Here is a 57157-nt window from a genome sequence, read left to right on the forward strand (position 1 = left end):
GTCTTCCATGCCATGGTGGGCCAGCAGCTTCAGCGGCTGCTCGCGGCGCAGGTATTCGCGTTCGAACAGTTCCCACAGTTGTTGCGCGCTGAGCTCGCCGCCGGTGTCGTCGGCCACTTTTTGCACCACGGCGCTGAACTCGATCTGCGCGCGCCGCGGCAGCACCAGGCCGTAGGCGGTTTCCAGCAAGAAGGCGATGCCGCCTTTGCCGGATTGGCTGTTGACGCGCACCACCGAGTCATAGCTGCGGCCCAGGTCGGCCGGGTCGATCGGCAGATAGGGCACTTCCCAGATCGCATCGGGTCGCTGGGCGGCAAAGCCCTTTTTGATAGCGTCCTGGTGGGAGCCGGAAAACGCGGTGAAGACCAAGTCGCCCACGTAAGGATGACGCGGGTGGATCGGCAGCTGGGTGCAGTCTTCTACGGTGCGAGCCACTTCGTTGATCTGCGAGAAGTCCAGCCCCGGGTGCACGCCTTGGCTGTAGAGATTGAGCGCCAGCGTGACCAGGTCGACGTTGCCGGTGCGCTCGCCGTTGCCAAACAGACAGCCTTCCACCCGCTCGGCGCCGGCCATCACCGCCAGCTCGGCGGCGGCCACGGCGGTGCCACGGTCGTTGTGCGGGTGCACGCTCAGCACGAGGCTGTCGCGGCGCTTCAGGTGCCGGTGCATCCACTCGATCTGGTCCGCGTAGACATTGGGCGTGCTCATCTCCACCGTGGCCGGCAGGTTGACGATGGCCTTGTGTTGCGGCGTGGGCTGCCACACGTCCATCACCGCATCGACCACGTCCTTGGCCACTTCCAGCTCGGTGCCGCTGAACACTTCCGGGCTGTATTGGAAGGTCCAGTGCGTTTGCGGCTGGCGCTGGGCGTACTGCTGCACCAACCGGGCATGGTGGACGGCCAGCTCGCGCACCTGGTCCACGCTCATGCCAAAGACGATGCGCCGAAAAGTCGGCGCGGTGGCGTTGTACAGGTGGACGATGGCGCGGCGCGCGCCGCGCAGCGACTCGAACGTGCGGGCGATCAGGTCTTCACGCGCCTGGGTGAGCACTTCGATCGTCACGTCCTCGGGAATGAGGTCGTCTTCGATCAGCTTGCGCACGAAGTCGAAATCGGTCTGCGAAGCCGAGGGAAAGCCCACCTCGATCTCTTTGAAGCCGATGCGCACCAACAGCTGGAACAGCCGCAGCTTGGTCGGCACGTTCATCGGCTCGAACAGGGCTTGGTTGCCGTCGCGCAGGTCGGTGCTCATCCAGATGGGCGGCCGGGTGATGACCTGGTTCGGCCAGGTGCGGTCGGGCAGGTTGACCGGGGCGAAGGGGCGGTATTTGCGTTCGGGATGCTGGAGCATGACGGGCCTCGGGTGGCGCAACGATCGACGGAAAACAAAAAGGCCAGCGGGGACGCTGGCCTGGGGATGGGGGAGAACCGGAATGTTCAGCGACGCGGGGGGTCCTGGATGCGGACTCGACGCGGCTCGAAGGACCGGGCACGACCCATACCAGCCAGCACGGCGGTGGCCAGTAGGGCTAGTAGTAGCAAAGCGGTCGTGGCGGTGAACATGGTTTCAAGTGTTGGCGATACGGCAGCCCGCTGTCAACGCAGGGCCACAAAGGCCCTGCGTTGCACTGGGCAAAATCTCACAACAAGTCGAAGCGGTCGAGGTTCATCACCTTCACCCAAGCGGCGATGAAGTCCTGCACGAACTTCTCTTGACCGTCGGATTCGGCATAGACCTCGGACAGCGCCCGCAGCACCGAGTTCGAGCCAAAGACCAGATCGACCCGGCTGCCCTTCCACTTCACCGCGCCGGTCTTGCGATCGACGCCTTCGAAGTCGTCGCCGGCCGGCCGCCACTGCACCGACATGTCCAGCAGATTGACGAAGAAGTCATTCGTCAAGGTGCCGGGGCGGTGGGTGAACACGCCCAGCGAGCTGCCGTCGTAGTTGGCGCCCAGCACCCGCAGCCCGCCGATGAGCGCGGTCATCTCCGGCGCGGTCAGCGTCAACTGCTGGGCTTTGTCCACCAGCAAATGCTCGGCCGGCACCTGCGACTTGGCTTTCAGGTAGTTGCGGAAGCCGTCGGCGAACGGTTCGAGGTATTTGAAGCCTTCCACGTCGGTGTGCTCGGGGCCGGCATCCACACGGCCGGGCGTGAAGGGCACCTCCACGTTCAGGCCGGCGGCCTTGGCTGCCATTTCGATGCCCACCCCGCCGGCCAGCACGATCACGTCGGCCAGCGACATCTTGCCCGAAGCCTTCTGGATGGCTTCCAGCTTGGGCAGCACGCGCATGGCGATCTTGTTGACCGGCCAGTCGTTTTGCGGCGCCAGCCGGATGCGCGCGCCATTGGCGCCGCCGCGCTTGTCGCCGCCGCGGAAGGTCGAGGCCGAGGCCCAGGCCGTGGTGACCAGCTCGCCCACCGACAGGCCGCTGGCGGCGATCTTGGCTTTCACATCGGCGATGTCGGCCGCCGTGGGCTTGTGCACCGGCGCAGGCAGGGGGTCTTGCCAGATCAAATCTTCCTTCGGCACTTCCGGGCCGAGGTAGCGTGCCTTGGGTCCCATGTCGCGGTGGGTCAGCTTGAACCAGGCGCGTGCATAGGCATCGGCGAAGGCCTGCGGGTCGTTGAGGAATTTGCGCGAGATCTTCTCGTACACCGGGTCAAAGCGCAGCGACAAGTCGGTGGTCAGCATCGTGGGCTTGCGCTTGGGCGAATCCGGCGTGGGCCCGGGGATGATCTCGTCGGCGCCTTTGGCCACCCACTGGATGGCACCGGCCGGCGAGCGGGTTTGCTCCCATTCGTACTTGAACAGGATTTCGAAGAAATCGTTGTTCCAGCGCGCCGGGGTGGTCGTCCAGGTCACCTCCAGGCCCGAGGTGATTGTGTCCTTGCCTTTGCCGGTGCCGAAGCTGCTGGTCCAGCCCAGGCCTTGTTCATGCAGCGGGGCGGCTTCGGGGTCGGGGCCCACATGCGAGGCCGGGCCGGCGCCATGCGTCTTGCCCAAGGTGTGGCCGCCGGCGATCAGCGCGACGGTTTCCTCATCGTTCATCCCCATGCGGGTGAAGGTCTCACGGATGTCCTTGGCGGCAGCCACCGGGTCGCCGTTGCCATTGGGGCCTTCGGGGTTGACGTAGATGAGGCCCATCTGCACGGCCGCCAGCGGGTTTTCCAGCTCGCGCTGGCCGCTGTAGCGCTGGTCATCGGACAGCCACGTGGTTTCGCGGCCCCAATACACGTCATTGTCGGGTTCCCATGTGTCCTCCCGCCCGGCGCCGAAGCCAAAGGTACGGAAGCCGGTGGACTCCAACGCCACGTTGCCGGCCAGGATCATCAAGTCGGCCCAGGAAATCTTCTTGCCGTACTTTTGCTTGATCGGCCACAGCAGCCGCCGGGCCTTGTCGAGGTTGACGTTGTCCGGCCAGGAATTCAGCGGCGCAAAGCGCTGCTGCCCGCGCCCGCCACCGCCACGGCCATCGCCGATGCGGTAGGTGCCTGCGCTGTGCCAGGCCATGCGGATCATCAAGCCGGCATAACTGCCATGGTCGGCCGGCCACCAGTCTTGCGACTCGGTCATCAGCTTCTTGAGATCCGCCTTCAGCGCCGCATAGTCGAGCTTCTTGAACTCCTCACGGTAATTGAAGTTCTTGCCCAGAGGATTGGATTTTTCCGAGTGCTGGCTCAACAAATCCAGCCGCAGCTGGTTGGGCCACCAATCCTTGTTCGTCGTGCCCGCGCCGGCGACGGCGTGGAACGGGCATTTGCTTTCAGCGGTCATGCATCTCTCCTTGTGGGGTTGGAGTTCGACGAGGGCGGTCGCACCCGAAGGGCGGCCCGCGTGCTCACATGGCCTGCGCCAACGCAGCCAGAACTTCCAGGACGGCGTCGAACATGGCAGGCTCCTTTCTATCGATGCCTATCACGCGATAGGTATCGGCAATGAAAGGATAGGCGCTGAAGCGGACGATGGGAAATGGAACCTATCGATATGACAGATAGCTTATGACTATCGAGCTCAAGCGGCCGTCGGGGCAATCCCGAACAAACGCACCGCCCCGGAAAAGCTCAGGAAGGCCAAGGCGGTCGACCACAAAATGATGCGCGCGATGCGTCCGTTGTCGGCCTGAAACCGTTCTGCCAACAGGGATACATTGCTGGCCGACGGCAAGGCTGCCGCCAAGACCAAGGCGGTGAGCGCCAGAGGCTCCAGCGGCAGCCCGAGGCGTAGCGCCGCCAGGCCGGCAGCCAGCACCAGCAGGGGGTGCACGACCAGCTTGATGAAAACGATGGGCGCGTAGTCCGACACCGGGGTGGGCCGCTGCAGATTCTTTTGCGAGCGCCACAGCACCGCGCCGATGGTGAACAGTGCCACGGGCGAGGCGGCTTGGCCCAGCATCGCGATCATGCGCTCCAGCGGGCCGGGCAAGGTCATTTGCAGCAGCGAAACCGCCGCGCCGGCGGCAATCGACCAGGGCAGCGGGTTGCTCAACGCACCGCGCAGGGCCTTGCCCAGGCTCTCACGCCAGTGGCCGCCCCCACTTTGCGCCAAGGCCAAGCATATCGAGCTGGTCACGAACAGATCGGCCAAGATGGTGACGATCACCGGCCCGGCTGCACGCTCGCCCATCAACGCCACGATCAGCGGCACGCCCATGAAGCCGGTATTCGGAAACGCGGCCACCAAGGCGCCGAAGGCGCTGTCCTTGAGACTGATGCCCTGGGCCCGCGAATGCGCCACGGTGACGAAGACGATCAGCAGCGCGCAGGCGATGTACAGACCCAGCCACACGGGGTTGACTAACTGGGCAAAGGGCGTGCTCGCCCCGAAACGAAACAACATGCAAGGCAAGGCGAAGAACAGCACGAACATGTTCAGCCCGGGGATGGCCGACTCGGGCAACAGCCCCCGGCGTGCTGCCACATAGCCGCACAGCACCAAGGCGAAAAACGGGAAAGTGACTTGAAAGATCGCTTGCATGCGGCGCGCAGTATCGCAAGCCGGCGCGAACTCTGCCTGACGACGGCCTGAAAAACGCCGCCGGTATCATCTCGCCCCGTGTCGACCCAGCCTCCATCCCTCAATCCTGCGCAACTCGAAGCCGTTCATTACCTGCAAGGGCCTTGCCTGGTGCTGGCTGGCGCCGGCTCGGGCAAAACCCGGGTGATCACCCACAAAATCGCGCGGCTGTTGCAGGCCGGCTACGCCCCGGGCCAGATCGCGGCCATCACCTTCACCAACAAAGCGGCCGAGGAAATGCGCGAGCGCGCCCGTGGCCTGGTGGGCGCCAAGGCCGCGCAGCACTTGGTGATCAGCACCTTCCACAGCCTGGGGGTGCGCATCTTGCGCGCCGATGGCCCCCGACTGGGCCTGAAGGAAAAGTTCTCCATCCTCGACAGCGACGATGTGCTGTCCATCCTGCGCGAGGCTGGCGGCACCACCGATGCGGCCACGGCGCGGCGCTGGCAATGGACCATCAGCCTGTGGAAGAACCAAGGGCTCGACAGCCAGCAGGCCGCCCGGGCCGCCAAAGACGAGGACGAGCGTGTGGCCGCCCGCGTGATGCAGCGCTATGAGGAACGCTTGGTGGCCTACCAGGCGGTGGACTTCGACGACCTGATCGGCTTGCCGCTGAAGCTGCTGCAGCGTGACGCCGAGGCCCGCGCCAAGTGGCAAGACACCCTGCGCTACGTGCTGGTGGACGAATACCAAGACACCAATGCCGTGCAGTACGAGCTGCTCAAGGCCCTGGTGGGCGAGCGCGCCATGTTCACCGCCGTGGGCGATGACGACCAGTCCATCTACGGCTGGCGCGGGGCCACCATCGAAAACCTCAAACGCTTGCCGCAGGACTACCCGCAGCTCAAGGTCATTCCACTGGAGCAGAACTACCGCTCCACCGGCGCCATCCTGCGCGCGGCCAACCACGTGATCGCCGCCAACCCCAAGATCTTCGAAAAGAAGCTCTGGAGCGAATTCGGCGAGGGCGAGCCGGTGCGCGTGCTGGAGTGCGACAACGAGGAGCACGAGGCCGAGCGCGCGGTGGCCCGCATCCAGGGGCTCAGGGCCCAAGGGGGGCAGGTTCAGTGGAGTGACTTCGCCATACTCTACCGCGCCAACCACCAAGCGCGCGTGTTCGAGCAAGCCTTGCGCAAGGCCAACATTCCCTACAAAGTCTCGGGCGGCCAAAGCTTCTTCGACCGCGCCGAGATCAAAGACCTGTGTGCGTGGTTGCGCCTGCTGGTCAACAACGATGACGACCCTGCCTTTTTGCGCGCGGTGACCACGCCCAAGCGTGGCATCGGTCACCAGACGCTGGCGCAGCTGGGCGAGTTTGCCGGCAAGTGGCGCGTGAGTCTGTTCGAGGCCTTGTTTGCCGAGTCGCTGGGCAGCGCCGTCAGCGCGCGCGCCGTGGGCGCGCTGCATGAGTTTGGCCGCTATGTGAACGACCTGGCGTACCGTTTCGGCCATGCCGTGGGCGCCGAGGCGGCCAAGCCCGCGCTGATGGACTGGCTCAAGGACATCGGCTACGAGCAGCATCTCTACGAGGCGGAAGACAACGAAAAGCTCGCCGCCAGCCGTTGGCAAAACGTGCTGGACTTCATCGACTGGATTGCGCGGCGCTGTGGCGGCGAGCTGCACACCGAAGGGGGCGTCACCACCGAGACCGAGCGCCACAGCGTGCTGGACGTGGCGCAGACGATCTCGGTCATCTTGAGCCTGGCCGAGCGCGGCGGCGACACCAACGTGGTGACGCTGTCTACGCTGCATGCCGCCAAGGGCCTGGAGTGGCCGCATGTCTTCCTCGCCGGGGTGAACGAGGGCTTGCTGCCCTTCAAGAGCGAAGACGAGGACATGACCCCGCAGCGCTTGGAGGAGGAGCGTCGGCTGATGTACGTGGGCATCACGCGCGCGCGCACCACGCTGGTGGTCAGCACCCTCAAGCGCCGCAAGAAAGGCCGCGAGTTCGTCGCGGGCATTCCCAGCCGCTTCATCGGCGAGATGAAGCTGGACGAAAAGACCATGAAGGAAGACCCTCGCGAGAAGCTCAAGGCCCTGCGCGCGGAATTTGCGCTGCGAGCCGCACAGCGGGCGGGGCAGCAGGGCTGAACTTTTGGCAGCGAAACTTGTATACGTACAAGGAGCCTGTCATGGATGCCATCACGTAATCTGCCGCCCGCGCCCACCTGGCCAGTACGATGGATCGGGTGTGCACTGACCTTGAGCTGTGATCATCACCCGCAGCGGGGAGGCCAGGAACGCGGGCTGGTCGACTGAGGCTGGGCTTTGCCGAAGCCGCCTGGGAGGACTTCCTCGACGGGCAAAACAGGACCGCCGCATGGTGGAGCGCATCGACAAGCTCATCCGCGAACCCAGCGTGAGCCTTTCGATGGCCTGGGCAAGCCCGAGCCCTTGAAGCACGCTCCAACCGGTTTCTGCTCCTGCTGTATCACCGAGGAGCATCGGATGGTCTACAAGGTGGTAGGCGATGCCTCGCTGGCGGCGCAGTTGCGGTATCACGACTGACTGCACGTCATCAGCAGATCGCGCGCAGCGCGTGCCCTTGCTCAGTAGGGCGCTGCTCCGCTGATCAAGGGCACGTTATAGCTCCCTCTCTCACCCCGGATAGCTACACTCAAATAAGCCAAACACAAGGCAACTAAAGTAGTTGTAGCTCCCTCTCTCACCCCGGATAGCTACACTCGCTCTTGCAAAAGCGCCGCCTGAAACACCAGTTGTAGCTCCCTCTCTCACCCCGGATAGCTACACTCGGCGGCCCGCGTGCGGCCGCCCTGCTGACCGTTGTAGCTCCCTCTCTCACCCCGGATAGCTACACTCGGGCTGGCGGACGCTGAGAGCTACATCAGTGTTGTAGCTCCCTCTCTCACCCCGGATAGCTACACTCGCGTGGACATGCCAGCGTACTTCACGTCATGTTGTAGCTCCCTCTCTCACCCCGGATAGCTACACTCCAGCAGCTGCGCCAGGAGGTGCAGGCCCTGGTTGTAGCTCCCTCTCTCACCCCGGATAGCTACACTCGCGGGACTTTTCCGTGGTGCCGCGCTCCCAGTTGTAGCTCCCTCTCTCACCCCGGATAGCTACACTCTGAATGTCGCTCGCGCCGTGTTCCAAGCGGGTTGTAGCTCCCTCTCTCACCCCGGATAGCTACACTCCCTGTGGCCTGGGAGAACCGGCCCTTCACAGTTGTAGCTCCCTCTCTCACCCCGGATAGCTACACTCCGATGCCCGTCGCATTTCACCAGCAAGCTGGTTGTAGCTCCCTCTCTCACCCCGGATAGCTACACTCGGCGGCCCGCGTGCGGCCGCCCTGCTGACCGTTGTAGCTCCCTCTCTCACCCCGGATAGCTACACTCACCGGCGCCCCCGGCACCGGCAAGACGGCGGTTGTAGCTCCCTCTCTCACCCCGGATAGCTACACTCGGGCACACCGTCGAGGATATGTGCGACCTTGTTGTAGCTCCCTCTCTCACCCCGGATAGCTACACTCCGGTGGAGAGTGCGCCCGCGACGACAGCCGGTTGTAGCTCCCTCTCTCACCCCGGATAGCTACACTCGGTGTGTCCTCTGGACAGGTTACTGGGCTTGTTGTAGCTCCCTCTCTCACCCCGGATAGCTACACTCGCGCTGTTTGCGTCCGAGGACGATTCATGAGTTGTAGCTCCCTCTCTCACCCCGGATAGCTACACTCGCAACGAACTGCATTTATCGCCCAAGAACGGTTGTAGCTCCCTCTCTCACCCCGGATAGCTACACTCCGAGTGCAGTAAAAGAATCGATGGTGAGAGGTTGTAGCTCCCTCTCTCACCCCGGATAGCTACACTCAATCCTGCTTATCGTTTTAATCTGTTTCGCGTTGTAGCTCCCTCTCTCACCCCGGATAGCTACACTCTCTTCGACCGTGCTCTATATCGATGAGCAAAGTTGTAGCTCCCTCTCTCACCCCGGATAGCTACACTCGCCACCAGCGGTGAGCCGGCCAGCGAGGCGGTTGTAGCTCCCTCTCTCACCCCGGATAGCTACACTCGCGACATCGGTTCGGCCGTGTATTCCGAGCGTTGTAGCTCCCTCTCTCACCCCGGATAGCTACACTCTCAGAAAAGGCTACATCCAGCGTCCCAACAGTTGTAGCTCCCTCTCTCACCCCGGATAGCTACACTCCTCGTGTCCGCGTTGAACGTGACAGTCCCAGTTGTAGCTCCCTCTCTCACCCCGGATAGCTACACTCTCGAGTTCATGAGCCTGCACCAGGCGCAGGGTTGTAGCTCCCTCTCTCACCCCGGATAGCTACACTCTACGCGAAGCCCGGGGTGCGCATTCCAGAGGTTGTAGCTCCCTCTCTCACCCCGGATAGCTACACTCAAATCATGGCGGATGCTGTCCTGCCGTGACGTTGTAGCTCCCTCTCTCACCCCGGATAGCTACACTCGCTGCTGTTGCGCCGCATGCGTTGGCCGGTGTTGTAGCTCCCTCTCTCACCCCGGATAGCTACACTCGAGGCGGAGCGCGTGAGCGCCTACGACATGGTTGTAGCTCCCTCTCTCACCCCGGATAGCTACACTCCCGCATCGTCCGCTATGCCACGGCCTACGAGTTGTAGCTCCCTCTCTCACCCCGGATAGCTACACTCCTGGAGTGGAGGGGGATCGCAAAGCGGCTCGTTGTAGCTCCCTCTCTCACCCCGGATAGCTACACTCGCCCTTGTGCGGGTCGCTCTCGCGCATACGGTTGTAGCTCCCTCTCTCACCCCGGATAGCTACACTCGGGGTCTCGGTCCCCGCCGCCGTGGCTGGGGTTGTAGCTCCCTCTCTCACCCCGGATAGCTACACTCAAGCGCGTGAGCGAGGAATCCATGAAGGTGGTTGTAGCTCCCTCTCTCACCCCGGATAGCTACACTCGGGCTCGACCAGGAGTACAACAGCCTCGAAGTTGTAGCTCCCTCTCTCACCCCGGATAGCTACACTCTCCACTGGCGGCGCACCTGCTATCAAGAAGGTTGTAGCTCCCTCTCTCACCCCGGATAGCTACACTCGGGGCGACTCAAGGAAAGCCTCCTTTTTATGTTGTAGCTCCCTCTCTCACCCCGGATAGCTACACTCAAAACGTGACGCGGTGGCCGTCGCACTTCAGTTGTAGCTCCCTCTCTCACCCCGGATAGCTACACTCTGAGACAAGGTGAAGGGGTTTCGCCGACGAGTTGTAGCTCCCTCTCTCACCCCGGATAGCTACACTCCTGCCGGCGGCTGCCTGAACCCCAGGCGACGTTGTAGCTCCCTCTCTCACCCCGGATAGCTACACTCAATCACCGAGTGATGGCGTCAGCGACGGGAGTTGTAGCTCCCTCTCTCACCCCGGATAGCTACACTCAGTCATCGGTGACTTTATGAGCCCGGCGCAGTTGTAGCTCCCTCTCTCACCCCGGATAGCTACACTCCGCGCCACGCCATGAACGGCCAGGGCGACAGTTGTAGCTCCCTCTCTCACCCCGGATAGCTACACTCGGGCCGAGCGTGACGCCCTGCGCGCAGAGAGTTGTAGCTCCCTCTCTCACCCCGGATAGCTACACTCACGGCCCGCGGCAACCCGCTCCAGGCTTGGCTTGGGCGGGTTTTCCTTTTCCATGAAACGGTCAGAACAGCACGATCTGGCTGGCGTTGACCTGCTTTTCCTGAAAAATCGGCAGGCCCACCAGCAGCTTCATGCTGGCGTACTGCTTCTCGGTGACGGTCAGGACCCGCACCGACCCCTCTGGAGGCAGGTTGGCCAGCAGCCGCTTCATGTGCTTCTCCTCAGCGTCGCTGCCGTTCAAGATACGGCCATAGACGGAGAACTGGATCATGTCGTATCCGTCGTTGAGCAGGAATCGCCTGAACTGCGTGTAGGCCCGCCGATCGGCGCGGGTGGTCACGGGCAGATCGAAGAACACCAGCAATCGCATGTATCGCCTCGTGTCTCGGCCCATGGTCTTGCATGGCTACATTTCATGGTGGTGCTGCTGGAGGCCGACAATCTGGGGTAGCTCCAGCAGCACCTCGCTGCCGCCTTCGTAGATGCGGGCCAAAGATTCCGCAGCCTGCTCGATCGATGACAGCACACTCATCATGCCGCGAGGCATGGCCACATCCACATGGAGCAGCGCCACCAGGGCAGCCTTGTCGGCGGGCGCCAGCTTCGCCTCGTCGTTTGGATTGCGGTGCTTGGCCACGTGAAGATCCACCAGCGGTCGGTAGGGCTCGATCAGGTCGTCGGCCAAGTTGAAGGCGTTTTGTTCGCTGCTGTGGAAGATGCCGACGGTGGGCAGCAGGCCATGGGCTACCAGTGCACGTGCGACGGCGCCGCGCATCACGGCGTAGCCATAGTCGAGTGCGGCATTGACCCAGTTTTCTTGACTGCGGTGGAAGCTGTGGCCGAACAGTTGCGGGAAGTAGTAGGCGCTGGCCTGGGCTTCCATGTTGCCCGTATCGCCCGAGCGCACACGCCGGGCGTAGGACATCAGGCGCTCATGGTCGCCGGCCTTCATCACCTGCAGGCAGAAGGCCTGGTTGGCGATCTTGCGCTGCACAATGGCCGCCCAGGTGCGCTTGCCGGTGGGCTTGTCCAGTGCCAGCTGCAGGCGCAGCATGCGCGTGGCGCGGCTGTGGCTCTGGAAAGGCAGGAAGACGCCGCTGGGCTGGTGGTTGTCACCGGTGGCATATAAGCCGATGCCGTACTCCGCGCAGGCCGACAGCACCGGATGCGTCAGCGTGATCTCGCGGTTGTTCAGCACGATCACGGCGATGTCCTCGAAAGGCACCCGCGCCGATTGCTCCTGCTCGACCACGAGCGAGAAGTGCTCGCGCTTCAGGCGAGCCGGCTGGTTGATGATCACGCTACGCCAGACCACGGCGCTTCTCCGGAGGCGCTGGATAGATGCGGCCGAGGAGGTCGACGTGGAGCTTTTCAACCTTGATGGCGGTCTTGACGCCAATGCCGCGGATCAAGCCGTCTTTGCCAATGCCAGCATTTCTATCGTGAGCCCAAATGTTGATCGTGCCGCCAGAACGATCACAGCCTGCGTAGTAGCCGGTCAACCGCTCCTTCTTCAGGTGCACACAGACCAGATCATTCGGATGCAGCGAGAAGCACCACTCGAAGCTCTGATCGATTAGGGTCCATTCGCTCTCATCTTTGAATGCCGCGATGGCCCGATTCGGCAGGCCGGTGACGCGGTGGTGGACATATACCGGCACCAGAAAGTACTTGCCATCCTTCGCAAACACGTCTACTCGCAACATGCTGTCGTTCTTGGCAATGCCGCCGCGCACTGGGATGCCACTCATCTTGTCGATGACCATCTTCACCGAGCGAACAATGGGGCCGGTCGGGTTGCCTTCCTTGTCGGGTTTGCGCAGCGGGTCGTTCGGAGGGAAGGCCTTGTCTCCCTTGCCACCATGGGCTTCCAGACGGGCGCGAATGGCGGCATAGAGCTTCTCGTTGCGATGCGGGTCGGCCAGCTTGTCCAGATCTTTCAGTGTCAGGCTGGACAATGGCACCTTTTGGGTGACGCTGCCCTTGGCCTTCAGGCGTTCGGGCTGTGCATAGATGGTTTCCTTGTGCGCCGCTCCCCCATTGCGACGCTGCGGTGCACGTGAGACGAAAAGCGGTCGCAAGGCCTGCAGCGCTTCAGGCGGATAGGTCCCGAGCCGTGCCATTTCGGCACGCAGCTCCTCGACGGAGTCGATCTTGAGACGCTTCTCCAGTTCATGGCGGAAATGCGGCCACGGTTCGGGGAAGCGTTCGGACAGATGTTGATGCGCGCCGGGGTCGAGGACTTCTCCGGTCTCGGGGTCGGGGAAGCCTTGACGCAGGTACTCCAGTTCCTTGCGCCTGGCATGGTCGGCCAGGCGTTTGACCATCGCGTGGCTGCACGCGGCGATCACAGCGGCATCCAGTGCGTGGTGCCGATCACTTTCCTCCCGGATCTTCAATAAGCCCCAACGTGCCCGCAGGAAGGAGGTGAGCTGGCCGTTGATCACCACGCAGCGTTGGGCCGTGCTGTCGCTGGCGAGTTGCAGGTGCTGCTCGACATAGTTCTTGAAGAACCGGCAGATGTAGCGTGTGTCGTTCAGGTTGCGGTCCTTGAAGCCTTGAGCTTCTTGGGGGCCATAGTTTTTGCGCAGCAAGCGGTTGCGCTTGGCTTGCCGGTAGGACTTGTTCGTTTCCACCCAGGACTTGAACTGTCGCCAGCGATCACCGTCCTCGCCTCCCGGGAAGCTGGTGAGGTACTCGTAAGCAGTCCGGTTGCCCTTGTTCTGGTTCTCGCGCGTCAGCACCAGCACCTTGTTGTTCTTGCTGTCGTCGTAGCTGCGCGAGTAGGGCAGGGCGTGATCGATCTGCACGTAGCTCGGGTCGTTGATGACCCGATCGAGTTCGAGCGGCTCAAGCGAGTACGCGCATTTGCCATGCTGCTCGCGGTACAGCATCCACTTTTCGAACTCTACGCCCGTGGGCTTGCGGCCGAACTCTTCGATGAAGCGCTGGCGCTCGGCATCGTTCCTGTCGCGGTACTCCTTCTGCAGTTTCTCGATATCGCGTCGTTCGTCCAGCGGACGGGACAGGTCTCGCGCCATCTCGATGTGTACCGAAGCGGGCGAGCCGTATTCCTTGATTAGCGCGTTGCACACCTTGCGCGCCTGGTTGAGCGCACGCAGCACAACAGGATTGCGTGGGACGTCCAGGTCTTTGCGCAACTCCATGCTGCCGTCTTTGGTGCGCCTGCTCTCGTAGAACGGCGGCAGGTACTTGTGCTCTCCGCCGCCAGCCACAAACCGCTGGCTGTGGTGCCCATACTCGGGGATCTGCTCGACAGCCTGGTCGTAGCGCAGGCCTAGCTCCATGAGCGGGACGATCTTGCGCAGCGCTTTGAGCGAAAGGGCATGAAATTTGTCGAAGCTCAGTGCCATTAGAGCCTCGATCATCCGATCGCCCCCTGGCAAAGGCAGCTTCGCAAGTTCTGCGCGGATGTCAGCGTCGTCCTTGTAGACGCTGAGTACCCAGGCAATATCATCCAGCAGATCAGGTTGCCCCTCCAGCGCGGCGTCCGACATCTGCTGCCATTCGGCTTCCAGCCCCACTTTCTTGAGGTGCAGCCGCAGTGCATGCCACGCAGGGAGCCGGACCAGGATCTGCTCCTCCGGGTCCTTCGCCTTGCCGGCTTCCTTCTGCGCTTCGCTAGGATAGGACAAGCCCCCGAAGCGGAAGGTGTCGGGCAGTAACCCGGACCTCACCAGCGACGTACGCAGGTTCTTGTAGGTGTACTTCTCGCCCGCTTGGTAGGGCAGGGGGAGCGCATGTCGGCGCTCTGCCTCGTTGAGCGGACGAGATTCACCATCGACGATGACGCGCAGGTTGTTGAGACGGGTCAGCCAGACATGGCGCTCAGCGGTGAAGCTGGCTTTCGGCGCTCGGAACTCATCCTTCTCGAAGGTGCATTTGCCAAGCATCGAGAGGACGGACTGCATGGGGCGTTGCTCCCAGAACAGGCCGCTGCGTCGATCACCTGTGCCGCGAATTGCCTTCTCTAGGGCCTCACCCGCATGTGGGTTTCCAAGGGAGCGTTGCGCGGCGAACAGCGCGCCGAGTTCCTGATCGAGCAAAACGCGAGACAGCGCCTTTTCGTAGCTGCCTTGCTTGTTGCGCTGAGCGTCGGGAAACTCGGCAAGTACCATCTCGGCGGCTGTGCGGTAGCCCTTCTCCTGCATGATCGCGTTGGTGCGCGACAGGCTTTGCTTGACCTTCCCACCCTCACCTTTGGCATCGGCTTCAGCCTTGGCTTCCTCTGCCTTGCTGAACCAGTGGAAGCCCCGGTGCTTGCACAGGTGGTAAAGCACACGCGCCCATTCAATGGGTTCCAGCTTGCGGTCCAAGCCTTGTTTGCGCAGCGACCAGGTCGAGTCGACGAATCCGGGCTGTGATTTGAAGAAGTCTGCCGCGGGAATCAATCCCTCGCGTTTGAGCAAACGGGCCAGTTTGGTCAGACGCCAGGCACGTCGGTACAGGCGGCGTCGCATCAAACGGGCCGTGCGACGAGCCAGGTTCAGGGGTTCACCACGGTCCGCTGTCTCGGCCTTCTCGAACGTTCTGACACCTAGATCCACGATACGGTTCTCGCCCAGTACGGCCCAACCGACCGAGGCGATGCCGATGTCGAACCCGAACGTCAAGGGACCGAGATTCATGGGGGACTTGTCGGACATTCTTTCCCTTCGCATAATCCACCCCGTTGTAGCTATCCGGGGTGAGAGCCGTTGCTGCAATAAGAATCGGTCGAAAGACCGAGTTCGTACCCGAAACGCCGGCAGGTTGCCCTGCCGGCGTTTCTCTTGGTAAGGAATCGTGCGTCGGGCTGGCGCGCTTGAGTACCCCCCTTAGGGGGGAGCCAGGGGCGGCACACCGTCACGATCCGTGACGTTGTACTGAAGCCTCGGGTGCCACGGCTGCATCATCGACGAGCCGATCATGCCCTCATCGGGCGATTCCCAGTGGCATTACCCGGGTGGGCCACCCACAATCGGCGCCCATGACACACACTGCCATCCCCTGGGCCACCGCCTGGCGCTACACCCTGCCGTGGGTGCTGGTGGCCAGCGCCCTGCTGGCCATCTTCAGCGGGCCGCATGCGCTCGATGCCGAGGTGTTGCGCTTCGTCTTCAAGCCGCTGACCACCGTGCTCATCATTGCGTATGCCTGGTCGCGGGCTGGCGATGGGCCGCGGCGTCGCACTTGGGTGCTGGTGGGGCTGGTGTTCTCGCTGGCCGGAGACATCGCGTTGATGTGGCCGGGCGGTTTTGTGGCCGGGCTGGCGGCCTTCTTGCTGGCCCATCTGGCGTATCTCGTGGCCTTCACGTCCACCACGCGGCTGGCCGCGGTCTGGCAGCCCTGGGTGTTTTATGGGGTGGCCAGCGTGGCCCTGCTGGCGCAGTTGTGGCCGGGCGTGCCGGCGGCATTGCAGCTCCCGGTGGTGGCCTATGTGATCTGTTTGGCCGCCATGGCCGCGCAGGCGGCCACCTGGTGGCTGCACGCGGCCGGGGCCCCGGCCTCGCGCGAGGCGGGTTGCGCGGCGCTGGGGGGCTTGCTCTTCGTGTGCTCCGACGCCCTGTTGGCCATCAACATGTTCCTGGATCCGCTGCCGCAGGCTTCGTTGTGGGTGCTGTCCACCTATTGGGCGGCGCAGTGGTGCATTGCGTCGTCACTGGCCGCGCCGGGGCGGCGTTGAAGCAGTGGTTCCGATTTTCGCTACCGGCTTTTCGGCGTCTGATTGTCGAAGTGACGGCTGTTTTGACCTTGCGGCCGGTCGATCGGTGGGCGCTCGAGCGGCAGTGACCGCAGCCGCGAACGCGGCTGATGAGCTTGGGCCTGTGCCGTGGCCGACGGTCGTCTCGAACCGGCGGGTGGTTTGCCACCAAACCTTGCCAGAAGATGTAAGCGCTGGTCATTCCTCTTGATCGGGGGTACCGAAGGGGGAGGCAGGCGGTCCGGGCCGGGGACGGAACGCGTGCATCCGGCAGGTTGTGGGCAAGCCGCCGTGTCACGGTCAAACCATGGGCTCGCAGCCGCGTGCGGCGATCGAGGTCGGATTCTTCAGAGGAAGCCGATCTGGCGCTGGCTGAAGTGGCGCAGGTTGGGCAAGATGGTGTCGAGCTGGGCATCGCTGGCGCCGAACCATCGCAGCAAGGTGGCGGCGTATTGGTCCACCGAGAGGGTCGGAATCCAGCGGCCGTGCTGTTCCCAGCCATGCACGCCCACGTCGTCCGGCCCGCCGAGCACCAGTTCGGGGTAGCGGCCGTAGGTGCCGCCGGCCACCGCGCCGCCCATCACGAGATGGTGGTTGCCCCAGGCGTGGTCGGTGCCGGCGCTGTTGTTGGGCTTGAAGGTGCGGCCGAAGTCGCTTTGGGTGAAGAGCGTGACGTTCTGGGCCAAGCCGAGGTTGAGCATGGCTTGGTGAAAACAGGCCAGGGCTTGGGCAAGGATGCCGAGCAAGCGGGCATGCTCGCCGGTGGTGCTGCTGCTGCCGATTTGCTGGCCGTGGGTGTCGAAGCCGCCCAGCGAGGCGAAGAAGATCTGGCGTTCGCCTTGCACCGTGGCTCGGCTTTCGATGAGCTTGGCCACCTGGTAGAGCTGCTGGCCGAGGCTGGAGGAGATGTTGCCGTCGCTGATCAGCGGGGCGAAGGCCTGGTTGATCGCGGTCGAGGCTTGGGGGTCTGACGGGGTGGTCTTCACCAAGGCGCCCAGTCGCTCGGACACGGCCAGCGCATCGCGCTGTTGGCGCATGTAGGCGTCGAGCAGGGCATGGGGGTGGTTGCCGGCGTACAGGGCTTGAACGGCGGCTTTGCGAGCGGCCACCGGTGCCCAGGAGGTGTCGCTCAGCCCTTCCAGCCCGAAGGTGGCGCCAGGGCTGGGCAGCACCAGGGGAGCGGTCAGTGTGGACAAGCCGAAGCGGCTGTTGCCTCCTACCGAGATCACCGGGTTGGCCGTGGCCAGGGCGTCGGCGGCGCGGCCGCCCCAGCCGGTGCGCACCATGGCGCTGGTGCTGGCGGCTTCCCACAGCAGTTGTTGGTCGGAGTGCGAGAACAGCGCATCAGGGATGAGCGGCGAGTTGGCCGGCGCATTGCGGTATTCGGCTTTGGTCAAGGGGGCGTACAGCGGGCCCACGTTGAACACCGCGGCCAGGTGTCCTTGGCTCCAGACCGGTGCCAGCGCGGCCATGGCCGGGTGCAGGCCGTAATCGCTGCCACCCAAGGGAATCAGCGCGCTGCGCGGCAGCGCCAGCGGGCCCCGCACGCTGGCATATTGTTGATAGCGCGTGGTGTCGGTGGGCACGATGGTGTTGAGCCCATCGTTGCCACCGTACAGAAAGACGCAAACCAGCGCTTTGTAGCCGGACTGTGCTTGCACGGGGGTGTGCAGCAAGCTCGCCAGGCCACCCAGGCCCAGCGCGCCGGCCAGGGTGCGGCCGGTGAACTTGAGCCATTGGCGGCGCGTCATGACCCAGGCTTCGGCGGCAGTGCGTGGTTTCATGGGCGGCCTCATCGGATGATCTGGTATTGCGGCGAGGCAAAGATCAGGTAGGCGGCTTGACGCACCCGGTTCAGTCGCACGGTCTCGTTGCTGCCAGGGCCAAAGGCCGAAACGGCGTCGATCACCAGTCTGCGCGGGCCGGCCGGTAGCTGCTCGCCCAGCACCAGCATCGACAGCCGATCGACCAGCTTGGCGGGGTCGTCGGCATCGGATGCAAAGGCGCTGAGGTCCACACGGGTGCCCACGGCATTGGGCACTTGGGATGCCGGGGCCGAGCCGCCCCAAAACACCAAGTAGTTCACGTAATTGATGCGCTGCAAGGCGGTGTTGGCATTGTGGATGCCGAAAGCCGGGCCCACCAGCGCGGTGCCGGCCACGGGGTAGTCCGGGGGGTAGAAATTGAACACCGATGGGGCGCGGAAGAGGTGCTGTCGCAACTGTTCACCCCACCACCAGCCCAGGGCATCGCCGTCGGTGCGGCCGTTGAGCGCACGCAACACGCCGGTGAAGACTTGCACCGGCTCGCGCAGGCGGCCGAATTCGGGCCCGGGGTTGGCGTTGCGGGCTTCCGGGTCGAGCAAGATGGCCGCGATGGTGGCGCGCAGGTCGCCGCGCTGACCGCTGCCGAAGCTGTCGAAGCGGCCGGTGTTGAAGGCGGTGCTGACCCGTTGCACATAGGCCGCAGAGGGGTTGCTGGTGACCAGGTGCTGGATGAGCTGCTTGCCGATGAACGGCCCGATGTTGGGGTGGTTCATCAGGCTGTCGAGCACGGCCTCCAGGGCTTGGGGCGCCGTGTGGCCGGCGGCCAGGCTCACCCCCGACAGCAGCGTGCGCGCACCGGTGTCGTGGTAGGCCGCCGCGGGCACCATGTCGCCGCCGTAATAGCGGCAGTGGGTGCCCTGCGGCCAGCAGCCCCAGGCGGTGGCGCCACCGGGGGGATAGGTCCAGCCCGTCAAGGCGTAGGCGTAGGCGCGTACGGTGTCATTGTCGTAGGTGGGAATGCATTTGCCGCTTTTGAGCGTGCCGTCGGGGTTGAGCTCGCAGGTGCCGATCGAAAAGAGTTGCAGCAGTTCGCGCGCGAAGTTCTCGTTCGGCGCGGCGCGGTCGTTGTTGGCATTGTTCAGATAGTCGCCCATCACCGGCGACAGGCTCACTTTGCGCAGCACCTCGCGGTAGTTGCCGAAGGCCTGTTCCAGCAACATGTTGTGGTAGTTGCGCAAGCCATAGGTGCCTTCGACCTCGAGGTTGGACACCACGAGGATTTGCTGCAGCGCCAGCGCCACGCGTTGGCGCAGTTGGTCCGGGTTGTGGACGGCATTGCGGTAGAAGTCCCACACCAACGGAGTGGCAGACCACCAATCGCGCCAGCAGTTCGCGCCGCGGCCGTCGCAGAAGTTGCCGCTGCCGGTGTGCTGGTGCACGGCGCCGGTGCCGCCGCTGGTGTAGCGTGACATGGGCAGGTTCATTTGCTCGGCGATCCATTTGGCCGGGCCTTGGGTGCGGATGGTGGCAATCAAGGCTTCGGTGGGGCCGAAGGTGGCCTGATCGGCCAGACGCACGGCGTCGCGCTGGGTGGTGGGTTGGTCGGGCAGGCTGGATGCCGGCGGTGCGGTCGGCTCCGAGCCGGTCTTCGGGCTGCTCGCACCGCCGCCACAGGCGGCCAAGCCCAGCAAGGCCACCCACATCACGGCCGATGAGGCGGCACCCCGCGCCAGACGTCGTGCGCGCGTCAGGGGCGTGTCCACGTTGCGGATGTCCAAGGGCAAGCTCTCCGGTGTCGGGCGCCAAAGTGTCACCCGCGGTGTGACGCGCTGTGTCAGAAAACGTCACGGTGTGGCGGTTCTGCCGCGCGGCTGCACGCCGTGGCACTGGCGTGGCTTGGACGAAGCAAACGGGACGCCCGAGGAGGGCTCGCCTTACATCTGGTCACATCTTCGTGGGGCTGCGGGTCGGATGGGGGCCGGGCACCGAGCCGCCGGCGCGCACGCTGACGGCGCAGTACTTGAACTCGGGGATCTTGCCGTAGGGGTCCAGCGCGGGGTTGGTGAGTTTGTTGATGGCGGCTTCGGCATAACAGAAGGGCACGAAGACGGTGCCCACGGGGGTGCCTTCGTCGGCGCGGGCGTACAGAGACACTTCACCGCGGCGCGAGCGCAGCGTGACCAGGCCCCCGGGGGCCACGCCCAGGCGTTGCAAGTCTTGCGGGTGCATCAGGCCCACCGGGTCTGGCTCCAGGGCATCGAGCACCCGGCTGCGCCGGGTCATGCTGCCAGTGTGCCAGTGTTCGAGCTGGCGGCCGGTGATGAGCACGAAGGGATGGTCGGCATCGGGGCGTTCGTCGGCCGACACGAGATCGACTGGCACGAAGCGGCCGCGGCCGTCGGGCGTGGGGAAGTGGTCGGTGAACACCACGGCCTGCCCCGGCGCGTCCTCATCCGGGCAGGGGTGCACGACGGCGCCTTCGCGTTGCAGGCGGGCCCAGCTCAGGCCGGCCAGGCTGGGCATGCACTGACGCATTTCTTCATAGACCTGGCCAATGTCGGTGTAGTGCCACGGCAGCCCCAGGCCTTGGGCGATGGACTGGATGATCTCCCAGTCCTGGCGCGCCTGACCCGGCGGCTGCAGGGCTTGACGGCCAAGCTGCACGAGTCGGTCGGTGTTGGTGAAGCTGCCGGTTTTCTCCGGGAAGGCCGAGGCCGGCAGCACCACGTCGGCCAGCGCGGCGGTTTCGGTGAGGAAGATGTCTTGCACCACCAGGTGGTCCAGCGCGGCCAAGGCTTGGCGCGCATGCTCGGCATCGGGGTCGCTCATCGCCGGGTTCTCGCCCACGATGTACATGCCGCGCACCTCGCCGCGCAAGGCGGCGTCCATCACTTCCACCACGGTGAGGCCGGGCTGGTCGTCCAGCGGCACGCCCCAGAGCCGTTCGAACTTGGCGCGCGCGGCCGCATCGGTGACGCGCTGGTAGTCCGGGAACATCATCGGGATCAAGCCGGCGTCCGACGCGCCTTGCACATTGTTTTGTCCGCGCAAGGGATGCAGCCCGGTGCCGGGCCGGCCGATCTGGCCGGTCATCAGCGCCAGCGCGATCAGGCAGCGGGCATTGTCGGTGCCATGGACATGCTGGCTGATGCCCATGCCCCACAGGATCATCGAGGCGCGCGCGGTGGCATAGGCGCGCGCCACTTCACGGATCGTGTCGGCGTCGATGCCGCACAGCGGGGCCATGGCCTCGGGGCGGTAGGCTGCGAGATGGGCCTTGAGGGCGTCGAAACCGGTCGTGCGCGCCTCGATGAAGGCGGAGTCGATCAGGTCTTCGGCGATGATCGTGTGCATCATCGCGTTGAGCAGCGCCACGTCGGTGTCGGGGCGGAACTGCAGCACGCGCCAGGCGTGGCGGGCGAGTTCGGTGCGCCTCGGGTCGGCCACGACGAGCTTGGTGCCTTGGCGCACCGCGTTCTTGATCCAGGTGGCGGCCACCGGGTGATTGACCGTGGGATTGGCGCCGATCAGGAGCACGAACTCGGCCTGTGCGACATCGCGCACCGGGTTGGACACCGCGCCGGAGCCAATGCCTTCGAGCAGCGCGGCCACCGACGAGGCATGACACAGACGCGTGCAATGATCGACGTTGTGGCTGCGAAAGCCGGTGCGCACCAGCTTCTGAAAGAGGTAGGCCTCCTCGTTGCTGCCCTTGGCCGAGCCGAAGCCGGCCAGCGCGCGCGGCCCCAGCGTGTCGCGGATGCGGCGCAAGCCCTCGCTGGCGCGCGCCAGGGCCTCGTCCCAGCTGGCTGCGCGGAAGACTTCGTGCCAGCGCTCGGGATCGACCGGGGTGTGCTTGGGGACGCCTTCGCGGCGCAGCAATGGCACGGTCAGGCGTTGGGGGTGATGCACGTAGTCGAAGCCATAGCGCCCTTTGACGCACAGACGACCCTGGTTGGCCGGGCCGTGGCGGCCTTCGACGCGCAGGATGCGCTCGTCCTTGATGTGGTAGGTGAGCTGACAGCCCACGCCACAGTAGGGGCAGATCGACTCCACGCGTCGATCGGCCTGCTGCAAGCCCGCGCCTTGCGCTGGGCTGAGGGCGCCGGTGGGGCAGGCTTGCACGCATTCACCGCAGCCCACGCAGGTGGAGGCGCCCATCGCATCGCCCATGTCGAAGACGATGGTGGTGCGCGCACCGCGGCCGGCCAGGCCGATCACGTCGTTGACTTGCACCTCGCGGCAGGCGCGCAGGCAGCGGGTGCAATGGATGCAGGCGTCCAGGTGCACCGCGATGGCCGGGTGCGAGACATCGGGTGCGGGTTGCGTGCGCGGGGCAAAGCGCGGCTGGCCCACCCCGAGCTTGGCGGCCCATTCGGTCAGCTCGTTGCGACCGGTGCGCGGGGTGGCCGGCTGGTCCGACAGCAGCAGCTCGATCACCATCTTCTGCGCCGCCACCGCACGTGCGCTGTCGCTGCGCACCACCATGCCGGGCGTGGGGCTGCGGCAGCACGAGGGCGCCAGCACCCGCTCGCCTTCGATCTCGACCACGCAGGCGCGGCAGTTGCCGGCCGGGCGCAGGCCCTGGGCATGACACAGGTGGGGGATTTCGATGCCGTGACGCCGGGCCACGGTCCACAGGGTTTCGCCCGCACGGGCTTGCACCGGCTGCCCGTTCAGGGTGAAGTCGATGACGACCTCGGGCGACATCACCGCATTCATGCGAGCTCCTCGGCAAAGTACTTGATCACGCAGTCCACCGGGTTGGGGGCGGCTTGTCCCAAGCCGCAGATGGATGCCTCGCGCATCACTTGCGACAACTCCGCCAGCAAGGCAGTGTCCCAGCGCGGCTGCTCGATCAGCGCACGCGCCTTGCTCGTGCCGACGCGGCAGGGCGTGCACTGACCACAGGATTCGGCCTCGAAGAAGCGCATCAGGTTGCGCGCGGCCTGCACTGCGCGGTCATGTTGGGACAGCACGATGATGGCGGCCGAACCGATGAAGGCTCCATAGGGCTGCAAGGTGTCGAAGTCCAGCGGCAGGTCGGCCAAGCGGGCCGGCAGAATGCCGCCCGAGGCCCCGCCGGGCAGGTAGGCGTACAGCTGGTGACCGTCGAGCATGCCGCCGCAATGCTCGTCGATCAGCTCGCGCAGCGTGATGCCTGCCGGGGCGAGCTTGACGCCGGGCTGCTTCACGCGGCCCGACACGGAAAACGAGCGCAGGCCCTTGCGGCCGCGCCGGCCGTGCGAGGCGAACCACTGTGGCCCGCGCTCGACGATGTCGCGCACCCAGTAGAGCGTCTCGAAGTTGTGCTCCAGCGTGGGCCGACCGAACAAGCCCACTTCGGCCAGATACGGCGGGCGCAGCCGGGGCAGGCCCCGCTTGCCTTCGATGGATTCGATCATGGCCGACTCTTCGCCGCAGATGTACGCGCCGGCGCCGCGGCGCAACTCGATGTGCGGCAGCGGCACGGGGGCAGCGGCTTGCAAGGCGGCGAGTTCACGGGCCAGCATCGCGCGGCAGCCGTGGTATTCGTCGCGCAGGTAGATGTAAATGGCCTCCACCCCCACGGCCCAGGCCGCGATCAGCATGCCTTCGAGGAAGCGGTGTGGGTCGCGCTCCAGATAGTGCCGGTCTTTGAACGTGCCGGGCTCGCCTTCGTCGATGTTGACGGCCATCAGCCGCGGTGCTGGCTGCGCGCGCACGATGCGCCATTTGCGCCCGGCCGCAAACCCGGCGCCGCCCAGGCCACGCAGGCCCGAGTCGTCCAGGGCCTGCAGCACGGCTTCCACCGGGCGCTGGCCGCTCACGCAGGCCTGCAGCGTGGCATAGCCGCCTTGGGCGCGGTAGGCGTCCAAGCCCAAGGCCGCGGGCATGTCCTCGTGATGCAGGCCCTGGGCGATGGTGGCTTGCACGGCTGCGGCGGTGGCCCGCCCGATCGGGCGTTGATGCACCAGGGCCACCGGCGCCTCATGACAGCGGCCCAGGCAGGGGGCGGGGACGACGCGCACGTGCGTCCCCAGCAGACCCGGCAGCCGTTGCAACAGCTCATGCGCGCCGGCCAGCTCGCACGACAGGCTGTCGCACACCCGCACGGTCAGCGCCGGCGGCGCTTCGAAGCTGCCATCGGGCCGCTCGCGCACCACGTCGAAGTGGTGGTAGAAGCTGGCCACTTCATACACCTCGGCCTGCGACAGCCGCATCCATTGCGCCAGCGCGGCGAGGTGGTCGGTGCGCAGCTGATGAAAGCGGTCTTGCAGCGCATGCAGGGCCTCGATGAGCTGGTCGCGCCGCGGCAGCACGCCCTGCAGCGTGGCTTGCACCTCGCGCAGCGCTTCGGGGCTCACGGGCCGTCCACGGGGGGCTTGCCGACGACGTTGGCGGCTGGGAGCACCCTCGGGGTGCAGGGGGATGATCTTGGCATCCATGGCCGGGGATCTTCGTTCGTGGGGGCAGAGGCAGCCTAGCGCGTCCGGGGCCCTTTAATATGCACTGGCTTGCATATTTGTTGCGACGAGGTGTCCATGACGTCGGTGCGCGTCTCGCTCCAATGGCAGTTTGGCCCCGACGACGGCGGCTTCGTGGCCGATCCGCTGCTGGCCTTGCTGGAGGCCGTGCAAGACGGTGGCGGCATTGCCCAGGCCGCGCGTGCGCTGGGCTGGTCATACCGACATGCCTGGGGCCTGCTGCGCCAAGGCGAGGCGCTGCTGGGCCAGCCGTTGCTGCAGCGTGGGCGCGGCCGCGGCTCGCGGCTCACCGACATGGCCCGCCGTTTGATCTGGGCCCAAGCGCGCAGCAACGCGCGCCTGCAGCCGTTGTTGGAGTCGTTGGCCAGCGAGATCGAAGCGGACCTGGGCCGCAACGGCCACCGCGCACCGAGCATGCCGCGGCTGCAGGCCAGCCATGGCTTTGCGGTGGCGGCGTTGCGCGAGCTGCTGCTGGCGCGGCGCATCGAGCTGCAATGGCGCTATCGCAGCAGCCTGGAAGCCGTGGCCGCCCTGGCGCAAGGCGATTGCGACTTGGCCGGCTTCCATGTGCCCATGGGCGAGTTCCAGGCCGCAGCGGTGCAGCGTTACCGCCCCTGGCTGCAGCCGCAGCGGCACCGGCTGGTGCAGCTGGCCGTGCGCACCCAGGGCTTGTTCGTGGCGCGCGGCAATCCACACCGCATCGGCAGCCTGGCCGATGTGGCACGCCGTGGTTTGCGCTTCGTCAACCGCCCCGAAGGTTCGGGCACGCGGGTCCTGATCGACCTGCTGTTGCAGCGCGAAGGCATCGCCCCGGCCCAGCTCAGCGGACATGGCGATGCCGAGCTGACCCATGCGGCGGTGGCCGCCTATGTGGCCAGCGGCATGGCCGATGTGGGGCTGGGCGTCGAGACGGCCGCGCGACGCTTCGGGCTGGACTTCATTGCTTTGCTGAAGGAGCGCTACTTTTTCGCCATCCCGGTGCAAGCGCTGGAGGACGCGCGCCTGCGCCCCGTGCTGGAGGTGCTGGGCTCGGCAGGGTATCGCCGTCGCGTGGCCGCCTTGCCCGGCTATGACGCGGCCGAGACCGGGCGGGTGCTCACCGTGGAGGAAGCTTTCGGTTGAGTCTGGCCGGGCGGCTTCAGGGTCGCAGCACCGCCGCCCCCAGCACCCGGCCAGCACGCAGGTCGGCCAGGGCTTCGTTGGCCTGTGCCAGCGGATAGACCTGCACGTGCACCTGCGGGGGCGTTTGGCGCACGGCGCGCAGGTAGGCTTGGCCATCGGCCCGGGTGAGGTTGGCCACCGAGACGAGTTGACGCTCTTGCCAAAGGTCTCGGTAGGGAAAGCCGGGGATGTCGCTCATTTGGATGCCGGCGCACACCACCCGGCCGCCCTTGCGCACGGCTCGCAAGGCCAGCGGCACCAAAGCCCCCACCGGGGCGAACAGAATGGCCGCATCCAAGAGGTGCGGCGGGGGCTCCTCCGAGGCGCCGGCCCACACCGCGCCCAGCCGACGGGCGTGGGCTTGGGCGGCGGTGTCGCCGGCGCGGGTGAAGGCATAGACCTGCCATCCTTCGCTGCGGGCCAGCTGGACCAGCAAGTGGGCCGCCGCACCGAAGCCATACAGCCCGAGCCTTTGGCCTCGGCCGGCCCGGCGATAGGCTCGATAACCGATGAGCCCGGCACACAGCAGCGGAGCGGCATGCACGTCGTCCAGCGGCAGGTCGTCCAGGTCGAACACGTAGTCGGCCTCGGCCAGCACATGGGTGGCAAAGCCGCCGTCGCGCGTGCAACCGGTCCAGCCCGGGTGGTCGCACAGGTTTTCTTGCCCCGCTGCGCAGTAGTCGCAATGGCCGCAGGTGTGGCCTAGCCAGGGCACCCCGACACGTTGGCCGAGCCGCCAGCCCCCCACGCCGGCTTGCACGAGCGGCCCCAGCGCCTCGATGCGGCCGACGATCTCATGGCCGGGCACCACCGGCGGCCGGGCGAAGGGCAGCTCGCCGTCGATCAAGTGCACATCGGTGCGGCAGACCGCGCAGGCCAGCACGCGCAAGCGCAACTGTCCGGGCCCTGGCTCGGGCACAGGGCGCTCCTCCATCTGCAAAGCCTGCCCGGCGGCCTGCCAGACCATGGCGTGCATCGTGGGCGTGGCATCCATCGGCAACCCCGTGAGTGCTTGCTCGGCGGCTCAACGGACCCGCAGATGGCAGGCGTCGAGCCACTGCCCTTGGGCGCCGTAGAGCAGGTAGCTGCCATCGCCCAGATCGATCACCTGATGCGCTGGCGGTCGCAGGCGTGCAGCATGGCGGCGGATCGACCCGGGGACTTGCGGCGCATCGATCGACAACACCCGTGGCCCCACCCAGTCTTCATGGAGCGCGGCAAAGCGCCCATCGGCCGTGCGCGTCGATGGCACCGTGGCCTGGCCGGGGGTGGGCCGGGGCGCGCGCATGGCAGGGCGCCGCTGACGGGGCAGCAGCAGGCCCAGCATCAACCCGGACACCACGGCCCAAGGTTCGAGAAGCAAGGCGGCGGCCAAGGTCCCCAGTGTGATCCAGCCCAGAGTGCGCATGCCCACATGCTACGCCGAGATTGCGGCGTCCGGGGGGCAGGCCGGGGCGTGGCGTCGGTCATGCCGGTGCGAGAGCGCAACGCGCGGCTTCGCGGTGGATCCAGGTCAAGAACGCCTCCACGGGGGCGCGTCGCGCATGTCGGGCGGGATAGACGACGAAATGCGCCTTGACTCGCACGCAGCGATCCAGCCCGAACACCATGCGCAAACGACCTTCGCGCAAATGGGGTTGAGCCAGCACGGCGCTTTCCAGCGCCACCCCCAGGCCCAAGATGGCCGCCTCCATGGCCATTTGAGCGCGGTCGAAGCGCAAGGCAAAGCGCTGCGGCGCGCGCAAGCGGCTGTGTGCAGCGAACCAATCGCTCCATTGCACCACGCTGACATTGCTCTGGATGAGCGGGACGTCGAGCAATTGTTCGATGCGCTTGAGGCGGTGCGCCCGGATGAACGCCGGGCTGGCCATGGGGACGATGGGTTCTTCGAACAAGGGTTCCACCACCAGATCGCCCCAGTTTGGCACGCCGTAGCGGATGTCCAGATCGGCCTGCCCGAGCGCGAAATCGCTGTGCGTGTGGGCGGCCGATAAGTTGAGCGAGACCTCCGGGTGCGCCTGCGCGAAGGTGGGCAGCCGCGGCATCAGCCACAGCATGGCCAGGCTGGGCGTGCTGTGCACGTACAGGCTGTTGGACACCCCGTGCTGCACGTCATCGGTGGCCGAGGCAATGGCGGCCAAGGCGCCGGCCACGCGCGACAAATAGGACTCGCCGGCAGCGCTCAAGCGCACGCCGTGGGCGCTGCGTTCCAGCAGCCGCACGCCCAGTTGGGCCTCCAGGCGCGCGATCTGATGGCTCACGGCCGAAGGGGTCAGATGCAACTCCATGGCCGCCAAGGCGAAGCTGCGCCGGCGGGCCACGGCCTCGAAGGCCTGAAGGGCGTGGATGGGCGGCAGGTGCGGCATCGGGGCTACCCCGGACGTTAGATGACGATTCGTCATCTTAGAGTGAAAAAACATCGCTTGTCTTCATTCACCGTCGCGGCCACCATGCGGCGGTGACCCGTGTTGGGTGCCGCAAGAGGCGCGCCGCAGTTGCTGCGGCCCCTTGCGTTCCATGTGAGGAGAGCATGAGCATGCTGCTGAAAGACAAAGTGGCCGTGATCACCGGTGCGGCCGGACCCAATGGCCTGGGCTTTGCCACCGCGCGGGCGATGGCCGAGCACGGCGCGCGTGTGGTGGTGGTCGATTTGGCGCGCGCCGAGCCGCAACGCGCGGCCGCGCACCTGGGGGAGGCCCACCTGGGGGTGGTGGCCGATGTGACCGACAAAGCCGCCTGCCAAGCCGCCGCGCAGGCCGTACTGGAGCGCTACGGGCGCATCGACATCCTGGTGAACAACGCCGGGATCACCCAGCCGCGCAAGACCTTGGACATCAGCCCCGAGGACTATGACGCCGTGCTGGACGTGAACCTGCGCGGCACCTTGTACATGTCGCAGGCCGTCTTGCCGACGATGCGGGCGCAGCGCGGCGGTGCGATCGTTTGCATCTCCTCCGTCAGTGCTCAGCGTGGGGGCGGCATCTTGGGCGGGCCGCACTATTCGGCCGCCAAGGCCGGGGTGCTGGGCTTGGCGCGCGCGATGGCGCGCGAGTATGGGATCGAAGGCATTCGGGTCAACAGCGTCACGCCGGGGCTGATTGCCACCGACATCAACAAGGGGCTCATCCCCGACGACCGGATGAAGGGCATCTTGGAACAAATCCCGCTCAACCGCATCGGCGAGCCCAACGACGTGGCCGGCTGCGTGCTCTTTTTGGCCAGCGACTTGGCCAAGTACGTGACCGGCGTGACGCTCGACGTCAACGGAGGCATGTTGATTCACTGACGCCGCGCCGTGCAGGCGCGCCCCATCTTTCACCCGAGGAGACACACCATGCAACGCAAAACATTCTTGAAAGCCACCTTTACCGCCGCGGTGCTGCTGGGCTGCGGCTGGGCGCAGGCGCAAAGCATCAAGCTGATGCTGGGCCATGGCGCGGCCCCGGGCAACCCGCGGCATGAGGCGTCGGTGAAGTTCGCCGAGGTGGTCAAAGCCAAATCCGGCGGCCGCATCGAGGTGCAGGTGGCGCCTTCGGCCCAGTTGGGCGACGATGCGGCCATGGTGACGGCCTTGCGCAGCGGCGCGCTGGACCTCAGCGCCAACTCGCAGGGGGCGGTGGCCAACGTCGTGCCCGAGTACGCGGCCTTTGGCATGCCGTTCTTGTTTGCCGATCTGCCGGCGGCTTGGAAGCTGCTGGACGGGCCCTTGGGCCAAGAGCTGGCCGACAAAAGCGCAGAGAAGGGCCTGATCGTGCTGGGCTATTGGGACAACGGCATCCGCCACATGACCAACAGCAAGCGCCCGATCACCAAGCCCGAAGACCTCAAGGGCTTGAAGATGCGCACCCCGCCCGATGCGGTGACGGTGGACATCATGAAGTCCTTGGGCGCCGAGCCCCAGCAGATCAAGTTCAGCGAGCTGTACGTAGCCTTGCAGCAAGGCGTGGTCGATGGCCAGGAAAACCCCTTGATGAACATCCATGCCAGCAAGCTCTACGAGGTGCAAAAGCACTTGGCGCTGACCGGCCACAAGTATGAAATGACGCCGTTTCTGATGAGCAAGCGCAGTTGGGATCGCTTGTCCGAAGCCGATCGGACGGTGTTGCGTCAAGCCGCCGCCGAGGCCACCGCGCTGCAGCGCCGCCTGTCGGCCGAGGCCGATGCCAAGCTGCTGGAGGACTTGAAGTCCAAGGGCGTGCAGGTCAGCACGCCCGATGCGGCAGCCTTCCAGCGCGCCACCGCGGCGGTGACGGAACAGTGGAGCAACGGTCCGATCGGGCCGTTCGTCAAGAAGGTCGTGGCCGCCGCGCGTGCGCACTGAGCCGCTCCAGGAGCCGTTGCGATGAACGCGGATGTCCAGGGCCGCACGTGGCTCGACCGTCTGGTCGATGGGGTGGGTGTGACGGTGTTGGCTGCTGCCACCGCCGTGATCTTCGTGATCCTGTGCGCCAACACCGTGTTGCGCTATCTCACCGGCAGCAGCTTGGCATGGGGCAATGAAGTGCCGGAGTTGCTGTTCCCTTGGCTGGTGATGGCCGGCATCGTGTTGGCTGCACGCCGAGGCGCGCACATCGCCACCGACTTTCTCACCCAGGTGCTACCGGCGCGGGGCTTGCGAGCGCTGCGCTCTGGCGTGTGGCTGGCGGTGGCCGGGCTGCATGTCACGCTCGGGGTGGCCACATGGCAGTTGCTGCCCATCGTGCATGACGAACGCTCACCCATCCTGCGCGTGCCAGGGTCGGTCACCTACGCCTGCGTGATGGGCGGCTTGTGGCTGATGGCGCTTCTGGCGGTGCAATCGGCCTGGCAAGCCTGGGGTGGGCGCGCTGCAGCCGCTTCAGACGATGCCGCTGGAGCCGCGCGATGAGTCTGCTGATCCTGTGCGTGTTTTTGGCGGCGCTGGCGCTGGCCATGCCGATCGGTCATGCGCTGCTGGCCGCAGCCTTGGCAGCGGCGGCCAGCAATGAGCGCATACCACTGGACCTGCTGGTGCAGCAAATGGTGGCCCAGGTGCAGAGCTTTCCGCTCATCGCGATTCCCTTTTTCATGCTCACCGGCTCGCTGATGATGGGGGGCAAGCTGGGGCAGGCCTTGGTGGGCTTGTTGTCGGCCTTGGTGGGGCGTTGGCATGGCGGGCCGGCGCAAGTCAGCGTGCTGTCGTCCACGGTGTTCGGGGGGGTTTCTGGTTCGGCGGTGGCCGATGCCACGGCCATTGGCGCTTTGCTGCTGCCGTGGCAGCGTCGGCTGGGCTATCCGCCGGCGTTTTCCGCGGCCGCGTTGGCCTCGTCGGCCACCATCAGCATCCTCATCCCGCCTTCGATCCCGCTCATCCTGTATGCCGTGACGGCCAATGCCTCGATCGCCACGCTGTTTCTGGCTGGCGTGTTGCCTGGGCTGCTGTTGGCCGGCGGGTTCTTGGCCGTGTGCTGGTGGGCAGGCAAGCGCCGCGGGCTGCCCCGCGGTGAAGCGGCAGCCTCCTTGGGGCAAGTGCGGCGCGACTTGGTGTACTCGATCCCGGCCCTGCTGTTGCCGGTGTTGATCGTGGTGCTGTTGCGCTTTGGCTTTGCCACGCCGACCGAGGTGGCGGTGCTGTCCACGCTGTACGCCGCGGTGGTGTCGTCCGTGATCTACCGCGATCTGAGCTGGCGGCGTTTGCTGGAGGCCGTCATCGAAGCCGGTGTCACCAGTGGCGTGGTGCTGTTCGTGATCATGGCCTCGGCAGCCATTGGATGGTTGTTGACCTTCGACCAGATGCCGCAGCACTTTGCCCAATGGGTGCAAAGCCACGTCACGGCGGCGTGGGCCGTGGTGGCGCTGATGAACGTGTTGATGCTATTTCTGGGCATGTTCATCGATTTGCCGGCGGCGGTGTTGCTGCTGACTCCGGTGTTTCTGCCGCTGGCGCAAAGCATCGGCATGGACCCCATCCAACTGGGCGTGATGATGGTGGTCAATTTGGCCATCGGTTTGTACACGCCGCCGATGGGCACCACGCTGTTCATCACCAGCGCCATGGCGCGCGCGGGCATTGCACAGACCGTGCGCGAGCTGGCGCCGTTCTACCTCGTGGCTTTCGTGGTGCTGGTGCTCGTCTCGTATGTGCCGGCCAGCATCTTGAAGTGATTCATCGTTCGTGGAGATCCAAGCATGACCGTTGAGGACGCGCGTTTGCGCGAATTGGCTGCCGCGGCTTGGCGCATCCGTCGCTATGCGCTGCGCATGGGTGAAGTGCAAGGCCAAGGCTATGTGGGCCAGGCGCTGGGCTGGGCCGATGTGTTGGCCGTGGCGTACCGACATGCGTTGCGGTTGCGTCCCGACGACCCGCATTGGGAGGGGCGCGACCGCTTCTTGCTCTCGCATGGGCACTATGCGATTGCGCACTATGCCGCGCTGATCGAGGCGGGCATCTTGCCCGAAAGCGAGCTGGAGACCTACGGCAGCGACGACAGCCGCCTGCCGATGTCGGGCATGGCGACCTACACCCCCGGCATGGAGATCTCCGGCGGCTCGCTCGGGCAGGGCTTGGCCATCGGCGTGGGCATGGCGCTGGCCTTGCGGCACCGCGGCAACCCGGCCTATGTCTATGTGTCGATGAGCGACGGCGAGCTCGACGAAGGCGCGGTGTGGGAGGCGGCGATGAGCGCCAGCCACTGGCGGCTCGATCACTTGATCTGCTTGGTCGATCTCAACAATCAGCAGGCCGACGGGCCTTCCACGCAGGTGCTCAATTTCGAGCCTTTGGTGGACAAGTGGCGTGCGTTTGGCTGGCATGTGCAGCGCATCGATGGCAACGACTTGGCCCAGGTGCTGCAGGCCTTCGACACCGCGCGCCATTGGCCGCAGCCCCAGCCGCGCGTGATCCTGTGCGACACCCTCATGGGCAAGGGGGTGCCGTTCCTGGAGCAGCGCGACAAGAACCATTTCATCCGGGTCGATCCGCCCGAATGGCAACAAGCTTTGGACATCCTCGATCAGACCGCCCCCGAAGGAGCGCGCGCATGAACACCGCCACCGAGCGTCCTCGATTGAAAACCTCGGCGATGATCGCCTCGATTGCGGCCGAAGGGCAGCGCGTGCGCGCCGCTCCGTTCGGCAAGGCCTTGGTGGAGCTGGCCCGTCAACGCCCAGAGGTCGTGGGCCTGACGGCCGATCTGGCCAAGTACACCGATTTGCATCTCTTGGCGCAGGCCCATCCCGAGCGCTATTTCCAGATGGGCATGGCCGAGCAATTGCTGCTGGCCGCCGCCGGCGGCATGGCCAAAGAGGGCTTGCTGCCCTTTGCCACCACCTATGCGGTGTTCGCCACCCGGCGGGCTTACGACTTCATCCATCAGGTGATCGCCGAGGAAAACCTCAACGTCAAAATCTGCTGTGCGCTGCCGGGGCTGACCACCGGCTACGGGCCGAGCCACCAGGCCACCGAGGATCTGGCCATGATGCGGGCCGTGCCGGGGCTGACGATCGTCGATCCGTGTGACGCGCTGGACATCGAGCAAGCCGTGCCGCAAATCGCCGCGCATCCGGGGCCGGTGTACATGCGACTGCTGCGCGGCAATGTGCCGCTGGTGCTCGACGAGATCGAGGGCTATCGCTTCGAGCTGGGCCGCGCCAAGTTGCTGCGCGACGGGCAGGATGTGCTGATCATCAGCAGCGGCTTGATGACCATGCGGGCGCTGGAAGTGGCGCAAGACTTGGCTGCCGACCGCATCGGCGTGGCCGTTTTGCACTGTCCGACCCTCAAACCCCTGGATGAGGCCGCCATCGTCGAGCAGGTGCGCTACAAGCACCGCTTGGTGGTCGTGGCCGAGAACCACAGCATCGTCGGCGGCCTGGGCGAGGCAGTGGCCAGCGTGCTGCTGCGCCATCGGGTGCAGCCGGCGCGTTTCGAGCTGGCCGGTCTGCCCGATGCGTTCCTGGATGCCGGTGCCTTGCCCACGCTGCACCAGCGCTACGGCATCAGCCGCGAGGCGCTGGGCGGGCGCATCTGTCGCTGGCTGGGCTGAGGGGGCGGGCCGTGAGGATCGATCCGACGCTGCGGCAACGCATGGCGCATGCGATCCGCATGCTGGCCATCGATGCCATCGTGCGCGCTGGTGAAGGCCATCAGGGCGTGCCCTTGGGCATGGCCGAGATCGCCACCGCGCTGTACACCCGGAGCTTGAAATTCGATGCGCAGGCGCCCGAGTGGCCCGACCGTGACCGCGTGGTGCTGTCCAACGGCCATGGCTCGATGCTGCTGTATGCCTTGCTGCACCTGACGGGCTATGTGGCCTTCGACATCGAGCAGCTGAAAACCTTCCGCGAATTGGGTTCGCACTGCGAAGGCCACCCCGAGCGCAACGTGGCCCATGGCATCGAGGTGACCACCGGCCCGTTGGGACAAGGCATCGCCAACGCCTTGGGCATGGCCGTGGCCGAAGCCTATTTGAACGCGCGCTTTGGCGATGCGCTGGTGAACCACCGCACGTGGGCCTTCGTCGGCGACGGCTGCTTGCAAGAAGGGGTGGGGCAGGAAATGATCCAACTGGCCGGGCACTGGCGGCTGGGCAAGCTCACCTTGCTGTGGGACGACAACGCCATCACCGATGATGGCAGCACTGCGTTGTCGATCAGCGAAAACGTGGCCGAGCGTTTTCGCGTGGCCGGCTGGCATGTGCAGGAGGTGGACGGCCACGACCTGGAGGCGCTCGATGCGGCCATGGCCGCGGTGTATGAGGACCCGCGGCCGTCCTTGATCGCGTGCAAAACCATCATTGCGCGCGGCTTGGCGCGGCTGCAAGGCCAGCGCGGCGGCCACAGTGCCAAGCTGTTCGAGCAGGATGCCGAGCAAGCGCGGCGTGACCTCGATTGGCCGCATCCGCCCTTCGTCGTGCCCGAGGACGTGCTGGGCGCTTGGCGCGCGGCCGGACAGCGCGGCCGCCAGGCTCGTCGGGCATGGCAAGACCGTGTGCAAGCCTTGCCTGCGCGCGAGCGCGCCGAGTTCGAGCGCGTGCTGCAAGGCGGCCTGCGCGAGGGCTGGCGCGATGTGCTGCGGCGCTACCGCCGTGAGGCGGTGCAGACCGCGCCGCAGTCCAGCGGCATCTTCATCTGCGCCGATCTGCACCAGCGGCTGACTCCGTTGATGCCGGAGCGCTTGATCGCTTGCGCCGACCTGGAAGCGCCGATGGGGCACAAGCGGGACCAGGCGGCCTTCACTGCCGAGCATCGCGCGGGCAGCTATTTGCATTGCGGAGTGCGCGAGCATGCGATGGGCGCCTTGGCCGTGGGCATGGCTGCGCATGGTGGCATCGTGCCGCTGGCGCTGACCTATCTGGCCTTCAGCGATTACGAGCGTCCGGCTTTGCGCATGGCGGCGCTGATGGGGCTGCCGGTGCATTTCGTCTTCAGTCACGACTCGATCGGCATCGGGCGCAATGGCCCCACCCACCAGCCGGTGGAAATGCTGGCCAGCCTGCGGGCCCTGCCTGGCATGTGGGTGATGCGGCCGGCCGATGCCGTGGAAGCCGCCGAATGCTGGGAAGTGGCGTTGCAGCGCCGCGATGGCCCGGTCAGCTGGATCTTTGCCCGCCAGAGCCTGCCGCATGTGCGCTCGGCGGACGATGGGATGGACAACCGCAGCGCCCGCGGGGCCTATGTGCTGCTGGAGGCCGAAGGCCCGCGGCAAGTGACCTTGCTGGCCACGGGCTCGGAAGTGGCGCTGGCGGTGCAGGCCCGCCAGCACTTGCAGGCCCAGGGCATCGGCACGGCCGTGGTGTCCATGCCGTGCTGGGAGTTGTTCGAACAACAGGACGAGGCTTACCAACACGCCGTGCTGGGGCCTGGCACCGTGCGCGTGGGCTGCGAGGCGGCGGTGGACTTCGGCTGGTGCCGCTGGTTGGGCGAGCGCGGGCGCTTCGTGGGCATGCGAGGCTTCGGCGCCAGCGGGCCGGGACCTCGGCTGTACGAACACTTCGGCATCACGCCACAGCGCATCGTGCAAGAAGCGCTGGACGCGTTGCAGCAGGCCAGCACGCAGGGGAGATGATGCATCACATCGTGTTTTTGGATCGGGCCACCTTGGCAGCGCAAGTGCGCATGCGCCGGCCGGGGTTCGAGCATGTGTGGATCGAGCACGAGCGCACCAGCGCCGACCAGGTGGTGCAGCGGCTGCAAGGCGCCACCATGGCCATCACCAACAAGGTGCCCATCACGGAAGACGCGCTGGCGCAACTGCCGCAGCTGCGCTTGGTGGCCGTGGCCGCCACCGGCACCGACTGTGTGGACCTGGCCGCCTGTGCGCGCCATGGCGTGAAGGTGTGCAACATCCGAGGCTATGCGGTGCATACCGTGCCGGAACACACCCTGGCGCTGATGCTGGCCTTGCGCCGCCGCTTGCTGGCCTACCGCGAGTCGGTGCTGGCCGGACGCTGGTGGGACAGTGGGCAGTTTTGCTTCCACGACCACCCGATCGCCGACCTGGCCGGCGCCACACTGGGCATCGTGGGCCGGGGTGAACTGGGGCGGCGAGTCGGGGAACTGGCGCAAGCCTTTGGCATGCAGGTGCTGTGGGCCGGGCGCAAAGGGGTCGCTCGGGTCGAGCCGCCTTACACCCCTTGGAGCGAGGTGCTGCAGCGTTGCGATGTGCTCAGCCTGCATTGCCCCTTGACGCCCGAAACCCGCGGCTTGCTGGGCGAGGCCGAGTTTCATGCGATGCGGCGCCGCCCGCTCATCATCAACACCGCCCGCGGCGCGTTGATCGACGAGGCGGCTCTCGCGCGCGCCTTGGACCAGGGGCTCATCGGCGGAGCGGCGCTGGATGTGGCCAGTGTCGAGCCGCCGCCGCCCGATCACCCGCTGCTGCGCCTGGCCCAGCGGCCCGAGGTCTTGCTGACACCGCACGTGGCCTGGGCCTCGCTGCAAGCGCAACAGCGCTTGGCCGATCAGCTGACCGAGGTCCTGGAGGCCTTTGCCGCCGGGCAGCCGATGAACGAGGTCGGATCGAGCTGAGCGCATTCCTCCAACAAGGCTTCGACAAGGCAAGGGGCTGTCCTGACCCGGCCCCTGACGGGTGGAATTCTTGCCCCTCGTCGCCCAAGGGCCTGGCTCGAAGGCGTCCAGCTCGGCTTGTTCAAGGATCATCGCGCCCACGCGGGCTGAGACCGTCGGAAACGTTCGGCGCGGCATGTCGGTTAGCATGGTGGCGTGCCGAATCGGTTGGCAAGGCCGCAGTGCCGTTGCGTTCAACCCAGGAGCTCCGATCATGTCTGATCCATCTGCTGCCGCTGATCCCGTTGCCGTGTTCGCCGAGCACATCGCACCGCGCGCCAAACCGTCCAACTACCCGCAGCCCTTTGCCTCCCGCATGGCCGGGCGCACCAAGCGCGCGCTGGGTGAGGCGTTTGGTCTGAAGAACTTTGGCGTCAACCTGACCGAACTGGCGCCGGGCGCCATCTCGGCGCTGCGGCATTCGCATACCCGTCAGGATGAGTTTATTTACGTCTTGCAAGGGCATCCCACCCTGCGAACCAACGCCGGTGATACCCGGCTGTCTCCTGGCATGTGCGCGGGGTTTCGTGCGGGTAGCGGCGACGCGCATCATCTGCTGAATCAGACCGATGAGACCGTGGTTTACCTGGAAGTCGGTGACCGATCCGTCGGTGATGCGGTGAGCTATCCGGACGATGACCTGCAGGCCACGCTGGTGGATGGCCGGTGGGTGTTCGCGCACAAGGACGGCCGACCGTACTGAGTCCACGCGCCAGTGCCATGGCGCCGGGTTCGGGGCGACGCTGGTCGGGGTAGACCACCGCCGTCTCGATGGAGCGGCTCACAAAACGGCGTCGTGAGCTGTGCAAGCGGATGACGCAACGAGCCAGGGGCGAAAACGCCGCATGAGTGTCGAGGCTGTCTCCGACGTAGGCCATGCCCATGTGTGGGGGCTGTGCGGCATCGGCTGCCACGATGCCCAAGGCGCGAGTCCTCATCGACGTTCTCGCACCGGAATCGGGGTTGCTCGGTCGATGGTCACTGCGGTCACGCTGTTTTGTGGCGAGCCTTCGATGACGCGGTCGGAGTAGGTGAGGTAGACGAGGGTGTGGCGCTTCACGTCCACCATGCGCACCACGTGCAGGCGTTTGAAGAGCAGGGACATGCGTTCGGTGAACACGTCTTCTTGCAGCGGCAGCGGCTGCTTGAAGGTCACGGGGCCGACTTGGCGGCACGCGATGGAGGCTTCGGAGCGGTCTTCGGCCAGACCGAGCGCGCCCTTGATGCCGCCGGTGCGGGCGCGCGAGACGTAGCAAGTGACGCCCAAGACCTTGGGGTCGTCATAGGCTTCGACGACGATCTTGTGGTCCGGGCCCAGCCATTGGAAGGCGGTATCGACTTCTCCGAGGGGCTCTGCCTGGCTTGGCATGCTGCTCACCGCGGCGGCGAGGAGGAGGGCGCAAGGGACGGTGGGGTTCATCATGGGGGCGTACTCCTGGAGTGGCGAGGCCGAACCGGCAGCGTCAGCAGCCCCACCAGGGCCAACGGGGCGAAGCCGTGCGCATGCCGTGGGATGCGTCAGTCGATCAATAGGTGAGTTGGAAGCGCTGCTGTCGCCAGCGCAGCACGGCCGCACGCGGCTGGATGTGCTCGACCACCAGCTCGGGGCCCACCGAGTCGCCTTCCCGGTAGGGTTGTCCGTTGACGATGACGATGCGCTCGGACGGGGTGGTGGCGTAGATCAAGCCGCCCAAGCTCAGCGGGGGCAGGGCGCTGCGCACGGTCTCGGGCAGGTCCTGCAGGCGCGGGGCCGGGGCCGATGGGGCGGGCCGCTGGGCCGCTGCGGCCGCAGGCGGTGCGGGCTGCTGCGGCGCCAGGGGGGGCTGCGCCGTGTGAAGTGCGGCCGGCGGCGCCGCAGGCTCAGGCTGCAAGGCGGCGGCGGGGGCGGGCGGCCGTGGTTCGCTGGGCGGCCGTGGTGCCGCAGGCGCTGCGGCCTGAGGCGCCGGGCGCGGCGCCCGCGGCGTGGGGGGTGGCGAGGTGGCCGGCGCGGCTGGTGCGGGGCTGGGCGGCACGGCCGTGGGTGCAGGCGGGCTCTGCGGTGCTGAGGCGGGCGCTTGTGCGATGGGCGCTGCAAGGGGCGGCTCTTGCGCTGCCGGGGTCGGGAGGGCGGGTGGCCGTGGGGGGTGTTGCTGCGCGGCAGGCGGGGTGTCCACCGGCGTTTGGCGGCCCCACCAATAAGCCAGTCCCGGCAGCGCCAGGCCCAGCAGCAGACCCATGGCCCACCACAGCGGTGCTGGTGAGCGGTGGCTTGGCATCGCGGGTTCGGGGTCGATCCGGTGCTGGCTGTCCAGCCCGGGCACGGCACCGCGTTTGCGCTCGGCCTCGGCGCGTCGCAGGGCTTCGAGGATGTACGACATGGGCAGCGGCTTGAAAGGGTTCAGGGATCGGCGGACGCCGCAGGCGCCAGGTGGGGCGGCGCCGTGCGGGGCGCGGCGGCGGGCGAATGGGTGGGGGCCGCGGGCTCGGGCCGGCTCAGCGTCCAGGCGGCATAGCCCAGGCCGGCCAGGCCCAAGCCGGTGGCCAGCGCGGCCGCCAGGGGGCGCAGCGCCGGGCTGCGGTGCCAGCGCGGCCACCAGCGGCCGCCTCCGGCGAGGCCGCCGTCTTCCTCGTCGAAGACTTCGCGGGCGGCACGCTCGACGATGCGCGCGTCCACGCGGGGCTGGCCGCAGGCGTAGGCCCCCAACAGGGCCCGGTCGCACAGCAGGTTGATGCGGCGTGGCACCCCGCGCGAGAGCCGATGGATGCGTTGGAGCGCGCCACGGTCGAAGGGCAAGGGGGTGCTCAGGCCGGCCACGCCCATGCGGTGGCGCACGTAGGCGACCGTGTCTTTCTCGTCGAGGGCTTGCAGGTGGTAGCGCGCGATCACGCGCTGGGCGAGCTGTTCGAGCTCGGGCCGGCGCAGCATGCGGCGCAGCTCGGGCTGGCCGATCAGGATGATCTGCAACAGTTTGCGCTCGTGGGTTTCCAGGTTGGTCAGCAGCCGCAGCTGCTCCAGCACGTCGGCCGAGAGGTTCTGGGCTTCGTCGATGATGAGCACGTTGTTGCGTCCCACCGAGTGCATGCGCAGCAAGAAGGCATTGAGCGCATCGACGTAGTCTTTCACCGTGGCCTGTCCGGGGCCGAGGTGTTCGATGGGCACCTGGAATTCCTCGCACACCGTGCGCAGCAGCTCCTCGACCGTGAGTTTGGGGTTGAACACATAAGCGACATTGCAGCGCTTGGGGATGCGTTCGAGGAAGCAGCGGCACACGGTGGTCTTGCCCGCACCGATCTCGCCGGTGAGCAAGACGAAGCCCCCGCCGGCGCGCACGCCATACAGCAGGTGGGCCAGCGCTTCGCGATGGCGCTCGCTCATGTAGAGATAGCGCGGGTCGGGCGCGATGGAAAACGGCGCTTGCGCCAGGCCGAAGAATTGCGCGTACATGATGGCTCAAGGATAGCGGGCGGCCGCAGCCGGCCCCAAGTCCAGCCGCACGGCAAAGCCTGGGTCCACCGGCTCCAAGGTCACCCGTCCACCGTGCGCGCGGGCCACCAGGTCGGCCAGCATCAGGCCCAAGCCCACCTGGCCCTCGTAGGCTTGTTCATCCAGGGCTTGCTGGATCGCGCGTCGCCGCGCCTCGGGCAGGCCGGGGCCGTCGTCGCGCAGACGCAGCCCATTGCGTGGCGGCTCGGGGCCCGCCGCGTGTTCCAGCCACAGTTGGGACGCACCATGGCGGCTGGCATTGTCGAGCAAATTCGACAAGGCAGCGGCCAGCAAGTCGGGGTCGGCATGCAGTCGCAGATCGGGGGCGGCATGCACGAGCAGGCCGTCGATCGGCAGGTCCTGCAGCATGGCGTTCACATCGACCATGCGGCGGGTGGGCTCGGCGCCGCTGCGAAACAACGTGATGACCGCCGCCACCACACGGCGCAAGCGGCGCGAGGCCTCGCGCGCGCGCCGCAGCGCAGCCGAATGCTCGGCGGGCGAGGCCACCTGCGCGGCGGCCAGCTGGGCGTCCAGTCCGGCCAGCGGGGTGCGTAGCGCATGGGCCACCTGGGCGGCCACGGCGCGTTCCTGCCCGAGCCGGCGGCGCAGTCCGTCCCCGAGGCAGACCACGGCGTCGCGCAGGGTTTGGAGTTCGAGTCGATCGGCCTCGGGCAAAGGAGGGTGTTTCAAGGGGTCGTGACGGGCGATGCGTTCGGACCACTCGGTCAAAGGGCGCAACTCGCGCCGTACCCGTCGGCGCATCCACAGCACGAACACCGCGCCCACGCCCAAGGCGCTGGCGCTCACGCTCAGGGCCACGTCGGTGAGTGCTTCCAACCGTTCGGCACGGGTTTGTCCCACATACAACATGCTGCCATCGGGCAAGGCGCGGCCATACAGCCGCCAGGCTGCTGCGGCCGCTGGCGTGGTGGCGAATCCCGCTTGGGCGGTGGTCAGCCAAGGCTGCGCCGGGGCGGCCGTGGATCGGGCGCGCAGCTGGCCGTCCAGACCCACCCATTGCCATGCGTAGCGGCCTGGGCCGGTGTCGCGGTGCAGGCCGGGCGGCTGCGGCGTCTGGGTCAGCAACCCGGCCAGCACCTCGGCCGACGCCACCAGGGTGTCGTCCAACAGCTCGTCGACTTCATGCCGCAGCGCCAGCCACACCGCCGCCGAGGCCAGCACCGCCCAGGCCAGCGACAGCGCCAGCACCGTGCGGGCCAGCCGACGCACGATCGAAGGCGGGGACTTCATTCGGCGGCCTCGCTGGGGCGCAAGCGGTAGCCCAGCCCGCGCACGGTGTCGATCAGGCCGGGGCCGAGCTTGCGCCGCAGGTGTGAGACGTGGACCTCCAGCGCGTTGCTGTGCACCTCGGCTTCGCGCGCGAAGACCAGGGCCTCGAGCTCGGCCTTGGGCACCAGCCGACCGGCGCGCAGGATCAAGGCTTCGAGCACCGCCCATTCGCGTGCGGTGAGCGCCACCGGCTGCTCGTCGCGGCGGACTTGCCGGCGGCCGAGGTCGATGCGCAGCGTACCCCAGCGCAGCGGCTGGCCGGCCCCGCCCTGCGCACGGCGCTGTACCGCGCGCAGGCGGGCCAGCAGCTCCTCCGGGTCGAAGGGCTTGACCAGATAGTCATCGGCGCCGCTGTCCAGCCCTTCGATGCGTTCGTGCACGCGGTCGCGCGCCGTCAGCACCAGCGCGGCGGTCGCGTCGCCTTGCCGGCGCCGCCGGCGCAGCCAGTCCAGCCCCGAGCCGTCGGGCAGCTGCCAGTCGATCAACCAGGCGTCATAGGGCTCGCTGGCCAGCACCTCGGCCTGCGCCACCTCGGTGACCCAATCCACCGCATGGCCCAGTGCGCCAAGGTAGTCGCGCAAGCCGCCGCCGAGCAAGCGGTCGTCTTCGATCAGGAGCAGTCGCATCGCAGGAAGCGCAGTCAAGTCCCCCGCACGGGGTTGCAGACCGTACGCTAGCACGGCTGCGCCGGGGCTTCAGTTTGGCTTCAGGGTGAACGCTTGCAATCGCGGCATGTTGGTATCTTTTCGTCTTCGGCCGGCCGTTCGTGCCGGCCGTGCGGTGCTGCGTCCCTGTCCTGCAGAAGTGCTGATCGTCGGCTTGAGCCTGTGGTGGCTGCTGATGGAGCACCGCCGGTTCTTTGGCGCGGTGCGTGAACATCTGGGCAGCGCTTCATGGGGCGTGCTGGCCGCCTGGATGCTCGCCGTGCTGGCGTTGAACGTGGTGGTGTTGTCGGTGCTTGCGCCAGGGCGGGCGTTTCGCCCGGTGGCCGTCGCACTCACGCTGGTGGCGGCGGTGTCGAGCTATTACGTCGATCATTACGGCGTTTTCCTCGACCCCTCGATGCTGCGCAATGTGCTGCACACGCAGCCGGCCGAAGCGCGCGAGCTGTTGGGGGCAGGCTTGTTCTGGCATGTGCTGGTGCACGCGGGCCCGCCAAGCGCGGTGGTGATGCTGTGGCCGTTGTCGCGCCGCTCCTGGCCGCAGGCGTTGGCGTGGCGGGCGGCCACCGTGCTGGGGGCCAGCGTGGTTTTGATCGCCGTGGTGATGGCCACGTTCCAGCCCTTGGCTTCGCTGATGCGCAACCACAAAGAACTGCGTTATTGGTTGCTGCCGGCCGCCCCGCTGTGGTCCGTCGCGAAAGCGTTGACGGGCGATGCCAGGCAAGCGACCGGCCCGCGCACGCCCATCGGGCTGGATGCACAACGCATCCTGCCGCCGGGCCCGCGCCGACCGCGGGTGGTGGTCCTGGTGGTGGGCGAGACGGCGCGCGCGGCCAATTGGGGATTGAATGGTTATGCCCGTCAGACCACCCCCGGCCTGGCCGAGCGGGGGGTGATCAATGTGGCGCCGGTGCAAAGCTGCGGCACCAACACCGAGGTGTCGGTGCCGTGTTTGTTTGCGCCGGTGGGGCGGCGCGATTATGACGAAGACCGCATCCGCCGCAGTGAGTCGCTGTTGCACGTGCTGGCCCGGGCGGGCTGGGCGGTGCAGTGGATCGACAACCAAACCGGCTGCAAAGGCGTGTGCGAGGGGCTGCCCTACACGACCGTGGCGCAGCTGGCCCCGCCCGAGCTGTGCCACGACGGCACCTGCTGGGACGAAGGCCTGCTCACCGGGCTGGACGACCGACTGAAGCGTTTGCAAGACGATCAGGTGCTGGTGCTGCACATGCTGGGCAATCATGGCCCGTCGTACTTCCGGCGCTATCCGTCAGCGTTTGCTCGCTTCCAACCGGAGTGCCGGGAAGATGAGTTGCAGCGCTGCTCACGCGAGGCCATCGTCAATGCCTATGACAATGCCTTGTTGTACACCGACCATGTGCTCAGCCGCCTGATCGATACCTTGAAGGCCCATGCCGCGCAGGTGGACAGCGCCATGCTCTATGTCTCCGACCATGGCGAATCCTTGGGCGAGGCGCAGCTGTATTTGCACGGCCTGCCCTATGCCATCGCCCCGGCCGAGCAAACCCGCGTGCCGATGGTGATGTGGTTCTCGCCGGGCTATGCGGCGGGCTTGTCCCTGGATGAGGGCTGCCTGCGCCAGCGCGCCCTGCAAGGCGCCGCGCACGACCACGTGTTTCACACCGTCTTGGCGCTTGCGGGGGTGAGCACGGCGCTGTACGAGCCGGCCTGGGATTTGATCGCGGGCTGCCGCCGGCCGCCGGCCGCAGCGCAGCGGCCGGCGCCATGAATCCGCGGCAAGCTTCACAAGGGCCGGCGCTGCTGGCCGCTGCGCTGCTGATCCTGGCTTGGGAGGCGCTCGGCGGCGATCTGTGGGTGGCCCACCGACTGGGCGGCGCGGCGGGGTTCCCGTGGCGCCACCATTGGCTGACCGAGACCGTGTTGCACGAAGGCGGGCGGGCGCTGTCCGGCGTGGCCCTGGTGCTGTGGGCCGCCTGGGCCATGGGGCCGCAGACCGAGGGCAGGCCGTCACGGCGTGAGCGCTGGCGGGCTTGGGCGCTGAGCCTGGGCTTGCTGTTGCTGGTGCCGGCGATCAAGCGGCTCAGCCTGGCCAGCTGTCCCTGGGACATGCATGAGTTCGGCGGCGCGGCACGCTATGTGTCGCATTGGTTGTCGTGGTGGCCGGCCCAAGGCGATGGCGGCCCAGGACATTGCTTTCCGGCCGGACATGCGACCGCCGCATTTGCCTTCTTGCCCGGGGTGTGGATGTGGGCGGCGCACGACCGCCGCATGGCCATGCGCTGGGCGCTGGCGGTGGTGAGCGCCGGTGTCTTGCTGTCGCTGGGGCAAACCCTGCGCGGGGCGCACTTCGTGAGCCACCATCTGTGGACCGCGTGGCTGTGCTGGGCCTGCAGCGCCATGCTGGCGCCTCGCAGGCTGGCGCGGGCGCCGGCCGTGATCCGTGATGCACAATCTTTGGATGCCTGTACCCACCTTACGTCGCTTGCTGGCGCCGCAGCGCAGCCCCGGCAGCAACAGGAAGCTCGGACGGATCCTGGCCTTCGTCGCTGGCGCCATCAATGCCGGTGGCTTTTTGGCCGTGCATCGATACACCTCGCACATGACCGGCATCGTCTCGGCGATCGCCGATGATTTGGTGTTGGGTCAGATGGCACTGGCCTTGGGTGGGGCGGCCTCGGTCGGGGCTTTCGTGGCTGGCGCGGCCACGACCGCCGGTTTCGTCCATTGGGCCCGACGGCGACAGATGCACAGCGAATACGCCTTGAGCCTGTTGTTGGAGGCCGTGTTGTTGTTGGTGTTCGGGCTGATGGGGGCTCATCTGGCCTGGCGGGCGGACCTGATCGTTCCGGCCACGGTGCTGTTGCTGTGTTTCGTGATGGGCTTGCAAAACGCGCTCATCACCAAGATCTCTCGGGCCGAGATTCGCACGACGCACATGACCGGCATCCTCACCGACTTAGGCATCGAGCTGGGGCGCTTGTTTTATTGGAACCGCGATCCGCGGGCCAATGCGCAGTATTTCGTCCGCGCCAATCGCGACCGCTTGCGCCTGCATGCGCAGGTGCTGGGCTGTTTTCTGAGCGGAGGCATCGTTGGTGCGGCTGCATTCAAATCGTTCGGCTTTGTTGCGGCCGTGCCGTTGGCCGTGTTGCTGGCGGCGCTGGCGGTCGTTCCGGTGCTGGACGATGTGCGTCGGATGCTGGCGCGCTGATGGGCGCACGGATGGGCGCACGGATCCGACGGTGGGCTGGCTGAGGCTCAAGCGGGGCGTGGGCGCCAAGGCATCACGTGCACCAGCTCCGGGTCGAGCCGCAGGCCCAGCGACGTGCCGGGGTGCAGCCCCAACCGCCGCGGGCCGGACACGGTGAGCTTGAGCCTCACGCCAGGCAGCTCGGCCAGTTCACACCCCACCAGGCTGATCTCTCCGAGGTGGCGGGCTTCACGCACCGTGACGCGCCAGCCGTCGACCGCCTCATCGGCGTCCAGCAGGTGCAAGCCTTCGCTGCTGATGACCCAATGCACGGCTTGGCCCGCGGCGATCTTGCCTTTGTCCCGCACGCGCAGGCGCAGGCCCTCGCCGGGGGCGGCGCCTGGCGCCTGCCAGCACAGCCATGCCTGCCCGGGCTGATCCGCCGGGCCCAGCCATACGCCTTCGAATCGGTTTTGCAGCCCCACCAGATCGGCCACGCGCGCATTGCGCGGGGCCCGATGGATGTCGGCCGGGCTGCCTTGCTGAAGCACCCGCCCGGCATCCATCACGACGAGCTGATCGGCCAAGAGTCGGGCTTCGTGCAAGTCGTGCGTGACCAGCACGATGGGGATGGCCAGTTCGCGCCGCAAATCGGCCAACAAGGCGTACAGACCTTGGCGATTCATCTGATCCACGGCCGAGAACGGTTCATCCAGCAGCAGCAGCTTGGGCTCGCGCGCCAGCGCGCGGGCCAGCGCCACACGTTGCTGCTGCCCCCCGGACAGTTCGGCCGGCCGGCGCCCATGCAGCGCCGCATCCAGGCGCATGTGCTCGAGCCATTGACGCGCGCGTGCGTTGCGCTGCGCGCGCGGCAGATGCAGCATCGACAAGGCCACGTTGTCCTGCGCACTGAGGTGCGGCATCAGTGCATAGTGTTGGAACACCAGGCCCACGTGCCGTTCCTGCGGGCGGCGGTGCACGCCGGCGGCCGTGTCGCACCAGACCTCCTCGCCCACTTGGACGCGGCCCCGCGCGGGCCGCATCAGGCCGGCCAAGATGCGCAGCATCGAGGTTTTACCGGCCCCGGAGGGGCCCACCAGCGCAGTCAGCTCACCGGCCGCACAGCCAAAGCGGCCCTGCAGCGGCATGGGGTGCGTCTGCTCGATCTCGACGAACAGGGCCGTGTTCATCGCTTCACCCACAACCGGGCCGATGCGAAGAAGGACGCGGCCACCGCGCCGAGCGAAAACAGCAGCAGCACCAGCGCCATGCGGTCGGCGGCTTGCAGGTCGAACGCCTGCACCCGGTCGTAGATCGCGATGGCGATGGTCTTGGTCTCACCGGGGATGCTGCCGCCGACCATCAGCACCACGCCAAATTCGCCCAGCGTGTGCACGAAGGTCAGCACCATGGCCGACAGCACGCCCGGCCATGCCAGTGGCAGCTCGATGCGCCAAAAGGTTTGCCAACCCGACAGGCCACTGACCGCGGCGGCCTCGGCCAGATTGCGCGGGATCGCCTCGAAGGCGCGTTGCACGGGCTGCACCATGAAGGGGATGTTGAATATCACCGAGGCCAGGAGCAAGCCGGTGAAATTGAACGTCAGGCGGATGTCGAAGTGATCGGCCAACCATCGCCCCAGCGGCGAGGCCCCGCCCAGCCCCACCAGCAGGTAGTAGCCCAGCACCGTGGGCGGCAGCACCAGGGGCAGCACCACCACGGCTTCGATCCATGCTTTGCCCGCCATGCGAGTGCGAGCCAACCAGCGCCCCAAGATCAAGCCCAGCGGCAACAGCACGGCCAGCGTGGCGGCGGCCAGCTTCAGCGACAGGACCAGTGCCTGCCAGTCCATGGCGCGTCACTCTTTGGGGAGCTCGAAGCCGTAGCGACTCATGATCGCCTGGGCGGGTGGGCGCATCAGGTAGTCGTAGAACGCCTCGAGCGCCGGCGGTGCATCTTTCATCAAGACCATGCGCTGACGCAAGGGCTGGTGCCAGGACTCGGGAATCAGCTCGAACTGGCCCCGCCGAGCCACCGACGGAGCCCGGGCCAGCGACAGCGCCACGATGCCCGCTTGGGCCGCGCCCGAGGTGACGAACTGGGCCGCTTGGGAAATGTTCTCCCCATACACGAGGTGCGGCTGCAGGGCCGACCACAGGCCGGCATGCTGCAAGGCTTCTTTGGCGCGGGCCCCATAGGGGGCATGCTCGGGGTTGGCGATCGCAAAGCGCTGGAGGCGGCCGTCGCGCAGGGCCGCGGCCACATCGCGCAGTTGGCCGTCGGCTTTCAAGGGCGAGCCCTGCGGAACCAGGATGCCGATGCGGCCCAGTGCGTACAGGCGTCCGCGGTCACGGGTCTTGCCCGCGTCGGCGAGTTTGAAGACGAAGTCCTCATCGGCCGACATGAACATCTGAAACGGCGCGCCCTGCAAAATCTGCGCATAGAAGTGGCCCGAGGAGCCGAACACCAGGCGCAGTTCATGCCCGGTGTCGCGTCGGAACTGAGCGGCCACTTCCTCCAAAGCGAACTTCAGGTCCGAGGCCGCGGCCACGGTGGGCGGCGTCTGAGCCCCCACCGAGGCAGAGGCCCAGGCCAAGCAGGCCAGCCCAATGCGAATGAACCGTCGCAACATCGCAACCCCCCGAGACGCCGTCTTGCACACCACCTCGATATCTATGTCCATCGATATCGTTCGTGCAGTATAACGATGAAATTCGCCCCAGCCCCTCCCATGCCTGCCCAGCGCCTGTCTCCTGTTCCTGCGAGGGCCCATGCCCAGACGCGGTTTCGCGTGCAGATCAAACATGCCGTGGCCATCGGCCCGGGCAAGGCCGATGTGCTCCAGTGCATCGACGAGACCGGCTCTTTGGCCGAAGCCGGGCGGCGGCTGGGCATGAGCTACCAGCGGGTGTGGTCGCTGGTGCAAGCGATGAATCGAGACTTCGTCGAGCCCTTGGTGCTCACCCAGCGCGGGGGCGCGGCGGGCGGGGGCGCGCAGCTCAGCGCCACCGGGCGCAAGGTGCTTGAGCTGTACCGGCGTATCGAAGCAGACGCGCAGCGCGCCATGCTGGCGCGCTTGCCGGAGCTGGTGGCACTGATTCGTCCCGAGGCCGGGTCATGAGCCGTGAGGGCCCGGAGCGTCACCAGGTGTGGCTCTATCGGAGACCCCCGCCTGGGGGTGTTCGTCACCCAGTCGTGGGCGGGCCCGTTGGGTCGGGTGGCGGACGTGTGGGCCGTGCCGCACAGGCTGTTCCGTCGACGGCTCGGCCCACGGCACTGGCTCACTGTTTGATGGCTTCGACCTGGATGAGCAGTTTCACGTCGTCAGCCATGCCCATCTTCAGTCCATAGTCCATGCCCCAGCGGCTGCGCTGGATGGTGGTTTCGAAGTCTCCGCCGCAGACCTCGCGCTTGAGCATGGGGTGCTGCGTGCAATTGAAGCGCTTGGCCTTGAGCACCACCGGATGGGTTTGTCCCAGCAAGGTGAGCGTGCCGGCGACTTCGGAGACTTTGTCGCCGTCGAAGCGGAACTGATCGGCGACGAATTTGGCGCTGGGGTATTCGGCCGAATTGAAAAAGTCCTTGCTTTGCAGATGGCGGTTGAACTGCGCCGTGCCGGTGTTGATCGAGGCGGTGTCGATCGTCAGCTCCACTTTGCCGGTCTTGCCCGCGCGGTCGAACTGCACCGTGCCTTCTTTCTTGTCGAAGCGGCCCCGGTTGGTGCTGATGCCCAGGTGATCGACTTCGAATGTCACGAAGGTGTGGGTCGGGTCGATGACGTAGGTGGCGCTTTGGGCCGACGCGGCCCAGGACGCAGCGCCGATGGCGGCGGCCACGGCCGTGGTGTACAAAGTCTTAGGCATGCATGCTCCTTGCGGTGAGAAAAAAAGGGGGGCGACGGTCGAGAACAGCGGCCGGGCACAGACGGCGGCCCTCAAAGCGCCGGCACGCCGGTCAAGGCCAGTTTGAAGCGCACTTGCACCTCATTGGCCACCATCGAAGTGTCGGCCCATTCGCCGTCGCCGATCTTGAAGGCCAGGCGCTGCAGCGTGAACTGCCCGCTGGCGGTGGTGGTGCCGCCGGTCTGGCTCAGGGCCACGGGCACGACCAGGTCGCGGGCCGTGCCTTTGAGGCTGAGCTGGCCGCTGACTTCGAAGCGTCCGCCGCCCAAGGCTTTGATGCTGCGCGAGACGAAGCGCGCCTGCGGAAAACGGGCGGTATGGAACCACTCGGGCTTGACCAGCTCGGCCTCGACTTCGGCCGCGCCCAAGCTGGCGCTGGTCAGATCGACGGTGAAATCGATGCGTCCGGCTTCGGGTTTCTTGGGGTCGAAGCTCAGTTGTGCGTCGAAGCGCTTGAATCGACCTTCGACCGGCACGCCGAGCTGGCGGCTGGTGAAGACGATTTCGCTTTGCGCCGGCAGAAGTTTTTGTTGCGCGAAGGCCGGCCCGGCCATCAACAGCGAGGCGGCCAGCAGCGGCGCGGTCAGGAGTTTGAGCATAGGAAGGCTGCGGTCATGAAAAAAACAGGTCAACGGCCCCACCACATGCGCCGCAGCAGGCCGTCTCGGTCGATGAACTGGTGCTTGAGCGCACCCAGCACGTGCAACACGATCAAGGCGGCCAGGGCATATGCCAGGAGGCCATGCCAGGGTTTGAGGGCCTCGGCCAAGGCCCGGTCGGCCGGCACGAAGTCCGGCAGGGGCAGCCAGCCAAAGAGCACCACGGGAAAGCCGGCGGCCGAGCTGTAGGCCCAGCCGACCAGCGGCACGGCGAAAAACAGACAATACAGCGCCCCATGGGTGCCTTGGTGCGCGATGCGCTGCCACGTGGGCATGTGTTGCAGCACGTGGGGCGGCAGGGCCGGCGGGCGGTGCGTCCAGCGCCACGACAGACGCCAGATCGACAGGGCGAGGATGACGATGCCGGCCCATTTGTGCCAGTTGTAAAGCTTGAGCCGAGCCGGCGACATCGGCAGCTCGGTCATGTACATGCCCAAGGCCAACATCCCCAGCAGCCCCAGGGCCAGCAGCCAGTGCAACACGATGGCGGTGGAGGTGTAACGGTCTGAGGCGGCAGGCATGGTGATCGTGGCAGGCAAGGGCAAGGCCGAAAGCAGCCGAGAAGCATAGACAGCGCTGGGGCGCAGAGGTTCACCGCGCTTGATGGCAATGTTCGAAGGCTTTGAAACGAATCGTGTCCCCAAGGCGGCGGAATCGGCCGCGCCCAGCGACAATCGATCCCCATGAAACGCTCCATGTCGATGAAATGGCGTGGTGCCTGCGCTGCGCTGGCCTGGCTGGGCATGACCCGTGCCGTGGCCGATGCGCCCTGGGTCGCGCCCGAGACCTTGCCGTCGGCGCTGGCTGCCTGTGCCGCCGTGGCCGCGGACCGGGAGCGCCTGGCCTGCTATGACCGCTTGGCCGCACGGCCGGCCTCGGCGCAGCAGAGCACTTCGGCGGCGTGGGCGGGCGGGCCCTCGGTGGCCGGCGGCGCCGAGGCCGAGCCTGCGCCGACCTCGAGCCCGACGGGGTTGTGGTCCCGTTTCTGGGAGCTCGAGCGGGCCGACAAGCGAGGCACTTTCCGCTTCCAGACCTACCGCCCCAATTTCCTGCTGCCGGTGCATCACACCAGCCGGGTCAACCAAGATCCCAGCAGTCCCACTCGCCCCAGCCCCGGCAACCTGCCGGACTACAAGCATCTGGGGGCGAAGTTGCAACTGTCGATCCGCACCAAGCTGTTCGAAGGACTGCTGCTGCCCGAGGGCGACTTGTGGTTCGGCTACACGCAGCAGTCGCTATGGCAGGTGTGGAACCCGCGCGAATCGGCCCCCTTCCGCAGCACCGACTATGAACCCGAGCTGATCTATGTGGCGCCGGTGCCGGAGGTGCTGCGCCGGCTGCCCGGGGGCTGGCAATGGCGCATGGCGCAGCTGGGTCTGTCGCACCAGTCCAACGGACAGGCCGAGCCGCTGTCCCGTTCTTGGAACCGGGTGTACCTCGGGGCGGGCTTCGAGCGGGGCGAGGTCGGCTTTTTGGCGCGCCTGTTGCGGCGTCTGCCCGAGCCGGCCTCGGACGATGACAACCCCGACCTCACCCATTACCGAGGCCGCGCCGATTTCGCGCTGACCTGGGTGCCTGGCCGGGCGACGGCCTCGCTGCTGTACCGCAGCACGCTGCGCGACATCGACCGCGGCGCCTTGCAATTGGACTGGACCTATCCGGTGGACCCCTCCCATCCAAGGGGCTTGCGCTGGTATGTGCAGCTGTTCCATGGGTATGGCGAGACCTTGCTGGATTACAACGTACGCCAGACCAGCCTGGGGATCGGTTTGACCTTGTTCGAGTTTTGAGCCCCGCGCTGCGAGGCGCTGCGGGGGGTGTCCAAAGCCCGGGTGTGGGCCGTTTCACGGCACGGCCGGTGCGTGGAGCTCGGGCGCTTGCCACAGCGGGCGTGCGGCCTCGCCCCAGGCCTGCTGCAAGGGGGCCGGCAGCAAACGGCGGCGCAGCAGAAAGTCCAGCGTGACCAAGGCGGCATCCGTGCTCATGGCGTCGGTGCCGAGCAGCTGCACCACCTCCTCGATCGGCAGCAGCTGGTGCTCGGCCACTTCGCCGTCCATGTTGTGGGGGCGCAGTCCGCGCGGCAGCTCCAAGTCATAGACATAGATCTGCTCGTTTTGCACGCCTTCGGGCACGTCGCGCAGCAGGTGCACGACGCGTCCGGGCGTGGCGCGCCGCGCGGTGGCCTCGGGCAGCCCGGACTCCTCCCAGCACTCCCGCACCAAGGCTCGAAACGGCGTCTGGCCGTAGGGCACGCCGCCGGCCACTAGATTGTCCAACTTGCCCGGGTCGGTGGGTTTGTGCCAGGCGCGACGGGCGACCCACAGATGCGTGATCGCCCCGCCGGGGGCGCGCACATAGCCGTTGAGATGGGCGGCGAAGGTCAAGGTGCCCCACACGCGGGCGGCGGCCCGCTCGATGCGCGCCAGCGGCGGCGTCTCGACCCCGGTGCTCACCGCGTAGGTTTCGTCGCGCCAGCCCGGCACCAAGCCATGCGCGCGCAAGACGGCATTGGTGCGCGCCAGCGCGAGCGAGCGTTGCTCGACGCTGAAGAGCCGGTCGTCCATCTGCACGGCGTCGCGGCCGATTTTCAGCCAGGGGGCGCAGGTGCCCAGCACCGGCAGCAGCGATCGGGCCACCGAGCCCACCAAATGCCGATAGATGAAGAAAGGCACACGCCGCTGCGGCGCCAGGGCACGGGCCGCCGCGATGGCGGGGCATGGACTTGCGGACTGCGGCATGAGGCCACCAGTGTAGACAGCCCGGCCGCCACGGGCGATCCCCGGCTCCAGGGGACCGAGGGCCGGCCCATGGCCGGTCGTCTCAGGCGGCTTTCGCGGCGGCGGCTCCTTCGCGCCACTGACGCAGCAAGGCCTCCCACCGTGGCAGCACCTGCGCGAGATGGCGTTCCTTCACATGGCCGTAGCCGCGGATCTGCTCGGGCAGGCGCGCGATCTCGACGGCCAGCGAGAGATTGCCTGCATGCAGGCCGGCCAACAACTCCTCGATCGTGTCCTTGTAGCGGCCGATCAGCGCGCGTTCCATTTTGCGTTCGGCCGTGTGGCCGAAGGGGTCCAAGGGCGTCCCCCGCAGGACCTTCAGGGGAGCCAGCAGACGAAACGCCTTGAGCATCCAGGGGCCGAAGGGTCGCTTGACCAGCTCCCCGCGTTCATTGCGCTTGGCCAGTGCCGGCGGGGCCAGGTGGTAGCGCAAACGGTAGTCGCCCTCGAACTGTTGGGCGATCTTGTCCAGGAACGCCGGGTCGCTGTGCAGGCGGGCCACCTCGTATTCGTCCTTGTAGGCCATCAGCTTGAACAGGTAACGGGCCACCGCCTCGGTCAGCCGGGTGCTGCCCAGCCGGGCCTCAGCGGCTCGCACGCGCTCGACGAAGCCTTGGTACTGCGTCGCGTAAGCCGCGTTCTGATAGCCCGTGAGGAATTCCACCCGCCGCGCGATGATCTCGTCCAGGCTGGTGGCCGGCTTGCGCACGAATTGCACCACCTGCCCCGCAGGCTGCGCCAAGGCCATCACCGCGGCCAGATCGTGTGCGGCGCGGCGGCCCCATTCGAAGGCCGCTTTGTTGTTCTCGACTTGCACTGCGTTGAGCTCGATGGCGCGCATCAGTGCGGCATGGGTCAGCGGGATCCACCCCTTTTGCCAGGCAAAGCCCAGCATTATCGGGTTGGTGTAGATCGAGTCGCCCAGCAGCTGCACGGCCAAGTGCTCGGCATCCAGCCGGCCGACCTGGGCCTCGCCCACCGCCTGCACGATGGCGGTGTCGCAGGTGCTGGCCGGGAACTGCCAATTGGGGTCGTGCACGAAGGCCGCGGTGGGCGTGCCGTGCACATTGAGCGCCACGCGGGTACGGCCTTCGCGCATGGCCGTCAGCGTGGTCTTGGTGGCCGTCACGATGGGGTCGCAGCCGATGACGAGGTCGGCTTCGGCCGTGCCGACCTTGGTGGTCAGGATGGCCTCGGGCCGGTTGGCGATCTGGATGTGGCTCCAGGTGCTACCGCCTTTCTGGGCCAGACCGGCGGCGTCTTGCGTGACCACGCCCTTGCCTTCCAGGTGGGCGGCCATGCCCAGCAGCTGGCCGATCGTGATGACGCCGGTGCCGCCCACGCCGGCCACGATGATCCCGTAGGCCGTCTCGGCCGGCGGCAGGGTGGGCTCGGGCAGGGCGGGCAGACGCGACGGATCGGGCCGGGCCGACTCTTTGCGGGCCGATCGCAGCTGGCCGCCCTCGACGGTCACGAAGCTCGGGCAAAAGCCCTTCACGCAGGAGAAGTCCTTGTTGCAGGTGCTTTGATTGATGCGGCGCTTGCGGCCGAATTCGGTTTCGACCGGCTCCACGCTGAGGCAGTTGCTCTGCTCGGAGCAGTCGCCACAGCCTTCGCAGACCAGTTCGTTGATCACCACGCGCTGGGCCGGCTCGGCCATCGTGCCGCGCTTGCGGCGGCGGCGCTTCTCGGTGGCGCAGGTCTGGTCGTAGATGATGGCCGTGCAGCCGGGGATCTCACGGAACTCGCGCTGAATGCGGTCCAGTTCGTCACGGTGATGCACGGTGACGCCTGGCAGCAACGGCGCGCCGCGGTATTTCTCGGGCTCGTCGGTGACGATCACCAACTTGGCCACGCCTTCGGCCACCAGGCTTTGCATGATCTGCAGCACCGAGTGGCCCTCGGGGCGCTCCCCTACGCGCTGGCCGCCGGTCATGGCCACCGCGTCGTTGTAGAGGATCTTGTAGGTGATGTTCACGCCCGCGGCGATGCTTTGGCGGATCGCCAGCAGGCCGCTGTGGAAGTAGGTGCCGTCGCCCAGGTTGGCGAAGATGTGCCGCTCCTTCGTGAAGGGGGCCTGGCCGACCCAGGGCACGCCCTCGCCGCCCATTTGCGTGAAGGTGGAGGTGTTGCGGTCCATCCACACCGTCATGTAGTGACAGCCGATGCCGGCCACGGCGCGCGAGCCTTCGGGCACGCGGGTGCTGGTGTTGTGCGGGCAGCCGCTGCAGAACCATGGCAGGCGGTCGGTGGCGGCCACCAGGGTTTGCTCGCTGCGCTCTTTGGCTTCGATCAGTGCGACGCGTGCACGCACCCGGGCTTGCTGGTCGGCGCTCAATCGTTGCATCAGGCCGGTTTTTTCCAGGCGCTGCGCGATGGCCTTGGCGATCAACGCGGGGTTCAGGTCGGCCTGGGCGCGCAGCAGCCAGTTCGACGCCGGGTTGGGCATGGACCATTCGCCGCCGGAGTGATCGCCTTCGGGTTCGTTGAACTTACCCAGCACGTTCGGACGCACGTCCTCGCGCCAGTTGTAGAGCTCTTCCTTGAGCTGGTATTCGATGACTTGGCGCTTTTCCTCGATGACCAGGATCTCGTCCAGCCCGGTGGCGAATTCGCGCGTGATGGTGGCCTCCAGCGGCCACACCACGGTGACCTTGTGCAGCCGGATGCCGATGGCGCGACACAGCTCGTCGGTCAGGCCCAGGTCGTGCAGCGCTTGGCGGGTGTCGTTGTAGGCCTTGCCGGAGGCGATCAGGCCCAGTCGGGCATGGGGGGAGTCGATGACCGTGTGATTGAGCCGGTTGGCCCGCACATAGGCCAGCGCGGCATACCACTTGTAGTTCATCAGCCGCGCCTCTTGCTCCAGCGGAGCGTCGGGCCAGCGGATGTGCACCCCGCCTTCGGGCATGACGAAGTCTTCCGGCAGCACGATGCGCACCCGGTCGGGGTCGATCTCGACGCTGGAGGCCGACTCCACGATTTCCTGAATGGTTTTCATGCCGGCCCACACACCGGCAAAGCGGCTCATCGCAAACGCATGCAGCCCCAGGTCGAGGATCTCCTGCACGCTGGTGGGGAAGAACACCGGAAAGCCCACGGCCTTGAACACGTGGTCGCTCTGGTGGGCGGCGGTCGAGCTCTTGGCGATGTGGTCGTCGCCGGCGATGGCGATCACCCCGCCGTGGCGGGCCGTGCCGGCCATGTTGGCGTGCTTGAAGACGTCCAGGCAGCGGTCCACGCCCGGGCCTTTGCCGTACCAAATGCCGAAGACCCCGTCGTATTTCTTGTGCTCGGGGTAGAGGTCCAGCTGCTGCGTGCCCCACACGGCCGTGGCGGCCAGCTCCTCGTTGACGCCGGGCTGAAAGACGATGTGGTGAGCCGCCAGGTGCTTTTGGGCCGCCCACAAGGCCTGGTCATAGCCACCCAACGGTGAGCCGCGGTAGCCGCTGATGAAACCCGCGGTGTTCAGCCCGACCCGGGCGTCGCGCTCGCGCTGCAGCATGGGCAGGCGCACCAGGGCCTGGATGCCGCTCATGAAGGCGCGGCCATGGTCGAGCGTGTACTTGTCGTCCAAGGAGACGGTTTCGAGCGCCTTGCGGATGGCCTCGGGCAGGGGTGCGTTCATCGCGGGACTCCTCGTGGTGGTCCTTCGGGGCTGGCCTGCGAGCGCGCGGGTCGCGCCCGCCCACAGGTCTGGGGCAATGCTTCACAGTGTAGAAAGACCGGCCCGACAAGTCTTTCTTTTCTTTGCAGGTTTGACCGCTGATTCAGGAATAATCTTTCCTTGGACAGTCGTTTGGAGAAACAAGTGCCCTCGAAATCGCAGGAATCAGGGAAAACCCGAGGCTCGGGCGGGGCCGAAGCGGCGCACGAGGGCCTGGACCGCTACGACGTGGCCATCCTGGCCGAATTGCAGCAAGATGCGCGCCTGAGCAATGCCGAGCTGGCCGCTCGTGTGGGCTTGTCGCCCACGCCGTGCTGGCGGCGCGTCAAGTGGCTGGAGGAGCAGGGCTATATCAAGGGCTACCGTGCGGAGATCGACCGGCACAAGATCGGCCTGGGGGTGTTGGCCTTCGTGCGGGTGGATGCCGAGCGCAACAACGCGCAAGACACCCGGGCCCTGGAGGATGCGATCCGCGCCTTGCCCGAGGTGATCTCATGTCATTACATCTCGGGCACGGGCACGTTCGAACTGCAAGTCATGGCCACCGATTTGCAGGCCTATTCCCGCTGGTCCATGGACACCTTGTTCCGCTTGCCCAATGTGAAGGACTTGCACACCAGTTTCTCTTTGGGCGAGGTCAAGGCGAGCTCGGCGCTGCCGTTGAATCATCTGCGTCCGGGCTCGCGGCGTTGAGCTGTGCGGCGCTTTGCAGCTGGGCGGTCAAGGCGCGCACGTCCACCGGCTTGACCCAATAGCCCATGCAGCCGGCGGCCAGGAGTTCGTCGCGGCGAAAGCGGTCGTCATGGGCCGTGATCGCCACGATCGGGATGTCGCGCGTGTGAGGGTGGGCTTTG

The 57157-nt window shown here is 66.6% G+C and carries 45 protein-coding genes, 1 pseudogene and 1 CRISPR repeat array (2 of these 47 cut by a window edge); of the genes and pseudogenes, 19 read left to right on the plus strand and 27 right to left on the minus strand.

The genetic code is table 11. The features are described from left to right. From leuA to CTA01S_RS08175, 3 genes are all read right to left on the minus strand, one after another. A protein-coding gene (leuA, locus tag CTA01S_RS08165; protein ID WP_062194330.1) for a 2-isopropylmalate synthase crosses the window boundary here: on the minus strand, positions 1 to 1353 show its 5' portion. 354 nt of this gene lie to the left of the window's left edge; the window shows 1353 of its 1707 coding nt (coding positions 1-1353); its start codon is at positions 1351 to 1353; its stop codon lies beyond the left edge, outside the window. A gap of 289 nt (positions 1354 to 1642) precedes the next feature. Next, a complete protein-coding gene (gene katG, locus CTA01S_RS08170) occupies positions 1643 to 3781 on the minus strand; it encodes a catalase/peroxidase HPI (RefSeq protein ID WP_062194331.1) in 2139 nt (712 codons plus the stop codon). Between the two features lie 237 nt (positions 3782 to 4018). Beyond that, the gene (locus CTA01S_RS08175; RefSeq protein ID WP_062194336.1) at positions 4019 to 4981 is read right to left on the minus strand and encodes an AEC family transporter; all 963 of its coding nucleotides are present in this window, start codon (positions 4979 to 4981) and stop codon (positions 4019 to 4021) included. Positions 4982 to 5059: 78 nt separating this feature from the next. Here CTA01S_RS08175 and CTA01S_RS08180 point away from each other — a divergent pair, with 78 nt between their 5' ends. After that, complete coding sequence (locus CTA01S_RS08180) at positions 5060 to 7111, plus strand: ATP-dependent helicase (protein ID WP_062194339.1); 2052 nt, start codon at positions 5060 to 5062, stop codon at positions 7109 to 7111. Positions 7112 to 7414: 303 nt separating this feature from the next. Further along, positions 7415 to 7528 carry a type II toxin-antitoxin system RelE/ParE family toxin gene (locus CTA01S_RS16890; protein ID WP_232301024.1) on the plus strand — a complete coding sequence of 38 codons (114 nt, stop codon included), beginning with the start codon at positions 7415 to 7417 and terminating at the stop codon, positions 7526 to 7528. Between the two features lie 74 nt (positions 7529 to 7602). Continuing rightward, positions 7603 to 10588: direct repeats of the CRISPR family, unit length 37 nt; unit sequence GTTGTAGCTCCCTCTCTCACCCCGGATAGCTACACTC. A gap of 61 nt (positions 10589 to 10649) precedes the next feature. On the opposite strand, the gene cas2 is transcribed toward CTA01S_RS16890, so the two are convergent. Genes cas2 through cas9 form a run of 3 tightly spaced genes read right to left on the minus strand, consistent with a single transcriptional unit; the run spans position 10650 to position 15237 of the window. Then, positions 10650 to 10958 carry a CRISPR-associated endonuclease Cas2 gene (gene cas2 / locus CTA01S_RS08185; RefSeq protein WP_062194343.1) on the minus strand — a complete coding sequence of 103 codons (309 nt, stop codon included), beginning with the start codon at positions 10956 to 10958 and terminating at the stop codon, positions 10650 to 10652. A 36-nt stretch (positions 10959 to 10994) separates the two neighbouring features. After that, positions 10995 to 11903, minus strand: a complete 909-nt coding sequence (gene cas1 / locus CTA01S_RS08190) for a type II CRISPR-associated endonuclease Cas1 (protein ID WP_062194348.1) — start codon at positions 11901 to 11903, stop codon at positions 10995 to 10997. Beyond that, on the minus strand, positions 11890 to 15237 hold the full coding sequence (cas9, locus tag CTA01S_RS08195; protein WP_232301025.1) for a type II CRISPR RNA-guided endonuclease Cas9: 3348 nt from the start codon (positions 15235 to 15237) through the stop codon (positions 11890 to 11892). Before cas9 ends, cas1 begins: the two co-directional genes overlap by 14 nt. Positions 15238 to 15578: 341 nt before the next feature. Here cas9 and CTA01S_RS08200 point away from each other — a divergent pair, with 341 nt between their 5' ends. After that, positions 15579 to 16274: a lysoplasmalogenase gene (locus tag CTA01S_RS08200; RefSeq protein WP_062194356.1), complete on the plus strand. Its 696-nt coding sequence runs from the start codon at positions 15579 to 15581 to the stop codon at positions 16272 to 16274. A 365-nt stretch (positions 16275 to 16639) separates the two neighbouring features. Here the strand turns inward: CTA01S_RS08200 and CTA01S_RS08205 are convergent, their stop codons facing one another. From CTA01S_RS08205 to CTA01S_RS08220, 4 genes are all read right to left on the minus strand, one after another. After that, positions 16640 to 18076, minus strand: a complete 1437-nt coding sequence (locus CTA01S_RS08205; protein WP_062194359.1) for a DUF1501 domain-containing protein — start codon at positions 18074 to 18076, stop codon at positions 16640 to 16642. A gap of 8 nt (positions 18077 to 18084) precedes the next feature. After that, positions 18085 to 19836: a DUF1800 domain-containing protein gene (locus CTA01S_RS08210; RefSeq protein ID WP_084362362.1), complete on the minus strand. Its 1752-nt coding sequence runs from the start codon at positions 19834 to 19836 to the stop codon at positions 18085 to 18087. A gap of 166 nt (positions 19837 to 20002) precedes the next feature. Then, positions 20003 to 22780 carry a formate dehydrogenase subunit alpha gene (gene fdhF, locus CTA01S_RS08215; RefSeq protein WP_062194362.1) on the minus strand — a complete coding sequence of 926 codons (2778 nt, stop codon included), beginning with the start codon at positions 22778 to 22780 and terminating at the stop codon, positions 20003 to 20005. After that, a complete protein-coding gene (locus tag CTA01S_RS08220; RefSeq protein WP_062194365.1) occupies positions 22777 to 24486 on the minus strand; it encodes an NADH-ubiquinone oxidoreductase-F iron-sulfur binding region domain-containing protein in 1710 nt (569 codons plus the stop codon). The genes fdhF and CTA01S_RS08220 overlap by 4 nt, the downstream gene beginning before the upstream one ends. A 96-nt stretch (positions 24487 to 24582) precedes the next feature. Here CTA01S_RS08220 and CTA01S_RS08225 point away from each other — a divergent pair, with 96 nt between their 5' ends. Continuing rightward, positions 24583 to 25647, plus strand: a complete 1065-nt coding sequence (locus CTA01S_RS08225) for a substrate-binding domain-containing protein (protein ID WP_062194370.1) — start codon at positions 24583 to 24585, stop codon at positions 25645 to 25647. A 16-nt stretch (positions 25648 to 25663) separates the two neighbouring features. On the opposite strand, the gene CTA01S_RS08230 is transcribed toward CTA01S_RS08225, so the two are convergent. The 3 genes from CTA01S_RS08230 to CTA01S_RS08240 are packed head-to-tail and all read right to left on the minus strand — an operon-like array spanning position 25664 to position 28052. Next, positions 25664 to 26680 (minus strand): zinc-dependent alcohol dehydrogenase family protein, encoded by a 1017-nt coding sequence (locus CTA01S_RS08230; RefSeq protein WP_198150822.1) that lies wholly within the window; start codon positions 26678 to 26680, stop codon positions 25664 to 25666. A gap of 30 nt (positions 26681 to 26710) precedes the next feature. After that, complete coding sequence (locus CTA01S_RS08235) at positions 26711 to 27094, minus strand: hypothetical protein (RefSeq protein WP_062194375.1); 384 nt, start codon at positions 27092 to 27094, stop codon at positions 26711 to 26713. Positions 27095 to 27152: 58 nt separating this feature from the next. Beyond that, positions 27153 to 28052 carry a LysR substrate-binding domain-containing protein gene (locus CTA01S_RS08240; RefSeq protein WP_062194379.1) on the minus strand — a complete coding sequence of 300 codons (900 nt, stop codon included), beginning with the start codon at positions 28050 to 28052 and terminating at the stop codon, positions 27153 to 27155. A gap of 170 nt (positions 28053 to 28222) precedes the next feature. Between CTA01S_RS08240 and CTA01S_RS08245 the strand changes: the two genes are divergently transcribed. From CTA01S_RS08245 to CTA01S_RS08285, 9 genes are all read left to right on the plus strand, one after another. After that, positions 28223 to 28972 carry an SDR family NAD(P)-dependent oxidoreductase gene (locus CTA01S_RS08245; protein ID WP_026330324.1) on the plus strand — a complete coding sequence of 250 codons (750 nt, stop codon included), beginning with the start codon at positions 28223 to 28225 and terminating at the stop codon, positions 28970 to 28972. A 48-nt stretch (positions 28973 to 29020) separates the two neighbouring features. Beyond that, positions 29021 to 30007 (plus strand): TRAP transporter substrate-binding protein, encoded by a 987-nt coding sequence (locus CTA01S_RS08250; RefSeq protein ID WP_062194383.1) that lies wholly within the window; start codon positions 29021 to 29023, stop codon positions 30005 to 30007. A 21-nt stretch (positions 30008 to 30028) separates the two neighbouring features. Then, the gene (locus tag CTA01S_RS08255) at positions 30029 to 30553 is read left to right on the plus strand and encodes a TRAP transporter small permease (protein WP_019561772.1); all 525 of its coding nucleotides are present in this window, start codon (positions 30029 to 30031) and stop codon (positions 30551 to 30553) included. After that, entirely contained in the window at positions 30550 to 31809 is a 1260-nt protein-coding gene (locus tag CTA01S_RS08260) for a TRAP transporter large permease (RefSeq protein ID WP_019561771.1), read from the plus strand. The genes CTA01S_RS08255 and CTA01S_RS08260 overlap by 4 nt, the downstream gene beginning before the upstream one ends. Before the next feature lie 24 nt (positions 31810 to 31833). Then, entirely contained in the window at positions 31834 to 32688 is an 855-nt protein-coding gene (locus CTA01S_RS08265; protein ID WP_062194386.1) for a transketolase, read from the plus strand. After that, positions 32685 to 33689, plus strand: a complete 1005-nt coding sequence (locus tag CTA01S_RS08270) for a transketolase family protein (RefSeq protein ID WP_062194389.1) — start codon at positions 32685 to 32687, stop codon at positions 33687 to 33689. Before CTA01S_RS08265 ends, CTA01S_RS08270 begins: the two co-directional genes overlap by 4 nt. A gap of 41 nt (positions 33690 to 33730) precedes the next feature. Further along, complete coding sequence (locus CTA01S_RS08275) at positions 33731 to 35710, plus strand: transketolase family protein (protein WP_062194393.1); 1980 nt, start codon at positions 33731 to 33733, stop codon at positions 35708 to 35710. Then, positions 35707 to 36672 (plus strand): D-2-hydroxyacid dehydrogenase, encoded by a 966-nt coding sequence (locus CTA01S_RS08280; protein ID WP_198150824.1) that lies wholly within the window; start codon positions 35707 to 35709, stop codon positions 36670 to 36672. Before CTA01S_RS08275 ends, CTA01S_RS08280 begins: the two co-directional genes overlap by 4 nt. 253 nt (positions 36673 to 36925) lie before the next feature. Continuing rightward, positions 36926 to 37414 carry a cupin domain-containing protein gene (locus tag CTA01S_RS08285; RefSeq protein ID WP_062194518.1) on the plus strand — a complete coding sequence of 163 codons (489 nt, stop codon included), beginning with the start codon at positions 36926 to 36928 and terminating at the stop codon, positions 37412 to 37414. A 231-nt stretch (positions 37415 to 37645) separates the two neighbouring features. On the opposite strand, the gene CTA01S_RS08290 is transcribed toward CTA01S_RS08285, so the two are convergent. The 5 genes from CTA01S_RS08290 to CTA01S_RS08310 form a co-directional block, all read right to left on the minus strand. Beyond that, entirely contained in the window at positions 37646 to 38080 is a 435-nt protein-coding gene (locus tag CTA01S_RS08290; RefSeq protein ID WP_232301026.1) for a CreA family protein, read from the minus strand. Between the two features lie 157 nt (positions 38081 to 38237). Continuing rightward, positions 38238 to 39068 carry a general secretion pathway protein GspB gene (locus CTA01S_RS08295; RefSeq protein ID WP_062194399.1) on the minus strand — a complete coding sequence of 277 codons (831 nt, stop codon included), beginning with the start codon at positions 39066 to 39068 and terminating at the stop codon, positions 38238 to 38240. 20 nt (positions 39069 to 39088) lie between these two features. Further along, positions 39089 to 40135: an ExeA family protein gene (locus tag CTA01S_RS08300; protein WP_062194404.1), complete on the minus strand. Its 1047-nt coding sequence runs from the start codon at positions 40133 to 40135 to the stop codon at positions 39089 to 39091. Between the two features lie 6 nt (positions 40136 to 40141). Next, positions 40142 to 41428: a sensor histidine kinase gene (locus CTA01S_RS08305; RefSeq protein ID WP_062194408.1), complete on the minus strand. Its 1287-nt coding sequence runs from the start codon at positions 41426 to 41428 to the stop codon at positions 40142 to 40144. Further along, entirely contained in the window at positions 41425 to 42093 is a 669-nt protein-coding gene (locus CTA01S_RS08310; protein WP_062194413.1) for a response regulator, read from the minus strand. Before CTA01S_RS08310 ends, CTA01S_RS08305 begins: the two co-directional genes overlap by 4 nt. Positions 42094 to 42199: 106 nt before the next feature. Between CTA01S_RS08310 and CTA01S_RS08315 the strand changes: the two genes are divergently transcribed. The 3 genes and pseudogenes from CTA01S_RS08315 to CTA01S_RS08320 all read left to right on the plus strand — a co-directional run bounded on the left by CTA01S_RS08315 (position 42200) and on the right by CTA01S_RS08320 (position 45322). Then, complete coding sequence (locus tag CTA01S_RS08315) at positions 42200 to 43879, plus strand: phosphoethanolamine transferase (protein ID WP_084362359.1); 1680 nt, start codon at positions 42200 to 42202, stop codon at positions 43877 to 43879. Positions 43880 to 44091: 212 nt separating this feature from the next. After that, positions 44092 to 44499: pseudogene (locus CTA01S_RS17010) on the plus strand (phosphatase PAP2 family protein); the annotation flags it as partial. A 70-nt stretch (positions 44500 to 44569) separates the two neighbouring features. Continuing rightward, positions 44570 to 45322 (plus strand): YoaK family protein, encoded by a 753-nt coding sequence (locus tag CTA01S_RS08320; protein WP_062194417.1) that lies wholly within the window; start codon positions 44570 to 44572, stop codon positions 45320 to 45322. A gap of 47 nt (positions 45323 to 45369) precedes the next feature. Here CTA01S_RS08320 and CTA01S_RS08325 read toward each other — a convergent pair whose 3' ends face one another. From CTA01S_RS08325 to modA, 3 genes are read right to left on the minus strand one after another with little or no spacing between them, the layout of a single operon-like run. Further along, positions 45370 to 46491, minus strand: a complete 1122-nt coding sequence (locus tag CTA01S_RS08325) for an ABC transporter ATP-binding protein (protein ID WP_019561580.1) — start codon at positions 46489 to 46491, stop codon at positions 45370 to 45372. Then, complete coding sequence (gene modB / locus CTA01S_RS08330) at positions 46488 to 47153, minus strand: molybdate ABC transporter permease subunit (RefSeq protein WP_019561579.1); 666 nt, start codon at positions 47151 to 47153, stop codon at positions 46488 to 46490. The genes CTA01S_RS08325 and modB overlap by 4 nt, the downstream gene beginning before the upstream one ends. Before the next feature lie 6 nt (positions 47154 to 47159). Beyond that, positions 47160 to 47984: a molybdate ABC transporter substrate-binding protein gene (gene modA, locus CTA01S_RS08335; RefSeq protein WP_232301027.1), complete on the minus strand. Its 825-nt coding sequence runs from the start codon at positions 47982 to 47984 to the stop codon at positions 47160 to 47162. Positions 47985 to 48092: 108 nt separating this feature from the next. On the opposite strand from modA, the gene CTA01S_RS08340 reads away from it, so the two are divergent. Continuing rightward, positions 48093 to 48422: a winged helix-turn-helix domain-containing protein gene (locus tag CTA01S_RS08340; RefSeq protein WP_232301028.1), complete on the plus strand. Its 330-nt coding sequence runs from the start codon at positions 48093 to 48095 to the stop codon at positions 48420 to 48422. Between the two features lie 160 nt (positions 48423 to 48582). On the opposite strand, the gene CTA01S_RS08345 is transcribed toward CTA01S_RS08340, so the two are convergent. The 3 genes from CTA01S_RS08345 to CTA01S_RS08355 form a co-directional block, all read right to left on the minus strand. Further along, on the minus strand, positions 48583 to 49164 hold the full coding sequence (locus tag CTA01S_RS08345; protein ID WP_062194424.1) for a YceI family protein: 582 nt from the start codon (positions 49162 to 49164) through the stop codon (positions 48583 to 48585). A 71-nt stretch (positions 49165 to 49235) separates the two neighbouring features. Then, positions 49236 to 49802: a YceI family protein gene (locus tag CTA01S_RS08350; RefSeq protein ID WP_062194427.1), complete on the minus strand. Its 567-nt coding sequence runs from the start codon at positions 49800 to 49802 to the stop codon at positions 49236 to 49238. Between the two features lie 29 nt (positions 49803 to 49831). Then, positions 49832 to 50383: a cytochrome b gene (locus tag CTA01S_RS08355; RefSeq protein WP_062194525.1), complete on the minus strand. Its 552-nt coding sequence runs from the start codon at positions 50381 to 50383 to the stop codon at positions 49832 to 49834. A 162-nt stretch (positions 50384 to 50545) separates the two neighbouring features. On the opposite strand from CTA01S_RS08355, the gene CTA01S_RS08360 reads away from it, so the two are divergent. Further along, positions 50546 to 51652 carry a phospholipase A gene (locus CTA01S_RS08360; RefSeq protein WP_232301029.1) on the plus strand — a complete coding sequence of 369 codons (1107 nt, stop codon included), beginning with the start codon at positions 50546 to 50548 and terminating at the stop codon, positions 51650 to 51652. A 54-nt stretch (positions 51653 to 51706) separates the two neighbouring features. Here the strand turns inward: CTA01S_RS08360 and CTA01S_RS08365 are convergent, their stop codons facing one another. Then, positions 51707 to 52600 carry an NUDIX hydrolase gene (locus CTA01S_RS08365; RefSeq protein WP_062194431.1) on the minus strand — a complete coding sequence of 298 codons (894 nt, stop codon included), beginning with the start codon at positions 52598 to 52600 and terminating at the stop codon, positions 51707 to 51709. 82 nt (positions 52601 to 52682) lie between these two features. Beyond that, positions 52683 to 56264, minus strand: coding sequence for an indolepyruvate ferredoxin oxidoreductase family protein (locus CTA01S_RS08370; RefSeq protein WP_062194434.1), 3582 nt, complete (start codon positions 56262 to 56264; stop codon positions 52683 to 52685). 183 nt (positions 56265 to 56447) lie between these two features. Between CTA01S_RS08370 and CTA01S_RS08375 the strand changes: the two genes are divergently transcribed. Continuing rightward, complete coding sequence (locus tag CTA01S_RS08375) at positions 56448 to 56996, plus strand: Lrp/AsnC family transcriptional regulator (protein WP_198150826.1); 549 nt, start codon at positions 56448 to 56450, stop codon at positions 56994 to 56996. Here CTA01S_RS08375 and CTA01S_RS16440 read toward each other — a convergent pair. Next, positions 56941 to 57157, minus strand: partial view of a response regulator gene (locus CTA01S_RS16440; RefSeq protein ID WP_157451330.1) — the 3' portion only. Its footprint extends 593 nt past the window's final position; 217 of the gene's 810 nt are visible here — the last part of the coding sequence; the start codon falls outside the window, past its right edge — the gene reads right to left on this strand; it ends in the stop codon at positions 56941 to 56943. The two genes, CTA01S_RS08375 and CTA01S_RS16440, sit on opposite strands and share 56 nt — an antisense overlap.

Origin of the sequence: Caldimonas taiwanensis NBRC 104434 (assembly GCF_001592165.1) — a bacterium.
GTDB lineage: Bacteria > Pseudomonadota > Gammaproteobacteria > Burkholderiales > Burkholderiaceae_C > Caldimonas > Caldimonas manganoxidans.

Excerpts from the sequence above, each read along its gene's own strand:
- CTA01S_RS08325 (WP_019561580.1), bottom strand. The coding sequence starts at position 46,491 with ATGAACACGGCCCTGTTCGTCGAGATCGAGCAGACGCACCCCATGCCG.
- CTA01S_RS08350 (WP_062194427.1), bottom strand. The coding sequence starts at position 49,802 with ATGCTCAAACTCCTGACCGCGCCGCTGCTGGCCGCCTCGCTGTTGATG.
- CTA01S_RS08230 (WP_198150822.1), bottom strand. The coding sequence starts at position 26,680 with ATGGATGCCACGCCCACGATGCACGCCATGGTCTGGCAGGCCGCCGGG.
- CTA01S_RS08275 (WP_062194393.1), top strand. The coding sequence starts at position 33,731 with ATGGCGCATGCGATCCGCATGCTGGCCATCGATGCCATCGTGCGCGCT.
- CTA01S_RS08225 (WP_062194370.1), top strand. The coding sequence starts at position 24,583 with ATGACGTCGGTGCGCGTCTCGCTCCAATGGCAGTTTGGCCCCGACGAC.
- CTA01S_RS08205 (WP_062194359.1), bottom strand. The coding sequence starts at position 18,076 with ATGAAACCACGCACTGCCGCCGAAGCCTGGGTCATGACGCGCCGCCAA.
- CTA01S_RS08345 (WP_062194424.1), bottom strand. The coding sequence starts at position 49,164 with ATGCCTAAGACTTTGTACACCACGGCCGTGGCCGCCGCCATCGGCGCT.
- CTA01S_RS08260 (WP_019561771.1), top strand. The coding sequence starts at position 30,550 with ATGAGTCTGCTGATCCTGTGCGTGTTTTTGGCGGCGCTGGCGCTGGCC.
- CTA01S_RS08360 (WP_232301029.1), top strand. The coding sequence starts at position 50,546 with ATGAAACGCTCCATGTCGATGAAATGGCGTGGTGCCTGCGCTGCGCTG.
- fdhF (WP_062194362.1), bottom strand. The coding sequence starts at position 22,780 with ATGAATGCGGTGATGTCGCCCGAGGTCGTCATCGACTTCACCCTGAAC.
- cas2 (WP_062194343.1), bottom strand. The coding sequence starts at position 10,958 with ATGCGATTGCTGGTGTTCTTCGATCTGCCCGTGACCACCCGCGCCGAT.
- CTA01S_RS08280 (WP_198150824.1), top strand. The coding sequence starts at position 35,707 with ATGATGCATCACATCGTGTTTTTGGATCGGGCCACCTTGGCAGCGCAA.
- CTA01S_RS08200 (WP_062194356.1), top strand. The coding sequence starts at position 15,579 with ATGACACACACTGCCATCCCCTGGGCCACCGCCTGGCGCTACACCCTG.
- CTA01S_RS08355 (WP_062194525.1), bottom strand. The coding sequence starts at position 50,383 with ATGCCTGCCGCCTCAGACCGTTACACCTCCACCGCCATCGTGTTGCAC.
- CTA01S_RS08220 (WP_062194365.1), bottom strand. The coding sequence starts at position 24,486 with ATGGATGCCAAGATCATCCCCCTGCACCCCGAGGGTGCTCCCAGCCGC.
- CTA01S_RS08295 (WP_062194399.1), bottom strand. The coding sequence starts at position 39,068 with ATGTCGTACATCCTCGAAGCCCTGCGACGCGCCGAGGCCGAGCGCAAA.
- CTA01S_RS08315 (WP_084362359.1), top strand. The coding sequence starts at position 42,200 with ATGTTGGTATCTTTTCGTCTTCGGCCGGCCGTTCGTGCCGGCCGTGCG.
- CTA01S_RS08290 (WP_232301026.1), bottom strand. The coding sequence starts at position 38,080 with ATGCCAAGCCAGGCAGAGCCCCTCGGAGAAGTCGATACCGCCTTCCAA.
- CTA01S_RS08235 (WP_062194375.1), bottom strand. The coding sequence starts at position 27,094 with ATGCGCACTCTGGGCTGGATCACACTGGGGACCTTGGCCGCCGCCTTG.
- CTA01S_RS08370 (WP_062194434.1), bottom strand. The coding sequence starts at position 56,264 with ATGAACGCACCCCTGCCCGAGGCCATCCGCAAGGCGCTCGAAACCGTC.
- CTA01S_RS08250 (WP_062194383.1), top strand. The coding sequence starts at position 29,021 with ATGCAACGCAAAACATTCTTGAAAGCCACCTTTACCGCCGCGGTGCTG.
- CTA01S_RS08300 (WP_062194404.1), bottom strand. The coding sequence starts at position 40,135 with ATGTACGCGCAATTCTTCGGCCTGGCGCAAGCGCCGTTTTCCATCGCG.
- modB (WP_019561579.1), bottom strand. The coding sequence starts at position 47,153 with ATGGACTGGCAGGCACTGGTCCTGTCGCTGAAGCTGGCCGCCGCCACG.
- CTA01S_RS08175 (WP_062194336.1), bottom strand. The coding sequence starts at position 4,981 with ATGCAAGCGATCTTTCAAGTCACTTTCCCGTTTTTCGCCTTGGTGCTG.
- CTA01S_RS08255 (WP_019561772.1), top strand. The coding sequence starts at position 30,029 with ATGAACGCGGATGTCCAGGGCCGCACGTGGCTCGACCGTCTGGTCGAT.
- CTA01S_RS08270 (WP_062194389.1), top strand. The coding sequence starts at position 32,685 with ATGAACACCGCCACCGAGCGTCCTCGATTGAAAACCTCGGCGATGATC.
- modA (WP_232301027.1), bottom strand. The coding sequence starts at position 47,984 with ATGGACATAGATATCGAGGTGGTGTGCAAGACGGCGTCTCGGGGGGTT.
- CTA01S_RS08365 (WP_062194431.1), bottom strand. The coding sequence starts at position 52,600 with ATGCCGCAGTCCGCAAGTCCATGCCCCGCCATCGCGGCGGCCCGTGCC.
- CTA01S_RS08245 (WP_026330324.1), top strand. The coding sequence starts at position 28,223 with ATGCTGCTGAAAGACAAAGTGGCCGTGATCACCGGTGCGGCCGGACCC.
- CTA01S_RS08265 (WP_062194386.1), top strand. The coding sequence starts at position 31,834 with ATGACCGTTGAGGACGCGCGTTTGCGCGAATTGGCTGCCGCGGCTTGG.
- CTA01S_RS08320 (WP_062194417.1), top strand. The coding sequence starts at position 44,570 with ATGCCTGTACCCACCTTACGTCGCTTGCTGGCGCCGCAGCGCAGCCCC.
- CTA01S_RS08310 (WP_062194413.1), bottom strand. The coding sequence starts at position 42,093 with ATGCGACTGCTCCTGATCGAAGACGACCGCTTGCTCGGCGGCGGCTTG.
- katG (WP_062194331.1), bottom strand. The coding sequence starts at position 3,781 with ATGACCGCTGAAAGCAAATGCCCGTTCCACGCCGTCGCCGGCGCGGGC.
- CTA01S_RS08240 (WP_062194379.1), bottom strand. The coding sequence starts at position 28,052 with ATGCCGCACCTGCCGCCCATCCACGCCCTTCAGGCCTTCGAGGCCGTG.
- cas9 (WP_232301025.1), bottom strand. The coding sequence starts at position 15,237 with ATGAATCTCGGTCCCTTGACGTTCGGGTTCGACATCGGCATCGCCTCG.
- CTA01S_RS08285 (WP_062194518.1), top strand. The coding sequence starts at position 36,926 with ATGTCTGATCCATCTGCTGCCGCTGATCCCGTTGCCGTGTTCGCCGAG.
- CTA01S_RS08305 (WP_062194408.1), bottom strand. The coding sequence starts at position 41,428 with ATGAAGTCCCCGCCTTCGATCGTGCGTCGGCTGGCCCGCACGGTGCTG.